The following is a 46,201-nucleotide window of genomic DNA, read 5'->3' as shown; positions in this document are numbered from 1 at the left end:
CAGCGACGGCGCCCACCAGAACAAGATGATCAACATCGTCATCGGCGGCCAGTACTACGACAAGGTCTGATTGCTCTGACCACAGGTGCGGACGCGGCCCTTCGGCAGGGGCCCGTTGCCGTCACCGTAAGCCGTCCCGAGTGCATGCCGTACGACACGGCCCGCCCGGGCTTGCACCCCACGGCCACGATGCCGTCCCAGGTGCCAGGCGGCCGAAGTGCTGCTGCCCTGACGGGGCGCCCTCCAGTGCGGCAGTCGGGGCTCAGTAGCGGCAGTTCATCGCGGCACGCACCTCCGCAAGGGTGCTGTCGGCGACGGCGTTGGCCCGTTCGTTGCCCTCGCGCAGGATCGTTCGGAGGTAGGCGCGGTCGTTCGCGTAGGCGTTTCGGCGGGTCCGGATGGGGGCCAGGTACTCGTTGACCGCCTCGGTCACCGTCTTCTTCAGCGCGGCAGATCCTGCGGAGCCGATGTCGGACGCGACTTGCTCGGGCGTCCGGTTCTGGCACAGGGCGGCCAGGAGCAGGAGGGAGGAGACTTCCGGTCGGCCGACCGGGTCGTAAGCGATGTGGCGTTCGGAGTCGGTTCTGGCTCCCTTGATCAGGCGCGCGGTCTCGTCGGCGTCGGCAGCCAGGGCGATGGCGTTGCCGCGGCTCTTGCTCATCTTGCCGCCGTCCGTGCCGAGCAGGAGCGGAGCATTCGAAAGGAGAGCTTCGGGCCGGGGGAAGATGGCGGAGCCGGCGCCGTAGCGGTCGTTGAAGCGTCGGGCGATGGTCCGGGTGAGTTCCAGGTGAGGGAGTTGATCCCTGCCGACCGGAACCAGGTTGGCCTTGCAGAAGAGGATGTCGGCGGCCTGGTGAGCGGGGTAGGTGAACATCAGGCCGCTTACGGCGGACTGCCGGGAGTGCGTGATCTCGTCCTTCACTGTGGGGTTGCGTTCGAGGTCGGCGACGGAGACCAGGCTGAGGAAGGGCAGCAGCAACTGGTTGAGGGCGGGAACGGCGCTGTGCGTGAAGATCGTGCTGCGGGCCGGGTCCACACCGATGGCCAGGTGGTCCAGGACCAGTTCCTCGACGTGCCCGGTCAGGTTTTCCGCGATGTCGCGGTCGGTCAGAACCTGGTAGTCCGCGATGATCACGTACAACTCCACGCCGAGGTTCTGCAGACGCACCCGATTGTGCAGCGTGCCGAAATAGTGGCCCAGGTGCAGACGCCCGGTGGGCCGGTCCCCGGTCAGCACCCGGAAGCGGCCGGGATCCTTGGTGATCAGCTCTTCGAGCTCCGTGCTGCGCTGCTGAGCTTGGGACAGCCCGAGCGGGTCGGCGGAAGCCGAGGAGGGGGTCTTGAGGGATGCGGTCAGGGGGGTTGTGTTCATCGGTGTCTCCTGGCGGGTCGGGTGTCGCCGTCGGGACGGCAGGCCCTGAGCCAAGGGGACACAACAACGGGCCGTCCGTCCGAACGGCCCGTCTGCATGCGTGAGAAGTGGCCGCTCCTACGAGGAGCGCCACCAGCTCAGACATGACGAAAGATGCATGCATGCACTGTACCGGGCGCCATGGGGGCAAGGGGAGAAGCGATCGGCAACGAGTCGCGGACGCGACTCCTGGTCCTTGCGCCGGAGGCAGTGATGAACGGCGCCCCAGCCCCCGAACAAGGTCACAGCAGATGTGCCGGCCTCGACGGGACACCTCCCGGACGCAAGCCGCACCCCTGCCTCGTCACCGCTGAGCAGTGCTTGCGCCGACCGCTTCGCGGCCTCTTACCAGCCGCCGCAGAACGGGCCCGTGCCGCCCTCCACGCGCTGCGCAGCGCAATCGACAGCCCGCCCCGAATGGTCCGCCTCGATGCCGTCACGCCCGCTCGGCGGCCCGTCTTCCGCAACGTCCCCGGCGGCCTCCCCGCTCCCGGGGCCCTGACCGAGTTACGCGCCCCGGCGGACGACGGCTTTCCGCTGCGCGGCCGGCTCGCCCTGCCCGCAGGCGCCTCGTCCGAGCAGCCGGCGCCCTTGGTGATCGTCCCACCTGTGTCGGCCGGCAAGGGTGACATGCCCCCGTGCGGTCGTAGGGCCCTCGACAGTTCAGGGAGCGCCGAATGGTTGGGCGGGTAGCGTGCCGAATCCTGCGCGGGAGGTGCCCGCGGTGGTACATGCAGCGGAGGCGATCCGATGTCCGAGCCAGACCTGAAGCAGCAGCTCGCCGAGCGGTTCCGTGAGGTCAACGGCGATCACCCGATGACCGGCGCCGATGATCTTTATGTCAGCGCACAGTTCCTCACCCTGGAGGAACTGTGCGCTGTCCGTGGCCGCGATGTCGACGCGGTCCGGCGGCTGATGCTGGGACGACGTCTGCCGCTTCCCGGGTATCTGCGCTCCGACGGTGCCGAGATGGTGCCGGCCGATCTGTTCGCTCTCGCCGACGCAGCCGGTGGCGTAGAGCTGCTCGATGCCTGGTTCACCGCTCACTGGGCCGACCCGGTCACCGGGAAGGCGGAGTGGGACGCGTATCTCAGCGGACAGTACGTGTGCCTGCACTCGGTGACACCGTCCGCCATTCAGCGCAAGGAGTGCCTGACGACCGCGATCAGTAGCGCGGAGGACGAGGCGGATGCGGGTTCAGCCCAGTGGTTGGAGCGGCTGCACCGACTGGTCGACGAACTCGACACGTTGGAGCCGGCGTTCACGGCCTATGACCGTCTTCGCTTCGGCGGCCCGACGTCCCGGGACACCTGCATCGACGCCACGCGCGCCCGCTTCCCGCGCCCGTGCCCGGGAGCCAGGGGCAGCCGTCCCCGCGATCCCCTCGGTCAGGACCCCGCCTGATCGGGCGGGGACTGCTGCCACTCCCCCGTGACCGGGCCGTCCCGCGTCGGGGCCGGGCGGCTTCGAGGGCCGTGCGGTTCGTCGGGCTCTCGCGCCTCGTGGGCGGCGGGAGGCCCGCTCAGCCGCCGCTCAGGTGTTCTTCAGCGTCGTGGGCTTCGACATCCGGGTTCACGGAACCTGGCACGCGGTCATCCATCCGGATGTGCCGCGTATCCCCAACATCGGATTCATGGTGACGCTCTCAACGATGTCGGCACGGCGATGATCGAGGACTTCCTCGGCGATCGGGGACCGGGCGTCCCGGCCCGCTACCGCCGGCTGACCCGGGCGCGAGCGTGCGGATCGGCTGAGCGCCCAGCGTCGGCGACGGCCCGGAATTCGCGCTCCCCGGGAACTCGCAGGCCGTCGCAGGCCACCTCAACCGCATCACTCAAGCGCCAGGTGCTCGGCCGAGCCGTCTTGTCACCTGTGCGAAGACGAGTCCTGCCGGCCTGGTGTGTCCGTCGGACAACCTCCGGACCGGGCCGGCAGCCCTCCCCTGATCACACTGCGGGTCGACGCAGCACGTCAGTGGGCTCCCAACCGCTCTTCCAAAGGGGTTCCAGCCCACGCTCATTGATGAACTGCCGCTCCGCCTCGTGGATGGGGTACATCCCTTGGATGTTGATCACGTCGTGCCCCTCGTGTCCTGGGGGGCCCACGTCGATTCCCAGGTAGTCGTCTCTGTCGAGGACCGACGGCGCGAACACGCAGAACGCCGTCATCTCCGATTCGGGCACAATTCGCTCGCCGAAGTCGATGGTGCTGCCGTAGCCGAACGGGCAGACGCCACGAAGGTGCTCGGCGAGGAAACCCACCGCGTGGGACCAGATGACGTTCGTCGAGTTCACGCTGAGGCAGAGTTCGGGCGAACCGTGCTGCCAGTCCGGATGTTCCGCCAGCGACAGGCCGTATGTGAGTGCTGTGAGCAGCCCGTCCGGCAGGTCGTCGTACACGATCTCCGTCACGCCCCGCAGCCCCTGCTTGGTCGACTCGACCGGGAAGAACCGCGGCTCCCTTCCGCCGGAGAGTCGATCGAGATGGGCGAGGTACTTCTCCACGCGACTGGCCACGGAGCCAGCATGCACGATTGCTCACGGACGCATGCTCTGGGGTCAGCCCCGAGGGCGCTCCACGGCTTCGAGGCCGAAGGGGACAAGCTATCCTCCGCGCATGCGCGAACAGTTCACCGGCTGGCCGGTGCAGGCCATGGACGTCTTGTTGCGGCTCCAGGGTGAACCGGCGAAGGAGACCCGGGAGCGTTGCCGGGCGGACCGTGAGCGTCTGGTCCGGCAGCCGATGATCGCGCTGCTCAACGAGGTCGCGGACGCCGATCCCCGATACGACGACTTCTCCGTCTGGCACTACCGCACCGGCTCCTGGTGGTGGCAGCACCAGAGCGCGGTGATCCGGCTCGGCCGCAAGGTCGAGATCGGTCTCCGGTTCTCCCTGGACGGTCTGTGGCTCCAGGCTGCCTGGTGGTATCCCGATCCCGGCCAGGTCGACGCGTTCCGCACGGCAGTGGCCTCCGAAGGCAGCGGCCGCGAGCTGTCGGCCATCATCGAGGACGTACGGCACAAGGGCTACGACGTCTCAGGGGACTTGATGAAGCGGCCCCCGCGCGGCTTTCCGGCGGACCACCCCCGTGCCGGCCTGCTGCGTCACCGTTCGCTGATCGCCGCCCGTACGCTCGGCTGCGAGGAGTGGCTGCATACCCCCGAAGCTGTCGACCGGGTCCTCTCGGCAGCCACCGACCTGGACGCCCTGCTGATGTGGCTGGCCCGCCATGTCAACCGCACCGTCTGACATCGCTCACGAAGGTCGCGTCCCAGGCGCTGCAGGGTGATCTGCTCCCGGTCGCGGGCGGTGGCCGACGGTCATCGCCGGGTTCTCGCCGACCCGGCAGCGGCACCGGCCGGGTGACCCTGCTCCTGGCATCGCTGGGCCTGGCCGTCGAAGGGCTCGATGCCTCCCGGAAATGACCGCCCCACTGCACGCCAAGTCCGGCGGCAACGCGGTCCGGGTCACTGCCGGCGGCTTCTCGGCACCCCCGGAGCCGGCGGACACGGACGCTGCGCCCTCGTCCACGCGGGCCTGGACGACGGCCACATGCGTCACGTGCGTGTCCCGTTCCGCTACTGCACCCCCGGTGAACTCGGTCTGCTCGCCGAACTGGCCGGCCTGCGCCTCGTACGGCGTACCGGCGGGTGGTCGGGACGGCCACTGACCGACTCCGGCAGTCACCACGTCTCCGTGTACGAACGGCCCGCATGCCCCTCGACTCGAGTCCCCGACCACCCGGTATGCGGGAGGCGCGAAGCCGGCCGGCCCGGAACCTGGACCGACGACGCCGGATACCCGGGCCCCGCCCGCCCGGCGACGCTGCGGCCGGTCAGTCCTCGCCGGACGCGGTGGGCTGGAAGGCGATGGCGACGAGGTCGTCGCTCAGGGTGGCGGCCCACCGGGCGACGTCTTCCTCGATGAAGGCCACCAGTCCCGAGGGGGTCACCGCTCCGCCGCTGCTCGCGCAGTGGCTCTGGAGGCGTTCGCGCAGGGGGTAGAAGACACCCGCGCGATTACGGGCCTCGGTGATGCCGTCGGAGTAGGCGAGGAGGATCTCGCCGGGGTGCAGGGTGTGCGTGACGGTGTGCGGAGGCTCGGTCAGCAGGTCGCCCATGCCGAGCGGCAGGCTGTGGTCGCTCTCCACGGCACACGCCCTGCCGTCCCGGATGGTGAGCAAGGGCTGATGCCCCCGGTCGAGGATACGGACGGCACGGGCGTTGTCCGAGAACTCGAGCAGGACGGCCGTGGCGAAGACCTCGTCCGCCGGAGCCGTGGCCTGTCCGGCCGAGGAAGCCGGCCCGGTGTTCCGTATCGGGGCCAACGGCGGGTTGTCGCGGTCCAGTTGCAGGGCTACGTCGATGCGCTCGGCCACCTGGCTCAGTGACGGGTGGAGCAGCGCCGCTTCCTGGAAGGTGGAGATGACCGTGGCGACGGTCTGTGTCGCGGCGATGCCTTTGCCCTTGACGTCTCCGACGATCGCCCGCAGGCCGAAGGGGGTGGGGCGGACGCTGTAGAGGTCACCGCCGATGAGTGCCTCCTCGTCGGCCGCCCGGTAGAAGCCGGACAGGCGCAGCGGGCCGACTCGTTCGGGCAGTGGTCGCAGCAGGGCGAGTTGCACGGTTTCGGCGACGGTCTGGACTCGGCGGAAGCGGCTTTCCGTCCGTTGGCGTACCACGCACAGCCATGTGGACAGCGAGGTGATGGTGGCCAGGACGATGAGAGAGACGATGGTCAGGGGCCCGACGTAGTCGTCGATCATCTCGGTGACCGTGAGCAGCAGGCATCCGGCGGCGCCGACGGCGAGGACGCCGACCGGGGGGTAGGTGAACAGGGACAGCACCACCGAGGCCGACAGCATGGGGCCGAGGGGGTAGCGCGGCGGTGTGAGCTGATCGATCACCAGCGTGGCCACAATGAGTACGGGGGGACCCCAGCGCAGCCAACGAGGTGGCCACGGGTGCTGCTCGTCCCGCTGCCTGTGCTCCACGGCGGCCCGCCCCGCACCCACGCTGTCACCCTGTCTCTCTCGCCCTGCCGGTCACGGCCTCACCCCGCAGCCGGAGAAGGCCGAGCGAACCGTCCCCCGGGCCGGTGACTCCCGTCCGGGCATGAGCCGGTCGTCGGGCATGGGGCCCCAGGGGCGGAGTGGTCAAGTTCTCATGCGCCCCGCCCCGCAGCGGGGACGCCGGGGCGGCGAGTCGGAACCGAGTCGGAGCCGGCAGTTCGTCCACCCGGCTACCGGCCCCGGGCTGCCCCCACTCCCGGGGTCCCTCGGCGCAGCCCCGCAGCCTCCAGTACCGAGAGCCCGGCGAAGAGGACGACGGCGTGCGGGACGCCGACCGACATCTCGATGCCCATGAGTGCGTCCTCGCATCCTCACGACACCCTCGCGCAGCTCGCAGCCGTCTTCGGGATATCCGTCGGCACTGCCCACGCTCACGTCGTGGCCGTTGCCGGCCTGCTCGCCGCCCGAGCCGTCGAAGCCGTGACCCGGCCGCTGGAAGGGCCGGAGAGGGCCATCGTGGCGGTCGACGAAGTGGCACCGTGGCCCGGAGCTCCCCGGGCATCGCCGCGAGCATGGGCGCGGCCAGACCGTACGACGGGCTAGGTGTTTTGACCCGCAGGGCGGCACGATCCTCTCCACCCCGGCCCGGGTCGCGAAGCCGGCGCGCGAAGACTCCGGTCCCGCCGCGTGGTGGCCCGGGAAGCCGGTGAAGCGGACCGGCGTGCAACCGGCCTACTTGCCGGCGATCCTCCACGTGCTGTCGCCGTCCTCGGCGGTGCTGCCGAGGGCGGTCCAAGGGGCGTCGTCGAAGCCGAGGGCCGCGCGGAGATAGGCGGAGATCGCGTCGGCGAGGAAAGCGACGCGGGCGGGATCCTCGTCGGTGGTCTCGGCGACGCTTTCGCCGGCGATGCCGCCCATGGTGTGCTCCGCCTCACCGATGGTGAGAAGGCTCTTGGGCGCCGGGCTGAGGTGGTAGGCGTCGGTAAACCATTCCGGCCCCCGGGTGGAGAGCTGCGACTGGTCCCTCCCGCCTGCGACGACCAGAGCCGGGGTGGCCATGGTGGAGAAGTCCGGCCTCATGAACGGGAGATTCTCGGCGGCGAACGGAGTGAGGGTGTCGCCGGTTCCGGTCGCGGCGATCAGCACGCCGGCCGACACCGCGGGGTGGGAGAAGTCCTCCCCGGGAACGCCGTCGGCGTCGAGGACGCGGGCGCCGAGGACGGCGCCCGCGGTCTGGGCGCCCCAGGAGTGACCGACCACGGCGATGCGGTCACGGTCGACACGGGTGTCAAGGCCCGCCTGGGCCAGGATGTCGCCGAGGTGGTCCAGGACCGCGTGGAGATCGGCTATCCGAACGCGCCAGATGGTGGCGAAGCGCGGATCGTCCCAGCCGATGGCGTTACGGCGGGCGTCCAGGTGGGTGGGCTGCACCACGACGAAACCGGCGGCGGCCCACCGGTCGACGAGGGGCGCGTACCCGTCCAGGGACCACGCGTTGCCATGGGAGAAGACGATCACGGGAAGCTTCTGGCCCGACCAGGGGGCGGTGACCTTCACCTGGAGGTCGACGCCGCGGCCGGGCGCGGGGACGGGGATGGGCTTGACCGAGACGATCCGGCGGGCGGAGGGGCGGGAAGACATGGGAGACCTGTGCTTTCTCTGCGGCGCGGCTCTGCCATAATTTGACGGAGCGACGTTCCGCCAATTTAGCGGAACATTGTTCCGCGAGCAAAGGAGTCATCCGTGCCGGAGTCGGTCGGCGTACGTCAAGCACAGGCGCAGCGCACTCGCAACGGCGTGCTGGAGGCTGCTGCGGCGGTCTTCGTCGAGCAGGGCGTCCAGGCACCTGTTCGCGACATCGCCGAGCGCGCCGGCGTCGGTGTCGGCACCATCTACCGGAACTTCCCGACCCGCGCGGACCTCGTCACCGCCGTCTACCGGCACCAGATCGACGCGTGCGCCGCTCTCGCGCCCCGGCTCCTTGACGAGTCCTCCTCGCCGTTCACCGCGCTCACCCTGTGGACGGACGCGTTCGTGGACTTCCTGGTGACCAAGCACGGCCTCGGCGCGGCGCTGGGCTCAGGGGATCCGGGACTGGAAAACCTCCACGCCCTCATGCTCGACACCCTGGTCCCGGCCTGCGCGACGCTGCTGGACGCCTGCGCCACCGAAGGCGGGATGCGCCCCGGCGTCAGCGCCTACAGGCTGATGCGCGCCATCGGAAACCTCTGCATCACCGGCCCCGACTACGGCCAGTCCGACGCCAAGCACATGGTCGCCCTCCTCCTCGCCGGGTGCCGCGACACGGGATGACGTACCGACCGGCCCGTGCCGCCCGCACGCGTCCCGGCCCGCACACCACCCCGTCCCGCAGCACCCGCGTGTCCGGACCGGGCTCAGTTGTGTGCCGGATGACGGGCCGTGACCAGCCAGGAGCTGCTGCGCAGCCACACCCCGCGGTCCGTCTCGTGGCGCCGCAGGGCGGCCGTCAGTACCTGACGCGCCGCTGCCCGCGCGGGCGGGGTCACCTGGTCCAGCAGGTGGCGTCCGGGGCCGGAGTCCAGCAGGAACGCCGCGGCGTCCGCCGCGTCGGCGCCCCACTGCCCCGTCGCTTCGGTGCGCCGCACCTGCGCTTCCTCGAATCCGCCCCCGGCAAGTAGTGCGCGGACGCGGCCGGGATCGGCGAAGGAGAACATGCCGGGTCCGTCGGCCTTCCCGAACCCCCCGAGCGGAAGGATGTCCTTGAGCGAGGCCAGCGCGGCGAGCCATTCCTGAGCCTCTGCCTCGGCCGCACAGATGAACGCCAGCCGGCCGCCGGGCCGAAGCGCGCGGCGGAGGTTGGCGAAGGCGGCGACCGGGTCGGAGAAGAAGGTCATTCCGTACCGGCTGATGACCGCGTCGAACGCCCCGCCGTCCAGCGGGTGGATCTGTGCGTCGCCCTGCACGAAGGCCACGTTCGCGATCCCTTCGCGCACGGCGCTCTCACGGGCCCTGCCCAGCATCGGCCCCGACAGGTCCAGGCCGAGCACCCGGCCGCGTGCGGCGCGACGGGCGGCGAGGCGGGCGGTACGGCCCGCTCCGCAGCCCACATCCAGGACGGCGTCGGCTTCGGCGATGGCAGCGGCATCCAGCAGGGGCTGGTTGAAACCGTCGTTGACGGCGTCCCAGCGCTCCTGGCTGCGGGCCCACTGCGCGCCCTCGTACCCGTTCCACGCCTCGGCCTGCGCGGCATTGGCGAACTGTCCCATGGATGAGCTCCCTCCCGCTGGGCGCGACGATGCGCCCCCGACCCTAGAATGGGCAAGCGCCCAAACAGTATGGGCGAACGCCCATAGTTGCAACGGGCTGGAACGAAGGGGCTGTTGTGTCACCTCGTGGAGTCGCGATTCCGGATCTGCGCGAGCGGCTGTTCGCGGCCGCGGAACGGGTGGTGGCCCGCGACGGCGCCGCCTCCCTGACCAGTCGGGCGGTCACCGCGGAGGCGGGCTGTGCCAAGGGTGTGCTGCACACGCACTTCGCCGGCCTGGACGAGTTCGTCGCCGAGCTGGTCCTGGACCGGTTCGCCCGCAGCGCCCGCCAGGCGGAAGCGCTGCGGGCCAAGGCGGGCCGCGCCACGGTCGCGGAGAACCTCCAGGAGGTCATCCAGGCACTGATGGACTCCCTGCCGCCCGCGGTGGCGGGCCTGGCGATGACCCGTCCTGCGGCCGCGTCGCACACGCGCGACGGACTCCGGTCCGGCGCGCCCGCGTTCGAGGCGATCCAGCACGCCGTCACCGCGTACCTTCAGGCGGAGCAGCACATCGGTCGGGTCCCCGCCGGTAGCGACGCCGCCACCATCGCGCTCGCGCTCGTCGGAACGACCCACCACCTGCTGATGACCGGCGGCCCCGGACAGACCACGGACTCCGCGGCGACCACGCGGCGGCTGCTGGCCGTGCTCCTGTCCGGCTGAGGCCGGTCAGTCAGCCCGTACTCCTCCGAGCGCGGGGCGGCGGGTGGTGGTGAACAGCGCCGCGGCGAGGAGGACGGCTGCCACTCCGAGGAGGGCTACGGCGGTGGCGAGGCCGCCCGCCGGCCTCTTGGCCGCCAGGAGGATCAGGGGGCAGAGGAACTCGCCGAGGAAGAAGGCCGCGGTCCACAGGCCCATACCGCGCCCCCGGTCCGCGAACTGCAGGAGGGACATGGCCTTCGTGACCAGCGCAGGCAGCAACAGACCGGTACCGACGCAGTTGATGACGGCGCCGGCGATGAGGAGAGGGAGCCCGTCGGCGAGGCCCATCAGCACGAAGCCCGCGGCGCACAGCGCGAACAGAACGGGCAGGCGGTGGCGGCGATCCGGGGAGAGGCGGGTGAACAGGACGGAGCCGAGGACGGTGGCGGCGCTGGCCACCGCGGTGACGGCGCCGATGGTGGCGGTGGAGTCGGTTCCCAGGTCGTCGAGGAGGTAGGCCATCTCGACGGGGACGGTGTAGAACACAACGGCGCCGAAGACCGTGAGGAGGCAGATGCCGGCCATACGCCGGACAGGGAACGGGCGCCGCGGGAGCGATGCCTCCGCCTCTCTGCCGGGCGTCGGCGGAAGGGGCGCGGGAAGGGCGCGGGCCATGAGGGGCGCGACGAGCAGCCCGACGGCGTAGAGCCAGAAGGGGGCGCGCCAGTCGGCGGCCCCGAGGGCGCCGCCGAGTACGAAGAAGACGGTGGCCGAGGCGGATGCGCACATGGTTTGCAGGGCCAGGTAGCGGTCGCGGAGTTCACCGCTGTAGTAGTCGCCGATGAGGGTGGTGCAAGCGGTCATGATCGCCGCCTCGGCTATGCCCACGAGGACGCGGCTGATCAGGATGGCGTGGAGCGAGTCCAGCCACAGGGGGGCCGTTCCGAACAGTGCGTAGAGGGCGGTGGCGACGACGAGCAGGCGTTTGCGGCCGAGCCGGTCCACGATCATCCCGGCGAACGGGGCGAGCAGGGCGAGGGCGAGGGCGGGGACGGTGAGCACGACGGGGACCAGCGCTTCGCTTCCCGGCACGCTGTCGAAGTGGTCCTGCATACGGGGGAGCACAGGGGCGAGGAGCACCGCGCCGAGGACGGGCAGGCAGCTGCCGGCCATGAGCACGACGGCCGGAAGGCGCCCGGCGTGGGCGGTGCCGGGGGTGGCGGACGGCGGTGCGAGTGGGGCGGACATGAGAGCACTCCAAGGCAGCGGAGGGGCACTTCGTCAGGGACGATGCGCCCGGGACGGAGCGATTGTGCCTCGAATATGCGTGCTACAAGGGGGTACTGCCCATCTTCTGGATCACCAGCGACTGCGACGAGCCGCAATCAGCCGCGCGACCGGGGGTCGTTCGAGGTTCTGACCCTCACGAGTGCCGTTTGCAGCGGTAGCTGACAGCGCCTCAGTTGTGCGCCGCGGCCGTCCCGTGCGCTCCGTTGGGCCCTCGGTTCCCGTCGCCCGGAAGGCTCGTCGCTGCCGGGCGAGGTGGGACGAGGAGGTCCTGGGGACGTACCGCCCCGGACCGGCCGTCGGGGCTCTCCGCGCCGGGGATCGAGGGCCGGCTCGCCCCGGGTCTCGACGAGGGCGTTGCCGTCGGCAAGGGGGCGGGGGCGGCTGGAGCCTTATCGTTTCGCCATGGATCATCAGGGAGCGTTTCGTCGGGCAGCGCTTGAGTTGGGCATCCCGGACGACGAGATCAGCCGATTCCGGCAGCACCTCCGCCTGTCGATCGGCTTGTCCGTGGGCCGTGGTCCGGTGGTCGGACAGCTCGGTGGGGCGCCCGGACTGCCGGTGGGTATGGAGTGGCCGTCCGCCGGAAACATACCGTTGCCCCTGCTCCTCTCCGTCGATTGTGGAGCGCTGCCCGGAGTCGACGGTCTCGGCCTGCCGGTGGACGGGACGCTGCTCTTCTTCGTACACCAGGAGAGGGACTGCGAGGACAGTTCCGGCAGGTACGCGCGAGTCGTGTACGTGCCGCCCGGCACAGAGACCTCGGTCGCGGAAGCTCCCGGCTCCGCGTGTGTCCGCGAGAAGTCCGACGTGAGCGCCGAGCTCGAAGCCGAGCTGCCTCTGTGGCTCCAGGAGGGCGACGAGGACTGGCACGAGTTCTGGGAGGATCTCGATCGGGAGGACATGTCACCCTTCCAGCAGCAGTTGGCCGGGTACATGGAGCGTGATCTGCCGCACCTGGCCGAGCTCCGGGCTCTGGCACACGAACTCTGGCCGTCCGGCTCCGGCTTTGCCATCGGCGGGTATGTCGATGACGAGGTGATCACCAGCATCGCGGAGCAGACCCTCGCGGGTCGCGAGAAGGAAGGCGAGATCCCAGCCATCCCGATGGCGCAGTGGTATTCCCGTCTGGAGGAGGAGAAGCACCGATTGGCGAGCGAATGGGTGTCGCTCGCCGGTCAAGCCCGGGCCTACGAGGAGTACTGCACGAGTTTCGTGATCCGCCACGACGACCTGGCCGCCGCCCGGGTGGACAAGGCGCTGGCCCTCACCCGCTTCGAGACGCCGTGAACAGGACCGACGTGCCTCCATGACGGGAAGCGGCCGGTGAAACCCGAGCGTCGCTCCCGGTCCGAACGTCGACGCGCCTGTCGCCGCCGCCCCGTCGCGCGCTCAAGGCCACTCCCCCGCACGCGATCGCCTGCGCGGGGAGTGCCGGGAGTGACAGCGGGTACAGGAGTGCGCGGCACTGAGCCGATCGGTGCCGGTGCGGAAGAAAGGTTCTGTCATGTTGATGGCGCACCCCGCGGTACTGCGGGACCTGATCGAGAACTACGAGGCCCTCCTGACCGTGGGCGCCGCCGAAGCGGACAGCGCGGAGGTGCGGCAGCGCATGGACGACATCGCCTACACCCTGTGCGTGTGCACCGGTACCCGGGACATCGACGCGGCGCTGTTCGCCGCCCGGCACCAGTTGCCCGGCGCCCGGCCCCTGGACGACTCCGTCCTGGCGGGCAGCTGACCCGTCGGCCTGCCCCGCCGCACCGCCCGGTCACTACTGTTGAAGATTCCGGACCGGGCGGTGCTTCGCTGAAGCGCGGCGCCCCCGGTGCCGTTGCTGATCCGCACTGCGGCGAGCGCCGAGGGCCCGCGCCGACGACGGTGATGCGTTGGCCCATGCCGAGCGGGTACTCGTCGTCCGCCCGGTGCACAGCGTCATTCACCGTCCCGGCGGTCGGCCATGGGCGGGCGGAAGCAGGCGATCACCATCTTGCCGTCGTTGCAGGGGTGGGCCTCCCAGTCGTCGGCCAACGCCGCGACGAGGAACATGCCGCGGCCGCCCGGCCTGTCGGAGCTCGGCGGCTGCGGTGTGGGCAGTGTCGTCGAGGAGTCGTGTACGGCGACGTGCAGGCAACGCTCGTCCCAGGTCATCACCAGCTGCGCGCTGCTGCCGGCGTGCACATGTGCGTTGGTGACCAGCTCCGAGACGGTGATCAGCACGTCATCGATCACGTGGGCGGCGTCGCCGGCCCACGGCAGCGTCTCCAGGTGGCCGCGCGCCCACTCCCGCGCGACCTTGACCTCGCTGTGCAGAGGCAACGACCGCGCCCAGCCCACCGCGCGCAGTGATTCCCTCATGATGTTCCCTCCATCGGTTCGACGTCTGCCTCTCACGCCTACCCCCGACCGGGGCGCTGACGCGGCAGGAGCCGGTATGCCGGTCGCCCCTGGTCGGGGAGCGGACAAGTAGCGGGAGAGCGGCGACGCCGAAGGCGATGATCCGGGAGGTCAGACCGGCAGCAGGCCCGGGAACTGTCCGTGTCCCCTGTCCGGTGCCGTGACCGCCAGCCACCCGTGGCCACGTACGACCGTGTCGAACACGCCCACCAGGTCCAGGTCGACCGACAGCTCCCCACACGCCTCACGGACGCCGCCCGTGATGTCGTCGGGGTCCTCGTCGGGGTCCTCGTCCTCCTCTTCCAGGTCGTCGTCGCCCGCGTACTGCCGGACCATCCGGCCGTCCTCGGCCGCGAACCAGATGTCCGCGCCGCCGGCGTCGTCCACGAAGAAGAGCTGGGCCTTGCCGCACACGGCACTGACCCGCTCCACCGTCGCGGCCATGTCGTTCCAGTCGTCGTAGCCGACGAGCTGGCGGAACTGGCCGAACACCAGCCGCCAGCCGTCGAGTTCCGGCGTCACGAAGGCACGGCTGACGCCCCGGGACGGGTCCCCCGGGACCGGACTCGGTATCGCCTCGCACATCGCGGCCGCTACGCCCGCCTGGACCGTCACCGGGCGCGGATCATGCAGGCCCAGCGCTTCGAAGACACCCTCGTACGTTGCCCCGGGCACGGCCAGCCACCAGGCGCTGAGCTGCGTGTCCGGCACCGCGCGGACGCTGCCCGGGAGCTTCACCCGCACCAGGCGCTCCACCAGCGTGCGGTCGCGTTCGTCGAGCGCGTCCAGACCGCCGCCCTCGATCAGCAGCCCGAGCGCGCCGCGCCGGACCGGCCGGGACGCCGCCCGGTCCCGGCGCAGCTCCCGCAAGCGCGGCGCGAAGGCGTCCAGCATGGCGCGGGCGTACTCACCGGCCGGACCATAGAAATCGCCGCCCCGGCCGACCCTCTCCACCAGGGCCCGCAACCCGGCCTCGGAGTCCACGCGCAGCCTGAGCAGTCCCTCGAAACCACCGTCCGCCACCCAACGGTCGGGGTCGAGGGCCAGTGCCGCGTACTGCCCGGCACAGCGCTCATCGAAGACGCGGAGCAGCCGGGCCCTGAGCCATCCGTCCAGCTCCCCGTCGCGTTCCGCCGCGAGTACGGCGTCGAAGGCAGGCGGCCCGATGCGGCTCAGCACGTCACCGTACGCCGTGAGTTGCTGGGCCGAGTGGTGTGCGCCCACCCCGCCCAGCAACCCCGGTAGCGCAGGCTCGCCCCGAGCCGCCAACTGCTCGACCGCCGCGGCCACGCGTTCCGGGTCGCCGCTGTTCAGGTCGCCTATGAGCGCTGCGATGTCGGCCTCGATCTCCATGAAGGGATCCTAGTGACCTTGTACACGGCTCGCCGCGCCCGTCATTCGCCCGGTGTCAGGCAGAGGGTCAGAGATCTGGAACGGACGCAAGGTGAGATGGACGTCCCGGCCCTCCACGGCCGGCGCGGGCTCGTCCGTCAGTTCCCGTTCCAGCAGGTCCGTGATCTGTGCGGCGGCCAGGGGGAAGCCGGCCCTCAGCGTGGTCCGTGCGCGGCCACCCGCGGACTCGTAGAGGCGGACGACGACGCGGCCCGAGTGGTCGTCGGCGAGCTTGACGGTCTCGATGACGACGTCGGCCGCGGTCCCGCCGGTCAGCCTGACCAGGGGTTCGACGGGCGCGCCGCCGGGGACGGCGCGCTCGGGGAGGTTGAAGTGGTAGCCCTCGCGGACGGCGTCCCGCAGCCCGGCGCCGATGACCAGCCCATAGCGCAGGCGGTGTTCGCCCCGGTCGCAGTCGGGGTCCGGGAAGAGGGGGGCGCGCAGGAGCGAGAGCCGTACGGTCGTGGTGGTTCCGCCGTCGGGGCGCATGTCCCGCGTGACGTCGTGGCCGTAGCTGGAGTCGTTCACGAGGGCCGCGCCCCAGCCGGGTTCCTCGACGTGCAGGTAGCGGTGGGCGCAGATCTCGAAGCGGGCGCTGTCCCACGAGGTGTTGGTGTGGGTGGGGCGCCGCACGTGGCCGAAGGGGATCTCGGCGCTGGACTCCGCCGCCCGCAGGTCGAGCGGGAAGGCGGCCTTGAGGATCTTCTCGCACTCCTGCCAGTCGACGTCGGTCTCGACGTCGAGGCGGCGGCTGCCTTCGCCGAGGCGCAGTACCTGGGTGATGCGGGAGGAGTTGAAGCTCCGTACCACCCGGATGCCTCCGGGCACGGCGACGACCTCGTCCGCTTCGGTCAGGTCGCGGACGGTGTTGCGGTAGAAGGCGTCGACATCCCAGGCGTCCCACTGGTTCGGGAAGTCCTGGTGCAGTTGGAGGAGGTTTCCGACCGCGCCGGGAGCGAGTGCCTCGCGTCCGGCGGTCAGGTCGTAGGCGGAGGTGATCAGGCCGCGGGCGTCCACCGTGACGCGTACGAGGCCGTTGTCCAGGACGAATCCGCCGGCTCCGGCGGCTCCGGGTTCGACCGGACGCGCGGCCCGCTCCCGGGGAGAGGCCCCGAGCGCGGGGATGCCGTCCCGGGTGTGCGGTGCGGCGTTGAACACGGTTTCGCCGGCCGCCGCCTCCATGCCGGATGCCGCGAGGCTGCGTTGCGCGGAGTCGATGACCTCGCCGAGCTCCCGGGCGGTTTCGGCGTAGACCGCCTCGGCCTCCCGGTGCACCCAGGCGATCGAGGTGCCGGGCAGGATGTCGTGGAACTGATGGAGCAGTACCGTCTTCCACACCCGGTCGAGCAGTTCGTACGGGTAGGGCAGGCCGGTCCGCAGTGCCGCTGTCGCGGACCACAACTCGGCTTCCCTGAGCAGGTGTTCGCTGCGCCGGTTGCCCTGCTTGGTGGCGAGTTGGCTGGTGAGGGTGCCGCGGTGCAGTTCCAGGTACAGCTCGCCGGACCATACGGGGGCGTCGGCGTACTCCGCCTGCGCCTTGGTGAAGAACTCCCCGGGGCCCTCCACCTCGATACGGGCCGAACCCTCCAGGTTCTCCAGCCTGCGGGCGCGGGCCAGCATCTCGCGGGTGGGGCCGCCGCCCCCGTCCCCGTAGCCGAAGGGGACAAGGGAGCGGTTGGCCGGCCCCTTGTCGCGGAAGTTCCGCTCGGTGTGTCCTATGTCGGCGCCGGAGAGGTCTCCGTTGTAGCTGTCGACAGGCGGGAAGTGGCTGAAGATGCGGGTGCCGTCGATGCCCTCCCACCAGAAGGTGTGGTGCGGGAAGGAGTTGGTCGCGTTCCAGGAGATCTTCTGGGTGAGGAACCACTTGATGCCGGCCAGCTTCATGAGCTGGGGCAGGGCCGCGTTGTACCCGAAGGTGTCGGGCAGCCACATGTCCTCGGTCTCGACCCCGAACTCCTCCAGGTAGAAGCGCTTTCCGTGGACGAACTGGCGTACCAGGGACTCGCCGCCGGAGAGGTTGGTGTCGGGTTCGATCCAGAGGCTGCCGGTGGGGATGAACTGCCCCGTGCCCACCTTCTCCACGACGCGGGCGAACACCTCGGGCCGCTGCTCCTTGAGCCAGGCGAGCTGCTGGGCCTGGGACATGACGAAGCGGAACCCGGGGTGGTCGTCCATCAGGGCGGTGACGTTCGATACGGTCCTGGCCGCCTTGCGGACGGTTTCCCGTACGGGCCAGAGCCAGGCGGTGTCGATGTGCGCGTGTCCCACGGCGGAGACGCGGTGCGCCCCCGCGTGCGCGGGTGAGGCGAGCGCGGGTGCGAGTACGTCACGCGCTCGCGCCGCGGTCCCGCCGATGTCCTGGAGATCGATCGTGTCCAGTGCGCGGTCCACGGCGTGCACCAGCTGCCAGCGCCGGGTGGAGTCCTCGGGCAGCTGGTGCATCAGCCCGGACAGGACGTCCAGGTCCTGTACGAGTTCCCAGACGGTGGGGTCGAAGACGGCGAGGTCCATCCGGTTCAGGCGGTAGAGCGGCGTCTCCGGTGCGGTTTCGCCGCTCAGCCAGGGGGGAAGCCCGCCGGCCGGGGTGGGGACGAAGGGGTCGCCGCCGCTTCCCGAATCGAAGATGACCGGGTTGGCCGCTGCCTCGATGTGGTAGACGAACCGCTCTCCTCCCTCGGCGCGTTCGGTGATCGGCAGCCAGGCGTTGCGGGGGTTGAGCGCCTTGACCGGGCTGCCGTCGGGCCGGTACACGAGCCCTTCGGCGGAGAAGCCGGGCTGGGTCGCGCCGAAGCCGAGGTCCAGGACCGCTTCGACGCGCCGCCCGGCCCATCCGGCGGGGACGGTGCCGCTGATCCGGAACCAGGTGGTGGACCAGGCGGGACCCCACGGTGCGCCAGTGCGGACCGGTTCGTAGGGCGCGTCGATCCCCTCGGACACGGGTACGGGCTCGCCGGGAACCTTCCACATGGCGATGTCGAGGGGGAGGCTCTCGCCGTACACGGCGGGCCTCAGGCGCAGGTCGAGTACGCGGGCCACTCGGCGTTCGGTGACGGTGCGGTCGTGGTGCATGGGTGCTCCGGGGGAATGTGCGGGGGCAGAAGGGCAGACCGGTGCCGTGGAAGCGGCGGTGACGTCCGGGTCAGCGCGTCCCGTAGCGGATGACGCGGGTGGGCACGACGGTTCTGCGGGCGGGGATCGGCTCGGCGGACGAGCCGTTGATCCGGTCGATGAGCATCTGGCCCGCCCGCCGGCCGATCTCGTCGGCGTCGTAGGAGACGATGGTCAGGGGCAGGCCGAGGACGTCGGCCAGGTCGAAGTCGTCGAACCCCGCGAGCGCGACGGGGCGGCCGCGTCCGTGCACGGCGCGGATGGCCCCCTGGGTGAGCCGGTTGTTGGTGCAGAAGAGCGCCGTGGGCGGGTCGGGGGCGTCGAGGAGTGCGCGTGCGGCGGCCTCGGCGGTGGGTACGTCGGTGAGGCCGCGCCGCACATGGCTCTCGGAGGGCTCGATTCCGGCCGCTTCGTGGGCCGCCCAGTAACCGCGGAACCGTTCGGCGCCGGTGTACAGGGCGGGCGGGTTGCCCAGGAAGGCGATGCGGCGGTGGCCGTCCGCGATCAGTTGTCCCACGGCCTGTTCGGCGCCGCCGAAGTCGTCGACCAGTACGCAGTCGGCGTCCATTCCGGCGGGTGGCCTGGAGGCCAGGACGATCGGCATGCCGCGCAGCGCCGCGGGGGCGAGGTGCCGGTGGCTGCTGCCGGCCGGAACCACGATCATGCCGTCGACCTGACGGCCCGCCAGGTCCTCGACGAGGCCACGCTCCCTGTCGACCTGCTCGGCGGTGTTGCTGAGCAGGACCCGCAGGCCGTGTTCGGACGCCACCTCCTGTACGCCGAGCGCCAGGCGGGAGTAGAACGGGTTGGCCAGGTTGGTGACGACCAGCCCGATCATGCCGCTGCCGCCCAGGCGCAGGCTGCGCGCCGTCTCGTTGCGCCGGTAACCCAGCGCTTCGACGGCTGCCAGGACGCGTTCGCGGGTACTGCCGCTGACCCGGGCGTCGTCCTTGAGCACGCGGGAGACGGTCATGGCACTGACACCGGCGCTCGCGGCCACGTCGCGCATCGTCGGGGCGCCGGTGTCGCCCGAGCGGTGCTGAGCCATGAGCGGTTCTCCTGCGGGTTCGTGGACGGGCGTGGGGGTCGGTGACGCGGTCATTCTAGGTCGGAGTCCGCAGGGCGGCGGCGTCCTCGCGCAGGGCCCAGTGGGCGGCACCGATCAGGGGCGCGTCAGCCGGGCGCAGCGCCGTGACGGCTGGGGGCGCGGCCCCCGCCGCCCATGTCTCGAAGCCCTCGCGGACGGCGGGGCCGACGAGGTCCCACGAGCCGGCCATGGATCCGCCGACGACCATCAGGTCCGGCCGGAACCGCTCGCACCAGGGTGCGAGGGCCCGTCCCAGGGCGCCGAAGCAGTGCCGGATGGCCTGCCGGGCGGGCGCCTCGCCGTTGCGGGCCGAGGCCGCGATGTCGTGCACGTCGGGGAGGGGACCGTGGCCGGGGAGTCCGGCGGCGGTGGCGTAGAACCTGCGGATCGCGCGTCGCGAGACCACCTCCTCCAGCGGGAGTCCGTGCGCGGTGAGCCGGTGGGCACGGCCGCCGGGCGGTACGTCGGGGCCGTCGGTCACGGGCCGGCCGTCGAGCAGGAAGGAGGAGCCGACGCCGGTTCCGAGCGTGATGCACAGCACCCGGCGCCGGCCGGCCGCGGCACCCGCCCGGTACTCGCCCAGGGCGAACGCGTCGGCGTCGTTGACGAAGCTGATGCGGCGGGGTGCTCCGGGGAGCCGGACCAGAAGTCCCGCTCCCACGTCGACTCCGTGCAGCGATTCGAACTTGCCGATGCCGCGGAAGCGGCCGGTCCCGGTTTCGTAGTCGAACGGGCCGGGTATCGCCACGCCCCAGTGGGCACCCGCCGGAGCCTCGACCCGGGTACCGACGACGGCGATCGCGTCCAGGAGCTCATCGGCCGGCGCGTCGGCGGGGACCGGCTGCCGCACGACGGCCGGCGGTGCGGTCCCCGCGGACGCGGTGTCGATGACGGAGGCCGTCACGTGGGTGCCGCCGATCTCCAGTACGGGGACGCGGCTCATGCCGGGCTCACCAGGGACTTCACCACGTGCACCGGGTCGCTTCCCACGGGGCGCAGCCGGTAGCCGCCCACGCTCGCGGGCACGGTGAGGGTTTCGGCGAAGGCCAGGTCGTGCACGTCCCCCCGGTCGGTCTCCACGACGACGCCGCCGCCGGAGGAGACGTTGAGGATGTGGAAGCGGCCGTCGGTGTCGTCCTCGGCCGGCTCCGGCCCCTCGATCACGAAGCGGTGCACCGCGTAGAACATCTCGGGCAGCGCGCCGATGACCTCCTCGCGCCAGCCCCGGCCCTCGCGCACGGTCCGCGGCTCCTGCACGAGTTCCTTGAGGACGTCGTCGCCGCGCCGCGCGGTGTCGAGGTTGGCGAAGGCGTGGGCGGAGGAGAGGGGCCTCGGAGCGCCGGAGAGGCCCTTGCGCAGCCAGTCGTAGAAGCGCAGGGAGTAGAGGTAGGGGGTGGCGCTGATCTCCAGGACCAGGTTGCCCTCGCCGGAGGCGTGCGGGGTGCCGGCGGGGATCATGTAGAGCTGCCCGGTGTCCGCCGTGTGCGTCATCACATGGTCCTCGACGCGCAGCGGGACTCCGTCCGCCGCGGACGCCTCGACCTCCTCGCGCATGACTGTCACGTCCGTACTGTCCCGCAGCCCGAGGTAGACCTTCGCACCGGGGTCGCACGCGGTGACGTAGTACGTCTCGTGCTGGGTGTAGGGCCACCCGAAGGTCTCCCGCATGTACTGCTCCCGGGGGTGCAGGTGCAGCGAGAGGTTGCCGCCGCCGACGGTGTCGAGGTAGTCGAAGCGGATCGGGAAGGACGTGCCGAAGCGGCGGTGGACGTCCGGGCCGAGGAACGTCTCGGGGTGGAGCTCGCAGAGCAGCTGGAAGGGCAGTTCCACCTGGGCCGTCTCGTCCTGGCCGACCAGGACTCCGGCTTCGGGGGCGATCAGCTCGTAGCCGAGTGCCGTGTTGCCGTTGCGGGGCTCGAAGCCGAGTTCGCGGGCGGCCCACTGCCCGCCCCACGCGGTGGAGTTGAAGAAGGGGCGACTGCGAACGGGCCCCGCGGCCAGGGTGGCCAGAGTGGCTCGTACGGACGCGCCGTCCAGGGAGGCCGGGCCGTTCTCGCCCTGGAGGTCGATCCAGCGGTCGACGCGCGGGGCCAGGCGGTCGCGGTGGCGGTCGCCGACGGGCCAGTCGGTGTAGAAGAGGCTGCGCAGCTCACCGGGGGTGCCGGGCCGCCCCAGGTTGACGCCGAGGGGCAGTTCGGCGCGGGTGACGGCCTCTTCCGCGTACCGCTTGGGGAGGTCGGCCCACCACAGCAGGTCGGGCTCGCCGAGCCCGGCGCCCGGGCCGTAGACGAGCAGGACGCCGGAGTCCGGACGCGGCCGGACGGGCGGCGTCTCGAACAGGTCGTCCATGGAGAACTCGGCGAGCGGCAGGAAGAACGCGTCGGCGTCCGTGTCGGGAACGCAGAGCCGCTGGACCGCCTCGGCCGACCACAGGGTGCGCACGTCGCACAGCGCGACCCGCGTACCCCGTGCGCGCAGGGCGGCGGCGAGGGAGCCGGCGGCCTCCTCCCAGTCGAGTGCGGCGGGGCCGTCCAGGGCGAGGACGGTGGGTGTGGTGGGCACGCCGGCGACCGCGGCGGCCCAGCCGGTGACGACGGCGCCACCGGTGACGGCGTACCGCGGGTTGCGGTCATAAGGACGGGGCTGGTGCACAGAAGCTCCTGGGGAAGGGACCGGGCAAGCACTCGGATGGTATCGATAACACGCTCAACGAACAAGGAGCCTCCCAAATACCGCCACGTATGCCCTGTCCAGGAGCTATTTTTCGAGCCCTCACGGAAGAACCTCTTGTTTCGGCCACATGGTGTCGTTAACATCCTCGCAACCCGAAGCGCGGAAACGCACGCCGTACACGCTTCCGGCGGCCTCTCCACCGAACACCGGAGCCAGGGACCCCCGGCGGGGTCCAGAGGGAAGTGAGCGCATGAGATCAACCGGCGAGACGACAGAGCGGTCGTCTCACCCGCTCCGCAGGCGCACCGTGCTGGCCGGCCTCGGGGCCGGTGCGGCAGCCGCACTGGCGGGCGGCTGCGCGCGGGGCGACAGCACCGCGGCGAAGCCGGGGACGACGTCCCTGGCCAACGACAACGCGACCTGGGACGACGGCTACGTGGCCGCCGGACGCGAGCTGAAGAAGCTCACCGGCTACGCCCTGCGCCCCCTGTCGAACCCGAACCCCACCGCGTACACCCAGGTCACGCAGATCTCCCTGCAGACGACCAAGGCGACCGATCTGATCAAGTGGCAGTCGGGCTACAACCTCAAACAGCTCGCCCGCACGGGCAGCCTCAGTGACCTGACGCAGCTGTGGGAGGCATACGAACGCAAGGGCTGGGTGACCAAGTCCCTTCGCGACTCGATGTCCTACCGGGGCGCCGTGTACGGGATGCCGCTCTACCAGTCGTACTACGTGCTCTTCTACAACACGCATGTGTTCGACAAGCACGGCCTGCGGGCGCCCGAGACCTGGGACGAGCTGCTGCACACGGCCGAGGTGCTGAAGAAGTCCGGTGTCGTTCCGTTCGTCGCCACGCAGAGCGGCAACTGGCCCGCCTACGAGTGGTTCGAGGAGCTGATCAGCAAGGTCGACCCGGTGTTCTACGCGGATCTGATCGCGGGCCGGGCGCGGTACACCGATCCGCAGGCGCACAAGGCCATGCAGATCTGGCAGGACTTCATGAAGAAGGGCTGGATGACCCCGGCCGACTTCGATCAGAACAACGGTCCGGCCGCGCTCAAGACGGGCAAGGTCGGCATGTTCCTGCACGGCTCCTGGCAGTCGCAGGGGCTGGCCGCGGCCGGGATGAAGCCGGGCGAGGACTTCGACGCCTTCGTCCTGCCTCCCGTCGACACTTCCACCAAGCGGTCCGTGATCACCGAGGCGGGCGTGCTCGCCGTCCCGGAGAAGGCCGTGTCGCACGACGCCGCGATGGCCAACGCGGGCCACTGGCTGCACCCCTCGGTCCAGCGGGTGTGGACCGACTTCCTCCAGGACGGCTCGGCCAACCCGAAGGCGGTCACCTCCAACCCGGTGCTCGCCCGGCTCAGGAAGCGGGCCCTGGACGAGCACTGGACCGAGCTGCCCCGCTACGGGCAGTCCGGTCCGCCCAATCTCATGCAGGGGAACACCGATGACCTGGGAGCCTTCATGACGCACGCCATGTCGCCCGAGGCGACGCTGCGCAGCATGGCGAGCCGTGCCACCAAGGAGTGGGCCGCGTGGAACAAGGACGAGTCATGACATCCGCCCTCGACGCGCGCCGTACCCGGGCCGGCGCCTCCCCCGCTCCCAAGGCCCCGCCCGCCGCCCCGGCCCGCAAGCCCTCGCGCGGGCTCAGGGACCGGTTCGCCTCGGCGGGCTTCCTCGCCCCGGCCGTCCTGCTCGTCGCCGGCCTGCTGCTCACCCCGTTCGTGGTGACGCTGTACCGCGGCTTCTTCAGCGACAGCCGGGTCTCCGGCTTCACCTGGTTCACGAACTACGGGCTCTTCCTCAGCGACCCGGTGCTCGTGAAGTCCGTGGAGAACACCCTGATGTGGGTGGTGGGTACGGTGGCTCTGCCGCTCGTCCTGGGGCTCGCCATCGCCGTCATGACGAACGGTTCCGGGTGGTCCCGGGTGGCGCGGCTGCTGGTGGTCCTGCCGTACGCGATCTCCGGCTCGGCCGTGGCCGTCGTCTGGAACTTCCTCCTGACCACGGACGGGGCGGCCAACCAGGCGCTCGACGCGCTGGGGCTGGGGTCCTTCGCCCAGGGCTGGCTCCTGGAGTGGCCGGGGAACACCCTCGTCATGATCGTCGCCAACACCTGGCAGGCCACCGGGGTGGCCGTGATCCTCTTCCTGGTCGGCCTGCAGACCATCCCCCCGGAGACCCTGGAGGCCGCGTCGCTCGACGGCGCCGACGGGTTGCGCAAGTTCTGGTACGTCGTCCTGCCGCAACTGCGGACCGTGTCGGTGATCGTCGTCGGGAGCAGTCTGGTGAACGGGCTGAAGTCGTTCGACCTGATCTGGGTCCTGACCCAGGGCGGGCCGGGCCGCAGCTCGGAGACGCTCGCGGTCTCGATGTACCAGGAGACCTTCCTCGCCCTGCGCCCCGGCGCCGGAGCGGCCGTCGCCGTCGTCCTCACCGTCATCGTGCTGCTGGCCTCCTGGCTCTACCTGCGGCGCCAGCTCACTCCGAAAGGCGCCTGAGCATGTCCACACGCCGCGTCTCCGCCGGCACCGCCGTCCGTAACACCGTTCTGGTGCTCGTCTCGCTCCTCTGGGCCGTACCGACCTGGCTGCTCCTGGTCAACGCGCTGGTACCGGCCGCCGAATACGGCGGCGCGCCGCACTGGCTGCCGCACGGGGGGTTCGGTCTCTTCGACAACATGTCCGAGGCATGGTCCCGGGCCAGGCTCGGTCCCGCGATGGGCAACAGCCTGCTCTACGCGGTGACCAGCTCGGCCGCGGCCATCGTGGTGGCCACGACCGCCGCGTTCGCCACGGTGATCATGCCGGTCAAGCGCAAGACCATGTGGTTCTGGCTGATCTACTCGGGCACCCTGCTGCCCCTCCAGGTCTTCCTGCGACCGCTCTTCCTCGCGTACGCGAACACCGGCCTGTACGACGCGCAGATCGGGCTGTTCCTCATCTACGCGGCGGTGGCCATCCCGTTCGCGTACTTCATCATGCGCAACTTCGCCCAGACGCTGCCCGCCGAGGTGATCGAGGCGGCGCGGCTGGACGGCGCCTCCTGGTGGCGGGTGTTCTGGCAGATCCATGTACCGCTGTCCCGGTCCGCGATGATCGCCGCGTTCGTCTTCCAGTTCGTCGCCGTCTGGAACGACCTGCTCTTCGGCATCACCCTGTCCACGAGCCGCAATATCCGGCCGGTGATGGCCGCACTCGCCGAACTCCAGGGCAACTACTCGAACGTGGGGCCCCCGGTCGTCCTCGGCGGAGCCCTGCTCGTCTCGCTGCCGACCGTCGTCCTCTTCTTCGCGGCGCAGCGGTTCTTCGTCAGCAGCCTCAAGCTCGGCTGAGCCGTGCCGTACCGCGTGCGGACATCCCGCACGGACGCCCCGAGCCGATTCCCGAAAGGCATCCCGGTGAAACTCTCCGCCCGTACCGCTCTCGCCCTGGCCGCGGCACCCCTGCTCTGCGCCGCCCTGTGCCCTTCCCCCGCCCTCGCGGCCTCGCACCCGGCGACGGGCCCCTGGAAGGCCCGGGCCATGCAGACGTACGACGCGCTCCAGCACCACCTGTACCAGGGCGCGGACGACCACGGCCTCTACCAGGAGGCGACACCGCACCGCAGCGCCGACAACGCCCACTCCTACCTCTGGCCGATGCGGGAGGCGGCTGCCGCGACGGTCGACATGGCCGGCCTTCCCGGATCGGGCACGCGCTACACGGCGGACGCGGCGGAGCGCTTCACCACCCTGGAGCTGTACTTTGAACCGCGCGACGGCAGGCCCGGCTACGACTCGTACCTCCCGGCTCCGCTCGGGCAGGGCGGTGACGTCTTCTACGACGACAACTCCGTCGTCGGGCTGACCCTGCTGGACCAGTACAAGGCCACCGGCGACTCCGTCTACCTGCGCCGGGCCGAGCTGGCCTTCGACATCGTCAGCCGCGGCTGGGACGACGACCCGGCCAGGGAGTGCCCCGGCGGGATGCACTGGGTCGACTCGCCGGCCAACGACATGCGTGCCGCCAACGTCACGGGTCTGGCCGCGGAGCTGGCCGCCCGGCTCCACCAGGAGACGCACGAGAGCCGTTACCTGACGAGCGCGCAGCGGTGGTACGAGTGGAACTGGTCGTGTCTGCGCCAGTCCCCCGGGCTGTACCGCAACAGCCTCGGCGACGACGGCTCCGTCAACTCCACCCTGTGGACGTACAACTCCGGGGCCATGGTCGGTACCGCGGCCACGCTCTACAAGGCCACCGGGGACCGCTCGTATCTCCGGCGCGCCGTAGAGGACGCCGAGGGGTCGCTCGCGTACTGGAAGCAGGGCGAGCGCCTGCACGACCAGCCGGCGATCTTCAACGCGATCTACTTCGACAACCTCCGCGTCCTGGACGGGATCCGTCACGACCCGGCCTACCGGCAGACCGAGAGCGCCTACGCGGAACGCGCGTGGGAGGAGAACCGCGACGCGTCCACCGGTCTCTTCCGCTTCCAGCCCTCGGGCGGCGGCGACTACGACCCGTCCGCCTCCGCCGAGACCCTGGAGCAGTCCGCGATGGTCCAGATCTTCGCGGGTCTCGCCACCGACGCCTCCTGACCCCGCACCTTCCCGCCCGCCCCACGCACCGAACCGGCACCATGCCAGAGCGGAGACCCCTCTCCATGCCCCGCCCCCATCTGTCCCGCCCCTCCTGGTGGGACTCCGACATCGCCCGCGACATCCTGCGCGACCGCGGCGTGAGCGCCACCGGCGTCCTCGGCGGACATCCCGTCCGGTTCTGCTGCGAACCACTGCTGCGCCGGGACGGTGACGGAGGGCTCCTCCAGTCCGTGCGGATCCAGGCCGGCCGCCCCGTCGGCCGGGCCGTGGTCACCACCCTGTCCGGCACCTCCGTCCGCAGCGAGCTGATACCCGGGCCGGCCGGTGAGACCCGGCTGCTCGTCCCCGAGGTGGACGCTCCGCTGGCGGTGCTGGTCGAACTGCCGGACCTGGCTCCGGGTGAGCAGGTCGAGGTCCTGCTGACCCCGCAGCGGCACTGGACGCTGCACCTGGTCCAGCACGCCCATCTCGACATCGGCTACACCGATCCCCAGGGCACTGTGCTCGCCGAGGGCCGCAAGTACCTCGACTCCCTGCTCGAACTGTGCCGTGCGACGGACGACCGGCCCGACGCGTCGAAGTTCCGCTGGGCCGTCGAGGGGTTCTTCAGCTTCGAGAACTGGTCGGCGAACCGTCCGCCGGAGCAGGTCGCACAGTTCCTGGAGCGGGTGCGCCAGGGGCGCATCGAGCTGACCGCGATGCCCTTCAACCTGCACACGGAAACCTGCTCGACGGACGAGCTGCACGAGTTGCTGCGCCCGGTACGGGAACTGCGCGCCCGGCACGGCATCGACGTCACCACGGCGATGCAGACGGATGTCCCCGGCCAGGTCGTGGGGCTGCCCGACGTCCTCGCCGACAGCGGCATCCGCTATCTCTCCGTCGCCCACAACTGGGCGGGCCGGGCCGTGCCGCACCACACCGGCGGCGGGGCGCTGCCCCGGCTGTTCCGGTGGCGTGCGCCGGGCGGCCGCAGCGTCCTGGTGTGGCGCACCGACACCCCGCACGGGCTGGCGTACATGGAGGGCTCGATCCTCGGGTTCGACGAGTCCTACGACCGGGTCGACGATCTCCTGCCGCACTACCTCTCGGCGCTGGCGACCCACCAGTACCCGCACGAAGGGCGCGGGATCCCCGGCTTCCCGGTCCTGGACGAGGAGTTCAAGGGCGACCCCTACCCGTGGGACGTGCTGCACCTGCGGGTGCTCGGCAAGTTCGCGGACAACGGGCCGCCGCGCCGGATCATCGCCGACACGGTGCGCCGGTGGAACGAGGAGTGGGCCTTCCCCGTTCTGCGGACGTCACGCAACGAGGACTTCTTCGTGGACGCGGAAGCCCGATACGGGGACCGTCTCGAAACGTTCGAGGGCGACTGGAGCGACTGGTGGGTGGACGGTGTGGGCGCCGGCGCGGTCCCGCTGGCCGCCACCCGCGACGGTCAGGCGGCGCTGGCGGATGCCCAGACGGTCGCGGGACACGCCGAGATCCTGGGCGCGGCCGGTTCGGGCACCACGGCGTCGGCCCCCGACGTGTACCGGGCGGCCTCCCTGTTCAACGAGCACACCTGGGGCGGTGGCGATCCCTGGACCCACGGCGACCACGGGCACGCGTCCGGCGAGCGCCAGTGGCACTGGAAGTACGCCCAGGCCCTGCGCGCCCACGACGACGCGAAGACGCTCCTGGACGGCGCGGGCGCGGCCCTCGGCGGCCGGCTCTCCCCGCGCGAGGGGGCGCTCGCCGGTTTCTACGTGACCAATACGTGCAGCTGGCAGCGGTCGGAGACGGTCCGGCTGTTCCTTCCCGAGAGCACGGTCGCGCTGGAGGACCCGGTCCGGGTGCTCGACGCGCGCGACGGCTCGGTGCTTGAGCACACCGAGGAGGCGCAGGCCAACGAGCTGCACCGGGCGGCGGGCCGCTTCCTGTTGTTCCGGCTCGCGGAGGTGCCGGCGCATGGTGCGGTACGGGTGGACGTCGTCGCGGACGCTGGGGAGGAGGCGCCGTCCGAAGGCGGGCACGCCGGCGATCCGACGGTCCTGGAGAACGAGTTCCTGCGGGTGGGTGTGGACCTGCGGGCGGCCTGGATCGGCTCGGTCGTCGACAAGCGCACCGGCCGGGAGCTGGTGCGGCAGGACGCGACGGTGGGGCTCAACGCCTATGTGTACGACGAGTACGCCACGGCGGGCGGCTTCAACCATCAGTCGAGCAAGACCACGGCGAACGATTCGATGCACCTCCTCGCCTCCCGGACGGCGGCGCCTCCGGCCGCGCTGGTGGACCGTTTCCGCGACGCGACGGGTGAGACGCTGGTCTACGAGTGCGCCCCGGCCGGCACCGAGCGGCTGCGGGTGCGCGTCCACCTGCCGCACGGGCAGGCCCGGATCGATCTGGAGAACCGGATCGTGAAGCCCGCGACGCTCACCAAGGAGAGCGCGTTCTTCGCGTTCCCCTTCGCGATGCACCGGCCGGACGTCCGCATGGAGGCGACCGGCGGTATGACGGGCACCGGTCTGCCGGTCGTCCCGGGGTCCGCGCAGCACATGCGCGCGGTACGGCGCTGGGTGAGCTTCGAGGAGGACGCGGTGGTGGCGGCCGTCGCCACCCAGGACGCGCCGCTCGTCCAGGTGGGCGGCATCGCCGTTCCGTACGCGCCCTATCCGCAGTCGCTCGCCCAGGACGAGCCCGGCACGCTCTTCTCCTGGGTCCACAACAACATCTGGGACACCAACTTCCCCTCCGAGCAGGCGTTCGACCACGTGTTCCGCTACAGCGTGGGCTTCGGGCAGGCCCCGGACACCAGCGGACCCGTCCTGGGCATGCACACCGCTGCCGCGGGCAGCCGTCCGCTGCTCGCCGTCCGCGCGCTGGGCGAGGAGAGCGCGGCCCCGGAGGCGTCGTACGGGTTGCTGACGGTCGGCGACCAGCGCGTGCGCGTCGTGGGGCTCACCGTGCCGGCCCCCGGGCAGGTGCTCGTCAGGCTCCAGTCCTTCGCCGAGGAGCCGGTCGCCTGCCGGATCACCCCCGGCTTCCCGGTCGCGGAGGCCCGCGAGGCCGACTACCTCGGCGCCGCCGGTGACGTGCTGAGGCCGAACGCCGAGGGCGTCCTGACCGTCGACGTGCCCGTGCTGGGCACGTGCGCGGTGCTGTTGCGGCTCTAGAGCACCCGTCGCCCCGGAGTCCCGAAAGGGCTCCGGGGCTCCGGGGTTCCGGGGGTACGTCCACGTCGCCCGGGTGATCTCCGGCGGGCTCGACCGGGAAGTCGGAGGGCTGTGGCCGCGCCCGCTGAACGTGGGCCACGACGGGGAGCGGATTCCGCGCGCCCGCCTGTCCGCATCATGGATCAGTGGTGACCGGGCCCCCTGCCGAGGGTCTTCAGGAGCGCCTGTGCCATGACCTCCTCGCCCTTCGCGTTCGGATGGGCCGGAGCGGCGGGAGCAGCGGGGCGCAGCGGCTCGATCCACCGGTCGGCGGGTGCCTTGCACATGTCGTGGCCCACAGTCGGTCCGTACGTGTCCACGTAGTCGGCCCGGTTCAGCAGCGCGACCGCGCGGAGCATCAGGTTGAGGCGCTTCTCCGTGTCCCGCAGGTACGGGAAGTCCTTGGCGGCGAACGGGACGTCGGGGTAGCAGCCGATGCCGTCGTCGGGAAGGAGGTCCGGGTAGCCGACGACGACCACGCGCGCGTGAGGGGCCCTCTTGTGCACCTCACGCAGTACGCGGGCGACCTTGGGTGCCGTCTGCAGGATCTTCAGCGTCAACTGGTCGTAGCCTGCGGCCCTGTAATGCCGCTGGCAGGGGTTGCCGGCGAGGTCCTCGGCACTGAGGCCGGCGCAGGTGCCGATGATGGAGCCGAAGCCGATGTCGTTGCCGCCGATCTGCAGGGTCACGAGATCCGTGTCGCGCTTCACCGCGCCCAGTTGAGCTCCGTTGGTGCCCTGCGCCTGCCACATCTCGGCGGTCGTCGCACCGCCGCAGCTCACGTCGGTGAACGAGGTGACGTGGCGCTCGCGCGCGGTGATCGACGGATAGTTGTGGTCGGAGCGGGCACAGTTCGCGTCGACCTGCGTGGGTATCAGAGGGCCGGACGTGTAGGAGTCGCCCAGCGCCACGTAGGTGGAGCGGGGCGTCCCGTGCGCATCCCGCGGCGCGGCCGAGGCCGTGCCGGTGAGACCGACGGTGAGCGCGCAGCTGCTCAGCGCTGCCAGCGTGACGGCGGTGCGCCGCTTGGATACGGCCTTGCCCCGAAGCGTCCGGTACATCATCATGCCCTCCCCAGAAATCCCGACGATCCGCGGTCGGGCAACGGTGACCAGGGCGCACGAAGCGTCAGAAGGCACCCGGCCGCTCGGCGACTCGTGCCCGGCGGACCCAACCCCGCCTGTATACCGGCCAGTAGGCCGTGAGACCAGTGATCGGACGAACTCCGCGCGGCGAGGGGGTCGGCGTCGAAGTCCCCTGTTCCTGCCCTACGACGCGTCCCGGCGGCGGGGGCCGGTGCTGAGGCAGGGATCCGCGATCCCTGGACAACCGCGGCCTTCATCCGGGTCTCGGGGCGCGCGACCGTTGGGGGGCAGACGGCGGACCGGCCGGTTCGCCCGCAGCCCGACCCGAACGGAGCCACCATGTCCCGCATCGCCCTCATCACCGGCGCCAACCGCGGCCTCGGCCGCAGCACGGCCCTGCACCTCGCCGAGGCCGGTACCGACCTGATCCTCACCTACCGCTCGCACGCCGAGGAGGCCGAGGCCGTCGTCGAGGCGGCCAGGAAGCTGGGCCGTACGGCGGTCGCCCTGCGGCTGGACACCGGCGACACGGCACAGATCCCCGCCTTCACCGCACAGGTACGTCACGCCCTGGCCCGGGAGTGGGGCCGCGACGACCTCGACATCCTCGTCAACAACGCCGGACACGGGGTGCACGCACCGTTCGAGGAGACCACCGAGGAGCAGTTCGACGGGCTGATGGACGTCCACGTCAAGGGCGTCTTCTTCCTCACCCAGGCATTGCTGCCCCTGATCAAGGACGGCGGCCGCATCCTCAACGTCTCCACCGGCCTCACCCGCTTCATCGCCGCACCGACCGCCGCGTACGCCGCGGCCAAGGGTGCCGTGGAGATCCTCACCCGCTACCTCGCCAAGGAACTCGGGCCGCGCGGCATCGCTGTCAACGCCCTCGCACCGGGTGCCACCGGCACCGACTTCGGCGGTGGCGGGGTCCGCGACGACGAGGGTATGCGCTCCGTGCTGAGCGGTGTCACCGCGATGGGCCGCCCCGGCGAGCCCGACGACATCGGCGCCGCCGCCGCCGCGCTGCTCGCCGAGGGCACCTCCTGGATCACCGGGCAGCGCGTCGAGGCATCGGGCGGCATGCTGCTCTGAAGGCCCCGGCCCGCCCGGACCGAGCCGCACCTTGCCACCACCGCGCCCCGGATGTCAGGCACCGGGGCCACGAGGGAGACTGGAACCGTGGACCGAGCACAACTCGCGGACTTCCTGCGCACCCGGCGCGAAGCACTGCAACCGGAGGACGTGGGACTGCCCCGCGGGCCGCGCCGCCGCACCCGCGGCCTGCGCAGGGAGGAGGCGGCGGCGCTGAGCGGCATGTCGACCGACTACTACAGCCGACTGGAGCAGCAGCGCGGCCCACAGCCCTCCGAGCCGATGCTCGCGGCCATCGCCCGCGGTCTGCGGCTCTCGCTCGCCGAGCGCGACCACCTGTTCCGCATCGCCGGCCACAACACGCCCTCCCGCCCCGGCAGCCTGCGCTCCGACCACATCACGCCCGGCCTGATGCGCATCCTCGGGCGGCTGGACGACACCCCGGCGCAGGTCATCAACGATGTGGCGGAGACCCTCGCCCAGACCCCGATGGCCACCGCGCTCCTCGGCGACCAGACCCGGTTCACCGGACCCGAACGCAGCCTCACCTACCGCTGGTTCACCGACCCCGCCGCCCGGCTGCTGTACCCGGAGGAGGACCACCCGCTGCACAGCCGCTTCTTCACCTCCGGCCTGCGGGCCGCCTACTCGCGGCAGGGCGCGGGCGGGCGCGCCGAGCACCTGCGCGACCTCCTGCTGGAACGCAGTCCGGAGTTCGCCGCCCTGTGGAGCGCCCACGAGGTCGACGTACCCCGGGTGGACCCCAAGCTCGTCCGCCACCCCGAGCTGGGCGTCCTCACCCTCCAGTGCCAGGTCTTGCTGGACCCTGAGCAGAACCAGGCGCTGCTCGTGTACACCGCCACCCCCGGCTCGGCGGACGACGAGAAGCTGCGACTGCTGCCGGTGCTGGGAGCACGGGCAGCGGGCACCTGACAGCCCCGCTGCACGCGGCCGTCCGGCGAATCGGTGTCGATCACGTGGGTGACGTGATGGGCGACGGGGTTGGCCGCGCCCAGTGCCCCTGCCGCTTCTCGGACGGCGTCCACCCCGGACAACGGCTCCTGGCTCCTGGCCCCTGTCACCGTCGGCGGCCCAGCTCGGCCCCGCACCGGTCCTGGTGCCGTCGCCGGTGCGCCGGCGCGGCAGGGGTGTGCTGCGCCGCAACCCGAGCGTCCGGCTTCCGGAGGGCCGTCGCCGGGTGCCAGTACACCGCTCCGCTCATGCCAGTTTGCCGAAACGGCAAGACCGATCGCCCCGAGTGGCTGGGGCATCGCATGATCGTGGGAGCCCCACCGCCCACCCCGAGATCCGAGGAGAAGTGCCCCCATGCGATCCCGACCGACCGCCGCACTCCGCCATCGCACCGTTCAGGGCCCGGCCGGGCGCCTGCACCTGGTGGAGCAGGGCACCGGCCCCTTGGTCCTTCTCCTGCACGGCTTCCCCGAGTCCTGGTACTCCTGGCGCCACCAGCTCCCAGCTCTCGCCTCGGCCGGCTACCGCGCGGCGGCGATCGACGTACGCGGTTACGGCCGCTCCTCCAAACCCGCTGCCGTCGACGCCTACCGCATGGTCGACCTGGTGGAGGACAACGTCGCCGTCGTCCGAGCTCTCGGCGAAGAGAACGCGGTGGTCATCGGTCATGACTGGGGCTCCAACATCGCCGCAACCTCCGCCCTGCTCCACCCCGAGATCTTCCGCGCGGCCGGCCTGCTCAGCGTCCCGTACGCACCGCCCGGCGGCCCCCGTCCCACCGACGTCTTCAGCCGGATAGGCGGCCCCGGGCAGGAGTTCTACGTCTCCTACTTCCAGGAACCCGGCCGCGCCGAGTCGGAGATCGAGCCCGACGTCCGGGGCTGGCTCGCCGGCTTCTACGCGGCCCTGTCCGCCGACACCATGCCCGCCGCGAACGAGGCCGACCCACACTTCGTCGCCCGTGGTGGCCGGCTGTGCGACCGTTTCCCCGCCGCACGGCGCCCGGCGTGGTTGAGCGAGGAAGACCTCGACGTCTACGCCGCGGAGTTCGAGCGCACCGGCCTGACCGGCGCCTTGAACCGCTACCGCAACATGGACCGCGACTGGCAGGACCTCGCCCCGCACCGGGGAGCCCCCATCGAACAGCCGTCCCTGTTCATCGGCGGCACCCTGGACGCCTCCACCACCTGGATGTCCGACGCCATCGACGCCTACCCCACCACCCTCCCCCGGCTCTCGGCGTCCCACCTCCTGGAAGGCTGCGGCCACTGGGTCCAGCAGGAACGCCCCGACGAGGTCAACGGCCTGCTCACCGAGTGGCTCACCACGCTGCGGAGCTGAGACAACACCCGCTTCGTCCCCCATGAGCCGGGCCGCGAGATCACCGCACCGACCGCTGCGACATGTCCGCACTCAGATCGGCCAGCACCAGATCGTGGTCCGACCACGGGGAGGGACGCACCCGTTGCTCCAGCGGGTCGAAGCCACGAAGGAAGATGTAGTCGAACTTGCTGCGCCAGTCGGTGGTCGGCTCGCACGTACCCCCGCCGGAGGGCCCGCACTCGGCGTCCGCGTCCCTGGCCACGCGCCACATCACGGTGAGTTCGGAGGCGTCCGGCACCGCGTTGAAGTCACCCAGAACGATCGTGCGGTCGTACCGGGCGACCGCCTTGGCCAGTTCGTCGGCTTGCTCCGCACGGACTGCCTGCTGCCTTCGCTGAGCCAAGTGGGTGTTGAACACCCGGACGCGCAGGCCGTCCACGAGGGTCGTGACGGCCATGTACCCACGGTCCTCGGAACCGCCGTGGGGGTACTCCACGTTCACATGGTCAGTCATCGGGGCGGCCGACAGGATGGCCTGGCCGAATCCTCCGGGGCTCCATGGGACTCCCCCGCATCGGCTCCAACTGGGCAGAACCGATCCGTACTCGACGTGGTAGACCAGTCCGTACCGGTACTGCAGATAATCCCGGATCCTCCGGACATCACCGACGCACGCCTCTTGCAGGCCGACGACCTGAGGCGCGTACGTGGCGATCTCCGCCGCTCTGCCGCCGTTCTGTCCGCTGCCCTTGCAGGGGTTGCAGATGTTCCAGGTCATGACACGGTTCGGCACGACCTCCTCGGGGGCATCGGCCGGAAGCGGCTTGGCCGTGTAGGCGCTGTTCGACACGCTGGGGCCTGCGAGCAGCAGGCAGGCCATGACCAGCGCGCCCGCAAGCCACCGCGCGCCTGTTCCGGTCACCTTCGGCTCCTGGAAGTAGATTCACAACATCCACATGCGGGTCTTCCCGTACGAGCTTATGTGGCGGGACGTATGCGGCACGAAGCGCCTGAGCTCCTGGCGGCACCACATCGAAGGAAGCCCGGGCCCCGAGGCAGCACCCGGCCGTGCTCCGGCTCCGGTCGAGCGTTCCGGCTCTGGCACAATCGCCGCATGACCGGCCAGTACGACACCACCGCCGCATCCCACCGGCCCCTTCCCGGACCGGTCCGCCTCGACCTGGCCGACCCCGGCACCCTGCGGCAGCTGTGGGACCTCCAGCGGGCCTCCTACGCGGTCGAAGCACGGCTCATCGGATTCGACGGCCTCCCGCCCCTGCACGAATCCCTCGAGCAGCTGCGCGCATGCGACGAGTCCTTCCTCGGGGTCCGCGAGGAGTCGGAACTGGTCGGAGCAGTCGGCTGGGCCCGCCTGCCGAACGGCGCTCTGGACATCTGCCGCCTGGTGGTCCATCCCGTGGCGCATCGCCGCGGCATCGCAACCGTGCTTCTCGACGCCCTGGACTCGATCGAGCCTGCGCAACTGGCCGTCGTCTCCACCGGCGCTGCCAACCTGCCCGCGCTCGCGCTCTATCGCCGGCGCGGCTTCGTGCCGGTCGGTGAGCGCCAGGTCGCACCCGGCCTCACCATCACGGAACTGGAACGACGCGGCTCTGTCCCTGAAGGTTGCTGCTGGGTGGCCGGGCCCCCGGGTGGGCCCGGCTCGTTCGGCGTGGCCGAGTAGGCGCGGTTTCCCGGTGCCCGGAACGGTCATCGTGGCCGGCGACCTGCCCGTGCTGCCCGGGAGGCGCCAACGCCCGTGCCTGGAAAAGCCGTTGAGGGGAGAGAGAAGTGCGCCCGGACGCCTACCGGGCCACGGCCCGGGCCGCCACAATCTCGGTATGACGATCACGCCGGCCCCTCCGAGCGCACCGCCGACGCGCCGCACCCCCCTCGACCTCGCCCGCGGGGTCCTCACGGGCGCGGTGATCGGGAGCTCGCTCGCCGCACTCGTCGTCGGCATCGTCCTTGAACACGTTCCGCTGCTGGTCGGCGGCTTGGCCGCTCCCATCGTCTACGGACTGCTGGTTCTCGCCGCCGGGGCGCCCGAGCGCGCACGCGAGGCGGCCATCGTCCGGCGTACCGCGCTCGCCAAGATCGAGAGCCTGCGCGCCACCGGCGGGGAGACCAGCGACGTGCCCGTCCGCTTCGACCTCACCGTCGCCCCGGACGGCGTACCGGCGTACCGCGTCGAGTCCACCCAGTCCGTCAATCTGGTCGACCTGCCCGACTACAAACCAGGCGGCATCGTCGTCGTCCAGTACCCACCGCACCAGCCGTGGGCGGTGAAGCTGGTGAAGCGCCCGACACCGGAGTGGGAGGACCGCGCGACCGCGGCCCGCATCGATTCGGCGCCCGGCCCGGCCCTGACCGGCGAACCGCCCCCGGCAGGCACCGTCGGCGGCTACCTCACCCTCCTCGCCCTGCTGCTCGGAGCGGCCGGCGTGGTCTTCGTCTTCAGGGCCGACCTCTTCGGCCCGGATGACCCCACCGACCGGCCCCCCTCGGTCGCTGGGCCCACCGACCCCGGCACCTCGTCCACCACGATCGTCTCGGCCGCGTCCGGCACCGTCGCCCTCGGCCCCGGACAGTCCCTGTTCGACGAGGGCCGGCTGCGTTCGGCGGTCGATTCGCTCACGAAGGGCGACGGCAGAAAGCGCCTGGCTCTCACCGTCGTCGTGCAGGACCGCCTCCTCACCGTCGTCTTCACCCCCACGGGCTCGCAGACACCCGGCTTCGACCTGGACGCCCTGCCCTACCGGCGCATCCCCGCCCTCGTCCGGGAGGCCCGGACCACTCTCGGCGTCCGCTCCCCGCGGACCTGGCAGCTCACCGCCGAGAGCCTGTCCGGCGCCCTCACCCTCAGAGTCGGGGTGGCCGGCGCCGACGGCGCCGCCTCGTTGGAGGCGAACGGCCTCGGCGAGATCGTGCGGCGCGTCCCGGCGCGCTGACGGAACGCGCGCCCGGACGGAACGGGTGAGCGGGGCGGGGCAGGCTTCGGACCAGGAGGAGCACGGATGGGCCGGCACGGATATCTGGCGTTGTGGTGCGTCGTCCTCGGCGCCGTCGCGGTCGTCGGATACGGACGGTCGTTGGCCGGGGTGACCCGCGGCCGGCGGGCGGTCCGCGTCATGGGCCGGATCGAACGGGTCACGGAGCCCCGGCACGGGAGCTCGGCACGCGAAGGGATCCCCGTGGTCGTCACCTTCCGCGACCCCGCCACGGGGCAGGAGTTCACCGTCACCAACGACGGCGAGTGCGGCGACCGAATCAGCACGGCCTGGACGGGCCGGGAGATCGGCATCCGCTACCCGCCCGGCCGCCCACACGCCTACCGCTTCACCACCGACCCGGACGCCGGACGGAGCGGGCTCGGATGGCCCAACTTCGCGGTCTTCCTCATCTACGTCGGGCTGGTCGTCGTCGCCTCGATCGACTGGGGCGGGCCTTGGGCCCTCATCGGCTTCGGCGTGCCCTGGACGCTGCTGGGCGCGACCTACCTGCCCGGGGTCATACGCGACTCACGCCTGCGCATCGAGGGCCTCGCCTCCGGCGGCCCGGTCCCGGGCCTCGTCATCGCCGTACTGAAGGACGTCACCGTCGACGAGGACAGCGGAACCGCCACCAGCCACACTCCGGTCGTCGCCTTCACCACCCACGACGGCACCGCCGTCACCGCCTACCGCGCCGTGGGGCTGAGCGATCCCGCCCGCTCGCGCGGCCGGGACCTCACGATCCACTACCACCCCGCCAACCCGGTCGTCTTCACCACGGACCTCGCCGCCGAACACCGCTCCCGCGCCGGCGAGATCGCGTTCGCTGTCGGGGCCCTTCTCGTGGGGGCCGCCGCGGCCGTGGCGGGAGGCATCCTGATCGCGGGCTGACGCCCACCACCCCTGACGAGCCGGCCCGGCGACCAGCACGACGCCGGACGACAGCCGCCCACGCCTCCGCGGCCCCCGCCCGCAACTTCAGGCCACCGTGCCGGCACGTACCGGGAAGGTTCCGACGGCCCGCCGGAGAATCGACGGGCCGTCACGAGGCGTCAGGGCTGACCGGCGGGGATCATCTCTCTTCGAGTCGGGCCAGTTCGGCGCGTAGCTTCTTGATTCCGTCCTCGGCGACGTCGTACGCGCTCGGAACGCCCGGAACCGGCTGGTCGTCCTCGGGGATCCAGAACTTCCGCCGCGTCAGCCGCAAGGAGTCGAGGAACTCCGGGATGGCGTTGAAGACTTCGATGAGCAGCGGTCCGTCGTATACGGGCAGGACGGGACCGAGGAACTCGCGCCAGGGGATCCAGCTGTCAGCGACCTCGCCGCGATCCGGCGGGGACACCTGTACGTAGTGCAGACGCTGCCGGCCGGCGGCGTCCTCGATGTCGCGCTGGTACGCCTTCGGGCCGCTGCTGCCGAGGACGACGTGGGAGCTGTCGACGCACACGCCGATGTGCGGGCTGCTCACGCCGGCCAGGAAGTCGAGTACGTCGCGCACCATGTTCGGGGCAGGAGTCTCCCAGTGGTCGACGGGTTCGATGGCGACCTGGACGCCCTTCTCCGCCGCGTATGCGCCCAGTTGCTCGAAGAGCGGCTGGGCGATCTGGTATCGGGGCCGCAGCCAGTCCTGCAGCGCGTCACTCCACAGCGGCTTGCCGTTGGCGGTGGGGAAGACGTTGTACGGGAACAGGACGGGGCCCGCCATGATGGTGCCGCGCAGGGCCGCTGTGATGTCCACCCGTGACTTGAGGTAGACGAGCGCCGCCTCGCGTTCCTCGGCGATCAGCGACGTGGGGTCGTAGGCCGGCGTCGTGGCCACGTTGGTGGTCAGGCCCACGTCTGCGAGACCGGCCGTGTCGAGGGCCTCCCTGAGCTTTTCGTAGCGGGGCACGTCCCCCTGGGGGTCGCCCGTGTCGTCCGGGAAGACGGGCATGTCGAAGCCCGTGTATCCGATGCTCCGCAGTTTCTCCATGTGCCGGACGATGACCTCTGTGTACCGGGGATCGTCCGGGTGCAGATTGACGGTGAACATGAAGAAGCTGAGGTAGATGTCGCGCGCGCTCATGGCTACCATCCCAGGACTTCGGCGAGGTAGGCGCGCGCCATCTTGGCGTACTTCAGCGGGCATGCCTTCGCCGGGTCCTGCTCGGCCTCGACGACCAGCCATCCCTCGTAGCCGGCATTCCCCAGCGTGGTGAGGACGGGCCTGAAGTCGATCATCCCTTCCAGGTCTCCGGGCACGGTGAACACGCCCTGCCGGATGCCCTCCTCGAAGGACAGGTGGTCGCTCTTCACCTTCTCGGCCACCGACTGACGGACGTTCTTGAGGTGAACGTGCTTGATCCGCTGCTGGTGCTTCTCCACGGTGCGGAGCGGGTCGTCACCCGCGAGCTGGAGGTGCCCGGTGTCGAACAGCAGATGCACGTGGTCCGGGTCGGTGCCCGCCATCAACCTGTCGATGTCCTCGGCCGACTGCACGCCCGTGCCCATGTGATGGTGGTAGCAGAGCCGCATGCCGCTGTCCGCGGCCAGCTTGCCGATGTCGTTGAGCCCGCCGGTGAGGAGGTCCCAGTCCGGGTCGGTGAAGTGGGGGCGGTGCTTGAAGACGGGGATGGGCTGCAGATGGGACGACTGCCCGAATTCCGCGACCACGATGTCGTGGCCGCCCACTTTCTTGAGGAACTCCAGCTGCCTCTTGAAATTCTCGACGGTGCGGTCTTTTTCACCGATGGTGAAATACGTGCTCACCCAGGGCTCGGACACCTTCAGGCCGCGCAGGTCGAGCGCTTCCTTGAGGGCGGCGGCGTCTGCCGGGTACTTGTGGCCGATGCTGCAGCCCTGGAATCCCGCGAGCGCCATCTCGCTCACGCATTGCTCGAACGGGATTCCGTTGTCGATGAGGGGGAAGTCGTCGTTCCACCACAGGGTCGGCGTGACGCCGAGCGACACCTTGTCGGGGCCCAGGTTCGGGACAGTGCTGGTCATTCGCATCTTCTCCGTTCAGTGGTTCTCGAGTGCGGGCGGAGTGGCCCACGACCCGTAGCCCGGCGCCCTCGCACCGGAGGGATGGGCACCGATCGCCCGCCACAGCAGGCCCTCGGTGTAGGCGTCGGGTGAGACGACGAACAGGGGCTTGCGGTCTTCGCTGTCCCCCGCGCGGTCTTCCCCGGCCTGCTGCCGACCGGGCGCGGCCTTCCAGGGCAGGCTCTCCTCGGGCTGGCTGTCGTCCGGTACGGCGGGCTTCGCTCCACTGCGGCCGGGCGCCGTCCAGGCCGCCACGTCCACGCGTCCCGTCAGTTCGGGGCCGTACCAGACGCCGACGTACCAGAGCTTGATGATGCTCTGCACCACCGGATCGGCGGGGACGACGGAGGGATCGGACGAGATCGCCCTCTGGAGCGCGTCCGGCCCTTCTTGAGTCATGACGGTTTCGTAGTACGCCTCCGCCTGACCGGTTCCCCACAGGTCGAACTCGCTGAAGCCGGTGGCGGTGGCAGAGAACTGCACGAATTCGCGCAGTTTCTCTTCTGTGGTCACTGTGTGCGTCACGATGTTTCCTCCTTCGACGGTCTAGAGCTCGAAAGTCGGGCCGGCGTGGACTCCCCCGTGCCCGGTGAGCGGGTTGCGGATGGGGTTGCGGATGAGCCGGTTCATGCTGTCGCGAATGCGGAACATCTCCCAGACCGCCTTGAGCAGCAGGTCGGGCCGGCCGTTGTAGGCCAGGTTGATGTTGGTCAGGAAAGTGGCGTAGGACCGGTTGAATTCCTCGGCCGCTGCCAGAATTTCCGGTTCTCCCGCGAGATCCGCCAGCTTGATGTCCGGCTTCACCGGATATGCGGCATCCCAGTCGACGTTCACATCCGGGCCGGAAGGATGACCCGGCGTGTCACCCTTCTGGTAGTACCGCCCCTTCTCCAGTTGCTGGAACCTGTAGTAGTGCGCGATCTCGTCGTGACTGTCGAAGATGCCGCCGTGCAGCCCTTCGCCCTGCTCCGCTACGAGGGTGAGCGCCGCGACGGCGGTGTCGCGCCCCGTCACCTCGATCACGTCGCCGCCACCCGAGTAGAAGTACTCGGGGGTCACCTGGCGGGCGGGATCGCCGGTGAAGATCGTCGTCCCCGCCTGCCGGGCCTGGTCCTCCAGGTGGTTGATTCCCCGGACGATCTCCTCGTAGAACTCACCGATGCTCAGGAAGCGCAGGGTGGGATCACCGGGGACGAGGCCGAGGACCGTGCCGGACTCCTCGAGTTCCGTCAGCTTCTCCGCCGGCGGCACCGCGCCGTCGGACGCCAGTCCGAGGGCCGCCCAGTCCATCGGTACGAACCTGTCCTCCTCATCGGCTGCCTGCGCCGGCTTCTCGATCTTCAGGAACGTGTCGAGAGCCTCGCGCGAGAACGGCCGGAGATGCACCTCGAAGTCGTCGGGACCACACGGCAGGCGCGTCGGGTAGTTCGGCACGAAGCCGGGCTTGGTGAGGTCCGGAGTCCCGCCCACGGCGTTCAGGACGTTGGCGACCAGGGTGAGGTGCAGCATCTCCTCGACGGCGACGACCCTGATGACATGCCAGGCATCCGAGTTCTTCCCCGGGTGCAGCGAGTAGAGGGCGGTCAGGTAGGGCGGGAGCGTCGCATGCTCCAACTGCAGCCCCTTGTAAAGGTATTCGCGCAGTTCCTCAATGGTTTTGATCTTGGAGTCCTGGGACGGCTCCGATTCAGAAACGGACATGTTCCCCCAATCGTGGGCGGTGGCGGCGGCCGGATGCGTCGGGCCGCAGGTCTGTTGGCCGTCTGGGGCGTGTTTCGAGAGTCCCGCCTGCCGGGCGGCGGGCGGACGGCGCTACTTTTCGGAACACGCCCTAGCCGCGGACGGTGGCCGGGGCCTTCGCGGCGCGCAGATACCTGACGATGTGGGTGGAGCTGCGGAAGGCGAGCGCCGCCATGGTCAGGCTGATGTTGGACGTACCGATCGAGGGCAGGCTGCCGGGCCCGACGAGGTAGAGGTTGTCGTGGTCCCACGACTGCTGGGTGTGGTCGACCACCGAGTTCGTCGGATCGGTGCCCATGATGTGGGTGCCCGCGAGGTGGTTGCCGCCCACGATGTTGTACCACTGGCCCTCGTGCTCGACGGCGCTGTAGCGGTCCTTGTCGTACGTGGTCCGCTCCTCGGCACCGAGCTTCGCGAAGATGTCGGTCGCGAGGTTGCGGGCGAACGCGGCACCCCGCATGGTGTACGGCGGGATCGTGAGCGACACGACCGGTTTCAGGTTGTCGAGGGCATCCCTGTACCGGTCGTCCACAGTGACCGTGTTGTTCCTGTCGGGCAGCAGGTCGATCATGAAGGCCAGCAATAGCTGCCGGGAGATCCGGTTCCCGAGGGTTCGGCGCAACTCCTTCCCGTGCAGGCCCTGTTTGTCGACGAGTTCGACCAGGTCCGTGTAGGGCGAGCCGGTCGCCCAGCCCCAGCCGTCGTTGTGGATGTCCACGCCGAATCCGGCCTGGGTGCCGCGGAACCGCCCGCCGCGCAGGTCGGTGATTCCGCTCGTGCAGGACGTGCCTCGCATCGTGCCGGCCGGCTCGGGCAGCAGGCCCCAGGACAGCAGGTACGCGTGGTCCATCAGGTTGCGGCCGATCAGCTTGCTGCGGCTCATGCGCTGCATGCCGGAGGCCAGCATGAGCCGGGCGTTCTCGATGGCGTGCGCGCAGAGAATGTAGACGGCGCCCTTGACCGTGTACGTCTCATAGCTGTTGGATTCGAGCGACTGGTAGTTCTTGATGGTGATCCCGGTGACCCGGCGGTTTTCCTCATCGACCTCGACCTTGGACGCGACCGCCTGCGTCAGGATCGTGACATTGCCTTTGCGGAGCGCCTTGGTGAGGGTCTTTCCCGCGTGATACTTGGCCTGCACGGGGCAGAGCGGGACGCAGTTGGTGTTCCCCTGGCAGCGCTCGCCCTCTTCCACTTGGTTCGTGCTCACCGCACCGACCGGAACGAAGCCCTTTCCGCCGTCGTACGCGGCATTCGGCACGCCGTTGCGGGCCTGCGGGAAACTCCGCACCCGGAGGGTGTAATCGTCGTCCGCCAGGTTGACCCGCATGCCGTCCACACCCTGGGCCACCGTCTGGTCGAGATAGGACGGTGGCATGCGGTGCATCGGGAACACATACCCCTTCGGGAAATGCATTCCCAGATACGCCTGGTCCTCGACTTCCGCGGCCACGCCCAGTTCGGCCTCGGCCTGCCGGTAGTAGGGCTCCAGATCGTCATAGCTGAGCGGCCAGTTCAGCCCCTGCCCGTACTTGGTCCGGAGGTCGAAGTCCTCGGGGAGCATGCGCAGCGCTTTCCCCTCCCAGTGCATGGATGTGCCGCCGAGGACTCGGGTGAACGTGGTGTCCGAGCAGTACTTGTCCTCCTGCACGAGGTAGAAGTCGTCTCGCGGTGTGCCCGGATCCACCGGCATGGTGTCGGTGCTCCTGGGCATCCGGGCGTTCGGGTTGAACGGGTACGGTGACTGGTTGTCCTTGACGACCGCGCCGTAGAACCGCGTCAGGTACGACTCGTACTCCGCGAGGTCCAGGTCCTTGCCGGGGCCGGCTTCGACGATCAGCACCTTGTAGCCTGACTGGCTCAGCTGCTCGGCGACGATGGAGCCTGCCATGCCTGCGCCGACGATCACGGCATCCCATTCACCTCTCGCGGCCTCGGCCGCACTGGTGTGCGTCGCAGCACCCGCTGGGAAGATCACCGGGTCTGTATCGTCGAAAGACGTCATTGATGCCCCTTGTCGTCTGGGGGTGTCCTCACCCCGATTTCGGGCCGAGCGGCCCGGTGAAAATCCCACCAGTCGCCGAAAGGAATGCGGCGCCCGCTGATGAGCCGACGAGGACTTCCCGTGAGCCCCAGGAGGGCCACGCCGCGATCCGCGACGGACCGCACCTGAGCCGCACACCGAATCCGCCGGGGATCGAGGGAAGGGCCTCGGCACGAGGTTTGCATATGACGCGGTCATTCGCTCTGCCGCGGCCGGCATATCGCCGGGAAACCCATCGATCGGGCGTAATCAGCGCGTCGATGTCAACTCGACGGGTTGACATGTCAGTTGAGCCTAAGAGCACTCTCCCCGAAGGCTTCGTGTGCTTGTCCATTTTTCAGCCGTTGACGTTTCCGTCCCTACTGCGCCCGTCAGTTGACGCCTGCGGGCGGGAGCGCGCCCCCTCTACATCACCGAAACATTGATGTACCGTCCACACGCATGCGCACCCGACGTGTTCTCGCGTGGACCTCGGCCGTGACGGCCGCACTCGCGGTCGCGGCCGCAGCCGGACCCGTGACAGCCGCACCGGCCGCTCACGTGTCCGTGACGCCTAAGGCCCGCTGCCCTCAACTCTCCGACGCTCTTCCCTGGTACGGCGGCAACAGAGCCCAGCTGCAACGCGTGATCGACGAGCGCGGCACCTGCCACGGCAGAGGCGGGCCGCGCCCCGTCGCGGCGTTCGACTGGGACAACACCATCACCAAGAACGACGTCACCGACGCCACCATCAGCTGGTCCCTGCGCCACGACAAGATCCTTCGGCCCGCCAGCTGGAAGGACACCAGCACATGGCTGACCAGCACCGCGAACAAGGCCCTCACCGATGCCTGCGGAACCGGCGTGCCCGTGGGAGCACCCCTGCCCACCTCCACCGACGCCCGCTGCGCCGACGAGATCCTCCAGATCCGGGAGGACGGCAGAACGATGAGCGGCGAAGCGGCCTTCGCCGGACGGTGGAACCACCGGCGTACCGTCCCGCAGTACGCGTGGGTACCACAGCTGTTCGCCGGACACACCGTTCCCGAACTGCGCGCGTACACCGAGGCCGCACGCACCGAGGCCCTTGCCGCGCCCGTCGGTGCGACCCGCACCGTCGGCACCCATGTGCTTCCCGCCTACGTCCGGTACTACGAACAGCAACGCGACCTGGTGCGGACGCTCCAGAAGGCCGGGTTCGACGTCTGGATCGTCTCGGCGGGTTCCGAACCGGTGACCGAGGTGTGGTCGCGCGGCATCGGGATCGACCGGGCGCACACCGTCGCCATCCGGTCCGTGCTCGACTCCGAGGGCCGCATCACGACCAGCAACGAGGGCTGCGGCGGGGTAGGCGTCACCAAGGGCGAGGCCATCCCGTACATCGACGGCAAGCGCTGCTGGATCAACCAGGAGATCTACGGGATCCACGGCCGGGCTGCCTGGAACCAGCAGGCCCCTCATCGGCGGATCGCGCTCGGCGGCGGCGATGCCGACACCGACGTGACGTTCGTCGGCGATGCCACGGGCGCGCACCTGGTGCTCAACCGCAACAAGAACGAGGTGATGTGCCGCGCGTACGACAACGCCGACGGCCGCTGGGTCGTGAACCCCATGTTCATCGAGCCGCTGCCCCGCAGGACCACGGCCTATCCCTGCGCGACCGCCGCATACACCAGGCCCGACGGAAGTCCCGGCCCCGTGCGGCGTGGTGACGGCAGCGTCGTACCGGACCAGCAGGACGCGGTGCACTGATGATGCGGTGGAGCCGCCCTGCTGACGGCGGGCACGGCCTGGCGGTGCAGCCGTCCGCCGGGAAACCGCGCCCGAGTGCCGGAAGCTCCGCCGGAGGAGGGTGTCCCC

The 46,201-nt window shown here is 70.6% G+C and carries 38 protein-coding genes and 1 pseudogene; 19 read left to right on the top strand and 20 right to left on the bottom strand.

Features of this window, described 5'->3' with window-relative positions; all coding sequences use genetic code 11:
- Positions 1-262 precede the first annotated feature (262 nt).
- A complete protein-coding gene (gene trpS, locus ACN6LM_RS23025; RefSeq protein WP_445067273.1) occupies positions 263-1,372 on the bottom strand; it encodes a tryptophan--tRNA ligase in 1,110 nt (369 codons plus the stop codon).
- 789 nt (positions 1,373-2,161) lie between these two features.
- Between trpS and ACN6LM_RS23020 the strand changes: the two genes are divergently transcribed.
- Positions 2,162-2,815, top strand: coding sequence for a DUF6058 family natural product biosynthesis protein (locus ACN6LM_RS23020; RefSeq protein WP_445067272.1), 654 nt, complete (start codon positions 2,162-2,164; stop codon positions 2,813-2,815).
- Between the two features lie 542 nt (positions 2,816-3,357).
- Here the strand turns inward: ACN6LM_RS23020 and ACN6LM_RS23015 are convergent.
- A complete protein-coding gene (locus ACN6LM_RS23015) occupies positions 3,358-3,927 on the bottom strand; it encodes a suppressor of fused domain protein (protein ID WP_445067271.1) in 570 nt (189 codons plus the stop codon).
- Positions 3,928-4,027: 100 nt separating this feature from the next.
- Here ACN6LM_RS23015 and ACN6LM_RS23010 point away from each other — a divergent pair, with 100 nt between their 5' ends.
- On the top strand, positions 4,028-4,660 hold the full coding sequence (locus tag ACN6LM_RS23010; protein WP_445067270.1) for a DUF2461 family protein: 633 nt from the start codon (positions 4,028-4,030) through the stop codon (positions 4,658-4,660).
- Between the two features lie 586 nt (positions 4,661-5,246).
- Here ACN6LM_RS23010 and ACN6LM_RS23005 read toward each other — a convergent pair.
- The gene (locus ACN6LM_RS23005; protein ID WP_445067269.1) at positions 5,247-6,329 is read right to left on the bottom strand and encodes a PP2C family protein-serine/threonine phosphatase; all 1,083 of its coding nucleotides are present in this window, start codon (positions 6,327-6,329) and stop codon (positions 5,247-5,249) included.
- 323 nt (positions 6,330-6,652) lie between these two features.
- Positions 6,653-6,775 (bottom strand): hypothetical protein, encoded by a 123-nt coding sequence (locus ACN6LM_RS23000; RefSeq protein WP_445067268.1) that lies wholly within the window; start codon positions 6,773-6,775, stop codon positions 6,653-6,655.
- A 19-nt stretch (positions 6,776-6,794) separates the two neighbouring features.
- Here ACN6LM_RS23000 and ACN6LM_RS22995 point away from each other — a divergent pair.
- A pseudogene (locus ACN6LM_RS22995) lies at positions 6,795-6,893 on the top strand (helix-turn-helix domain-containing protein); the annotation flags it as partial.
- Between the two features lie 261 nt (positions 6,894-7,154).
- Here ACN6LM_RS22995 and ACN6LM_RS22990 read toward each other — a convergent pair.
- Positions 7,155-8,063 carry an alpha/beta hydrolase family protein gene (locus tag ACN6LM_RS22990; protein WP_445067267.1) on the bottom strand — a complete coding sequence of 303 codons (909 nt, stop codon included), beginning with the start codon at positions 8,061-8,063 and terminating at the stop codon, positions 7,155-7,157.
- A gap of 102 nt (positions 8,064-8,165) precedes the next feature.
- Here ACN6LM_RS22990 and ACN6LM_RS22985 point away from each other — a divergent pair, with 102 nt between their 5' ends.
- Positions 8,166-8,735, top strand: coding sequence for a TetR/AcrR family transcriptional regulator (locus tag ACN6LM_RS22985; RefSeq protein ID WP_445067266.1), 570 nt, complete (start codon positions 8,166-8,168; stop codon positions 8,733-8,735).
- A gap of 83 nt (positions 8,736-8,818) precedes the next feature.
- Here ACN6LM_RS22985 and ACN6LM_RS22980 read toward each other — a convergent pair whose 3' ends face one another.
- Positions 8,819-9,670: a class I SAM-dependent methyltransferase gene (locus ACN6LM_RS22980; protein ID WP_445067265.1), complete on the bottom strand. Its 852-nt coding sequence runs from the start codon at positions 9,668-9,670 to the stop codon at positions 8,819-8,821.
- A gap of 116 nt (positions 9,671-9,786) precedes the next feature.
- Here ACN6LM_RS22980 and ACN6LM_RS22975 point away from each other — a divergent pair, with 116 nt between their 5' ends.
- On the top strand, positions 9,787-10,374 hold the full coding sequence (locus ACN6LM_RS22975) for a TetR family transcriptional regulator (RefSeq protein WP_445067264.1): 588 nt from the start codon (positions 9,787-9,789) through the stop codon (positions 10,372-10,374).
- 6 nt (positions 10,375-10,380) lie between these two features.
- On the opposite strand, the gene ACN6LM_RS22970 is transcribed toward ACN6LM_RS22975, so the two are convergent.
- Positions 10,381-11,601: an MFS transporter gene (locus ACN6LM_RS22970; protein WP_445067263.1), complete on the bottom strand. Its 1,221-nt coding sequence runs from the start codon at positions 11,599-11,601 to the stop codon at positions 10,381-10,383.
- Between the two features lie 444 nt (positions 11,602-12,045).
- On the opposite strand from ACN6LM_RS22970, the gene ACN6LM_RS22965 reads away from it, so the two are divergent.
- Together ACN6LM_RS22965 and ACN6LM_RS22960 are read left to right on the top strand one after the other, a co-directional pair.
- Positions 12,046-12,930 carry a DUF1963 domain-containing protein gene (locus tag ACN6LM_RS22965; protein WP_445067262.1) on the top strand — a complete coding sequence of 295 codons (885 nt, stop codon included), beginning with the start codon at positions 12,046-12,048 and terminating at the stop codon, positions 12,928-12,930.
- A 217-nt stretch (positions 12,931-13,147) separates the two neighbouring features.
- The gene (locus tag ACN6LM_RS22960; protein WP_445067261.1) at positions 13,148-13,381 is read left to right on the top strand and encodes a DUF5133 domain-containing protein; all 234 of its coding nucleotides are present in this window, start codon (positions 13,148-13,150) and stop codon (positions 13,379-13,381) included.
- 194 nt (positions 13,382-13,575) lie between these two features.
- On the opposite strand, the gene ACN6LM_RS22955 is transcribed toward ACN6LM_RS22960, so the two are convergent.
- The 6 genes from ACN6LM_RS22955 to ACN6LM_RS22930 form a co-directional block, all read right to left on the bottom strand.
- Positions 13,576-13,998: an ATP-binding protein gene (locus ACN6LM_RS22955; RefSeq protein ID WP_445067260.1), complete on the bottom strand. Its 423-nt coding sequence runs from the start codon at positions 13,996-13,998 to the stop codon at positions 13,576-13,578.
- Between the two features lie 150 nt (positions 13,999-14,148).
- Positions 14,149-15,390, bottom strand: a complete 1,242-nt coding sequence (locus ACN6LM_RS22950) for a hypothetical protein (RefSeq protein ID WP_445067259.1) — start codon at positions 15,388-15,390, stop codon at positions 14,149-14,151.
- Between the two features lie 9 nt (positions 15,391-15,399).
- The gene (locus ACN6LM_RS22945; protein ID WP_445067258.1) at positions 15,400-18,498 is read right to left on the bottom strand and encodes an alpha-mannosidase; all 3,099 of its coding nucleotides are present in this window, start codon (positions 18,496-18,498) and stop codon (positions 15,400-15,402) included.
- A gap of 70 nt (positions 18,499-18,568) precedes the next feature.
- Complete coding sequence (locus ACN6LM_RS22940) at positions 18,569-19,585, bottom strand: LacI family DNA-binding transcriptional regulator (protein WP_445067257.1); 1,017 nt, start codon at positions 19,583-19,585, stop codon at positions 18,569-18,571.
- 55 nt (positions 19,586-19,640) lie between these two features.
- On the bottom strand, positions 19,641-20,567 hold the full coding sequence (locus ACN6LM_RS22935) for an ROK family protein (RefSeq protein WP_445067256.1): 927 nt from the start codon (positions 20,565-20,567) through the stop codon (positions 19,641-19,643).
- The gene (locus tag ACN6LM_RS22930) at positions 20,564-22,276 is read right to left on the bottom strand and encodes a class I mannose-6-phosphate isomerase (protein WP_445067255.1); all 1,713 of its coding nucleotides are present in this window, start codon (positions 22,274-22,276) and stop codon (positions 20,564-20,566) included. The genes ACN6LM_RS22935 and ACN6LM_RS22930 overlap by 4 nt, the downstream gene beginning before the upstream one ends.
- A 271-nt stretch (positions 22,277-22,547) precedes the next feature.
- Between ACN6LM_RS22930 and ACN6LM_RS22925 the strand changes: the two genes are divergently transcribed.
- The 5 genes from ACN6LM_RS22925 to ACN6LM_RS22905 all read left to right on the top strand — a co-directional run bounded on the left by ACN6LM_RS22925 (position 22,548) and on the right by ACN6LM_RS22905 (position 30,047).
- Complete coding sequence (locus ACN6LM_RS22925; protein ID WP_445067254.1) at positions 22,548-23,864, top strand: ABC transporter substrate-binding protein; 1,317 nt, start codon at positions 22,548-22,550, stop codon at positions 23,862-23,864.
- Positions 23,861-24,811 carry a carbohydrate ABC transporter permease gene (locus ACN6LM_RS22920; protein WP_445067253.1) on the top strand — a complete coding sequence of 317 codons (951 nt, stop codon included), beginning with the start codon at positions 23,861-23,863 and terminating at the stop codon, positions 24,809-24,811. Before ACN6LM_RS22925 ends, ACN6LM_RS22920 begins: the two co-directional genes overlap by 4 nt.
- A 2-nt stretch (positions 24,812-24,813) precedes the next feature.
- A complete protein-coding gene (locus tag ACN6LM_RS22915) occupies positions 24,814-25,644 on the top strand; it encodes a carbohydrate ABC transporter permease (RefSeq protein WP_445067252.1) in 831 nt (276 codons plus the stop codon).
- Between the two features lie 66 nt (positions 25,645-25,710).
- A complete protein-coding gene (locus ACN6LM_RS22910; protein ID WP_445067251.1) occupies positions 25,711-26,889 on the top strand; it encodes a glycoside hydrolase family 76 protein in 1,179 nt (392 codons plus the stop codon).
- Positions 26,890-26,954: 65 nt separating this feature from the next.
- Complete coding sequence (locus ACN6LM_RS22905; protein ID WP_445067250.1) at positions 26,955-30,047, top strand: glycoside hydrolase family 38 N-terminal domain-containing protein; 3,093 nt, start codon at positions 26,955-26,957, stop codon at positions 30,045-30,047.
- 182 nt (positions 30,048-30,229) lie between these two features.
- On the opposite strand, the gene ACN6LM_RS22900 is transcribed toward ACN6LM_RS22905, so the two are convergent.
- On the bottom strand, positions 30,230-31,147 hold the full coding sequence (locus tag ACN6LM_RS22900; RefSeq protein WP_445067275.1) for an SGNH/GDSL hydrolase family protein: 918 nt from the start codon (positions 31,145-31,147) through the stop codon (positions 30,230-30,232).
- Positions 31,148-31,510: 363 nt separating this feature from the next.
- On the opposite strand from ACN6LM_RS22900, the gene ACN6LM_RS22895 reads away from it, so the two are divergent.
- The 3 genes from ACN6LM_RS22895 (at position 31,511) to ACN6LM_RS22885 (ending at position 34,579) form a co-directional block, all read left to right on the top strand.
- Positions 31,511-32,266, top strand: coding sequence for an SDR family NAD(P)-dependent oxidoreductase (locus ACN6LM_RS22895; RefSeq protein WP_445067249.1), 756 nt, complete (start codon positions 31,511-31,513; stop codon positions 32,264-32,266).
- A gap of 87 nt (positions 32,267-32,353) precedes the next feature.
- Positions 32,354-33,199: a helix-turn-helix transcriptional regulator gene (locus tag ACN6LM_RS22890; RefSeq protein ID WP_445067248.1), complete on the top strand. Its 846-nt coding sequence runs from the start codon at positions 32,354-32,356 to the stop codon at positions 33,197-33,199.
- Between the two features lie 393 nt (positions 33,200-33,592).
- Positions 33,593-34,579 carry an alpha/beta hydrolase gene (locus tag ACN6LM_RS22885; protein ID WP_445067247.1) on the top strand — a complete coding sequence of 329 codons (987 nt, stop codon included), beginning with the start codon at positions 33,593-33,595 and terminating at the stop codon, positions 34,577-34,579.
- A 40-nt stretch (positions 34,580-34,619) separates the two neighbouring features.
- Here ACN6LM_RS22885 and ACN6LM_RS22880 read toward each other — a convergent pair whose 3' ends face one another.
- A complete protein-coding gene (locus ACN6LM_RS22880; RefSeq protein WP_445067274.1) occupies positions 34,620-35,441 on the bottom strand; it encodes an endonuclease/exonuclease/phosphatase family protein in 822 nt (273 codons plus the stop codon).
- A 234-nt stretch (positions 35,442-35,675) separates the two neighbouring features.
- On the opposite strand from ACN6LM_RS22880, the gene ACN6LM_RS22875 reads away from it, so the two are divergent.
- The 3 genes from ACN6LM_RS22875 (at position 35,676) to ACN6LM_RS22865 (ending at position 38,445) form a co-directional block, all read left to right on the top strand.
- On the top strand, positions 35,676-36,245 hold the full coding sequence (locus tag ACN6LM_RS22875; protein WP_445067246.1) for a GNAT family N-acetyltransferase: 570 nt from the start codon (positions 35,676-35,678) through the stop codon (positions 36,243-36,245).
- A 157-nt stretch (positions 36,246-36,402) separates the two neighbouring features.
- On the top strand, positions 36,403-37,512 hold the full coding sequence (locus ACN6LM_RS22870) for a hypothetical protein (RefSeq protein ID WP_445067245.1): 1,110 nt from the start codon (positions 36,403-36,405) through the stop codon (positions 37,510-37,512).
- A 66-nt stretch (positions 37,513-37,578) separates the two neighbouring features.
- Entirely contained in the window at positions 37,579-38,445 is an 867-nt protein-coding gene (locus ACN6LM_RS22865; protein WP_445067244.1) for a DUF3592 domain-containing protein, read from the top strand.
- A 181-nt stretch (positions 38,446-38,626) separates the two neighbouring features.
- On the opposite strand, the gene ACN6LM_RS22860 is transcribed toward ACN6LM_RS22865, so the two are convergent.
- The 5 genes from ACN6LM_RS22860 to ACN6LM_RS22840 all read right to left on the bottom strand — a co-directional run bounded on the left by ACN6LM_RS22860 (position 38,627) and on the right by ACN6LM_RS22840 (position 44,227).
- Positions 38,627-39,619: a sugar phosphate isomerase/epimerase family protein gene (locus ACN6LM_RS22860; protein ID WP_445067243.1), complete on the bottom strand. Its 993-nt coding sequence runs from the start codon at positions 39,617-39,619 to the stop codon at positions 38,627-38,629.
- A 2-nt stretch (positions 39,620-39,621) separates the two neighbouring features.
- Positions 39,622-40,539: a myo-inosose-2 dehydratase gene (gene iolE / locus ACN6LM_RS22855; protein WP_445067242.1), complete on the bottom strand. Its 918-nt coding sequence runs from the start codon at positions 40,537-40,539 to the stop codon at positions 39,622-39,624.
- Positions 40,540-40,554: 15 nt separating this feature from the next.
- Positions 40,555-41,103 carry a hypothetical protein gene (locus ACN6LM_RS22850; protein ID WP_445067241.1) on the bottom strand — a complete coding sequence of 183 codons (549 nt, stop codon included), beginning with the start codon at positions 41,101-41,103 and terminating at the stop codon, positions 40,555-40,557.
- 21 nt (positions 41,104-41,124) lie between these two features.
- Complete coding sequence (locus ACN6LM_RS22845) at positions 41,125-42,279, bottom strand: ferritin-like domain-containing protein (RefSeq protein ID WP_445067240.1); 1,155 nt, start codon at positions 42,277-42,279, stop codon at positions 41,125-41,127.
- A gap of 130 nt (positions 42,280-42,409) precedes the next feature.
- The gene (locus ACN6LM_RS22840) at positions 42,410-44,227 is read right to left on the bottom strand and encodes a GMC family oxidoreductase (RefSeq protein WP_445067239.1); all 1,818 of its coding nucleotides are present in this window, start codon (positions 44,225-44,227) and stop codon (positions 42,410-42,412) included.
- Positions 44,228-44,803: 576 nt separating this feature from the next.
- Here ACN6LM_RS22840 and ACN6LM_RS22835 point away from each other — a divergent pair.
- On the top strand, positions 44,804-46,093 hold the full coding sequence (locus ACN6LM_RS22835; RefSeq protein ID WP_445067238.1) for a haloacid dehalogenase-like hydrolase: 1,290 nt from the start codon (positions 44,804-44,806) through the stop codon (positions 46,091-46,093).
- The last annotated feature ends 108 nt before the right edge of the window (positions 46,094-46,201 follow it).

The sequence above is a fragment of the Streptomyces sp. SAS_281 genome (assembly GCF_052542855.1).
The sequence above is the reverse complement of the archived record's forward strand: the minus strand, read 5'-3'. Positions and strand labels throughout refer to the sequence as shown.

Bases quoted from the DNA above. Each gene is read 5' to 3' on its own strand.
- ACN6LM_RS22940 (WP_445067257.1), bottom strand. From the start codon at position 19,585: ATGGCTCAGCACCGCTCGGGCGACACCGGCGCCCCGACGATGCGCGAC.
- ACN6LM_RS23020 (WP_445067272.1), top strand. From the start codon at position 2,162: ATGTCCGAGCCAGACCTGAAGCAGCAGCTCGCCGAGCGGTTCCGTGAG.
- ACN6LM_RS22935 (WP_445067256.1), bottom strand. From the start codon at position 20,567: ATGAGCCGCGTCCCCGTACTGGAGATCGGCGGCACCCACGTGACGGCC.
- ACN6LM_RS22900 (WP_445067275.1), bottom strand. From the start codon at position 31,147: ATGTACCGGACGCTTCGGGGCAAGGCCGTATCCAAGCGGCGCACCGCC.
- ACN6LM_RS22980 (WP_445067265.1), bottom strand. From the start codon at position 9,670: ATGGGACAGTTCGCCAATGCCGCGCAGGCCGAGGCGTGGAACGGGTAC.
- ACN6LM_RS22915 (WP_445067252.1), top strand. From the start codon at position 24,814: ATGTCCACACGCCGCGTCTCCGCCGGCACCGCCGTCCGTAACACCGTT.
- ACN6LM_RS23010 (WP_445067270.1), top strand. From the start codon at position 4,028: ATGCGCGAACAGTTCACCGGCTGGCCGGTGCAGGCCATGGACGTCTTG.
- ACN6LM_RS22950 (WP_445067259.1), bottom strand. From the start codon at position 15,390: ATGGAGATCGAGGCCGACATCGCAGCGCTCATAGGCGACCTGAACAGC.
- ACN6LM_RS23000 (WP_445067268.1), bottom strand. From the start codon at position 6,775: ATGGGCATCGAGATGTCGGTCGGCGTCCCGCACGCCGTCGTCCTCTTC.
- ACN6LM_RS22925 (WP_445067254.1), top strand. From the start codon at position 22,548: ATGAGATCAACCGGCGAGACGACAGAGCGGTCGTCTCACCCGCTCCGC.
- ACN6LM_RS22870 (WP_445067245.1), top strand. From the start codon at position 36,403: ATGACGATCACGCCGGCCCCTCCGAGCGCACCGCCGACGCGCCGCACC.
- ACN6LM_RS22875 (WP_445067246.1), top strand. From the start codon at position 35,676: ATGACCGGCCAGTACGACACCACCGCCGCATCCCACCGGCCCCTTCCC.
- iolE (WP_445067242.1), bottom strand. From the start codon at position 40,539: ATGACCAGCACTGTCCCGAACCTGGGCCCCGACAAGGTGTCGCTCGGC.
- ACN6LM_RS22960 (WP_445067261.1), top strand. From the start codon at position 13,148: ATGTTGATGGCGCACCCCGCGGTACTGCGGGACCTGATCGAGAACTAC.
- ACN6LM_RS22905 (WP_445067250.1), top strand. From the start codon at position 26,955: ATGCCCCGCCCCCATCTGTCCCGCCCCTCCTGGTGGGACTCCGACATC.
- ACN6LM_RS22880 (WP_445067274.1), bottom strand. From the start codon at position 35,441: ATGGCCTGCCTGCTGCTCGCAGGCCCCAGCGTGTCGAACAGCGCCTAC.
- ACN6LM_RS22965 (WP_445067262.1), top strand. From the start codon at position 12,046: ATGGATCATCAGGGAGCGTTTCGTCGGGCAGCGCTTGAGTTGGGCATC.
- ACN6LM_RS22990 (WP_445067267.1), bottom strand. From the start codon at position 8,063: ATGTCTTCCCGCCCCTCCGCCCGCCGGATCGTCTCGGTCAAGCCCATC.
- ACN6LM_RS22865 (WP_445067244.1), top strand. From the start codon at position 37,579: ATGGGCCGGCACGGATATCTGGCGTTGTGGTGCGTCGTCCTCGGCGCC.
- trpS (WP_445067273.1), bottom strand. From the start codon at position 1,372: ATGAACACAACCCCCCTGACCGCATCCCTCAAGACCCCCTCCTCGGCT.
- ACN6LM_RS22920 (WP_445067253.1), top strand. From the start codon at position 23,861: ATGACATCCGCCCTCGACGCGCGCCGTACCCGGGCCGGCGCCTCCCCC.
- ACN6LM_RS22895 (WP_445067249.1), top strand. From the start codon at position 31,511: ATGTCCCGCATCGCCCTCATCACCGGCGCCAACCGCGGCCTCGGCCGC.
- ACN6LM_RS22845 (WP_445067240.1), bottom strand. From the start codon at position 42,279: ATGTCCGTTTCTGAATCGGAGCCGTCCCAGGACTCCAAGATCAAAACC.
- ACN6LM_RS22945 (WP_445067258.1), bottom strand. From the start codon at position 18,498: ATGCACCACGACCGCACCGTCACCGAACGCCGAGTGGCCCGCGTACTC.
- ACN6LM_RS22885 (WP_445067247.1), top strand. From the start codon at position 33,593: ATGCGATCCCGACCGACCGCCGCACTCCGCCATCGCACCGTTCAGGGC.
- ACN6LM_RS22970 (WP_445067263.1), bottom strand. From the start codon at position 11,601: ATGTCCGCCCCACTCGCACCGCCGTCCGCCACCCCCGGCACCGCCCAC.
- ACN6LM_RS22955 (WP_445067260.1), bottom strand. From the start codon at position 13,998: ATGAGGGAATCACTGCGCGCGGTGGGCTGGGCGCGGTCGTTGCCTCTG.
- ACN6LM_RS22860 (WP_445067243.1), bottom strand. From the start codon at position 39,619: ATGAGCGCGCGCGACATCTACCTCAGCTTCTTCATGTTCACCGTCAAT.
- ACN6LM_RS22835 (WP_445067238.1), top strand. From the start codon at position 44,804: ATGCGCACCCGACGTGTTCTCGCGTGGACCTCGGCCGTGACGGCCGCA.